Consider the following 47736-nt stretch of genomic DNA (forward strand, 5'->3'; position numbering starts at 1 on the left):
GCGCGCAGACCGGATCGCGGAAGCGTTCGGAGAAGCTGCGTACCACCTCGCGGGTGACCGCGGTGCGATCGGTCATGGCGCTGCTGATCAGCCATTCCAGGAAGCCGGTGCGCCGCTGCACCGGTTTACCCGCGATGGCGATCAGCGGCTGATAGGTCAAAAAGCGCCAAAGATTGCGCGCCACAACCGAGGTGGGCACCCAGGGATGGGCCATATTCATGGCCAGGTAGCCGGAGAAACGGTCCGGCTCGCGCAGGATCATCCGATATCCGATGAAGCCGCCCCAATCGTGCCCGGCGAGCAGCACCCGCTCGAGGCCCATCGCATCGAGCAGCGCGAACAGGTCCGAGGCCACATCATCCTTGGCCCATTTGTGCGGTGCGGGTCCGGACCACCCGTACCCCGGCAGATCCGGCGCGATGATCCGCAGTCCCGCAGGGGGATTCGCGAGCAGGTCGCGGTAGGCGTAGTGATGCTGCGGCCAGCCGTGCAGCAGCAGCACCGGTCGTCCCCGGGCGGGACCGGCTTCGGTCACATGGAATCGCACGCCGCGGGCCGTCACGAACGACCGCCGCACCCCGTCGATCGCGGGCGGTCGGGATGCGGCGGCACTGCCGAATTCAGCCATGGGTTCACGATATCCGGCGCTGCCGGGACCCCGCCCCGAGCCGATCGGGCGGTGATCGTCGGCTACCGTTCGGCATCCCGCCGCCGGGACCGGCGGCGCGCACTCGCCCGAAGGGTGAAAATCGCCCATATGCACGTCCGTGGGGCCGTACTCTCTGGTGTGTGTGGCTCGAGCTGATCACCATTCCGCTGTTTACCGGGGTCATCGGCTATGTCACGAACTGGACCGGCATCCTCATGTTGTTCGAGCCGATCCGTTTCCACGGATTCCGATTGCCCGGATTGCGCTGGGTCTTCCCCTACCTGCCGCGGCGGATCCAGGTGCTGCCGCTGCTGTCCGACGACGGCCGGATCGGCTGGCAGGGGATCGTGCCCTCGCGCGCGGAGAAGATGTCCAGCATCGCCGTCGACAAGGGGTTCTCCAAACTGGGGAGCATGTCGGACTTCTATCGGGAGCTCGATCCGGACGGCATCGCCGAACAGTTGGTCACGCTCACCAGACCGGAGATTCCGGCCATCGTCGCGCGCATTCTCGAGCGCCGGAATCCGCAATTGTGGTTCAACCTGCCCGAATCCGCGCGCGAACTGGTGTATCGCCGGGTCGCCGAGCAGTTGCCCACCAGCGCCCGCGCCATTACCGATGCCATCGGCGAATATATCGAGGAATTGATCGACCCCAAGTGGATGACCATCCGGCATCTCACCGCGAACCCGCGCCTGATCAATCGCATCTTCCGTGAGATCGCCGCCGCCGAACTGCGATTCATGCAGAACTTCGGCTTCTACTTCGGCTTCCCCATGGGTTTCGTGCTGGTCGCGGTCCTGCACTTCTTCCCGTACTGGTGGGTGCTGCCGCTCGGCGGGGTGGTGATCGGCTACATCGTGAACTGGGTCGGCATCACCATGATCTACGAACCGCTGCATCCGAAGTGGTGGGTGCCGTGGCGGCAGGGCCTGATGCTCAGGCGCCGCAACGAGATCGCCGACGGCTACGCGGAAATCATTGCGGGCGAGGTCATGACGCCCCAGAACCTCGCTCGCGAACTACTGGCCGGGCCGCGCGCCGACCGCACCACCGCCATGCTGGACTCGATTCTTAGCGCCTCGATCGATCAGGCGGTCGGCCAGGCCAAACCGGCCCTGCGCTTCTCCCTGGGCCGTTCCGGCTACGACCGGCTCAAATCCGACGCCACGCCGGAGATCCTGTCGCTGGCCCACACCGCCTTCTCCGACCCCTCGTTCCTGTCCTCCCAAACCGCCCGCATCCGCGATTTCGTCGCCATCCAGATGCGCGCCCTGGATCGCCAGGATTTCGTGGACCTGCTCCGCTCGGCCACCCGGCAGGACGAATGGCTGCTCTTCGTGCACGGCGCGGCCCTGGGCGTGGTCGGCGGGCTGATCCACCTGGCGATCTTCGGGGTCTGACCGCTCAGACGGGTGTGATGGTGGCGACGATGGTGTGGATGGCGCCGTCGGTCATGGCGAAGGTTTCGGTGATGTCGACGGTCATGAGGCGGATTCCGGCGACGCCGGAGTCGAGCAGGTAGCGGGCGGTGACCACATCCCCGGATTCGGTGAAGTGGACCTCGCGGATGCGCTGGACGACCCGGTACTGAACGCCGTGTTCGAGGTCGTTGCTGAGCTGGGGTCCGGAGTAGCCGGTCTGCAATCCGGCCTCCACGCGGGTGGCGTCGGGGGTGAAGCGGACCGCACTGGCATCGTGTGAGACCAGGGCGTCGAGATACGCCTCGGCCATGGCCTCGTTGCGGCTGAGCATCGGATCCGCCGCTGCCCCGGCGCTTCCCGAGCCGACGGTGAGCGCCGCCGCCGCGACTGCGGAGGCCACTGCAACCTGTTTCATTCTCATGCGCACATCCTGACCTACTACCCGGCGGTAGGCGCCATGATCGCCGAGTCCGATCGGGCGGAATGCTCGCTAAAGGGACTTCTCAGTTTTCTCGCGGCCGGGTATTCCATAATCGAATCCATGCCCAAGCCCTGCCTGCTACTGCAGTTGCGCCCGGAGACCGCCGCCGCGGATGACGAATACGAGGCCATCCTGCGCATGGGCGGGCTCGGAGCAAGCGATGTGGTGCGGGTGCGGATGGATCTGGGATTTCCCGAGCTGCTGCTGGACGATTACTCCGCGGTCATAGTCGGCGGCGGGCCCAGCAATGTCAGTAATCCGGACGATCGCAAATACGACTACCAGCGCAAATTCGAGCCCAGGCTGCGGGAACTCCTGAATGAGATTGTGGCGCGGGACTTTCCGTATCTCGGGGCCTGCTACGGGCTGAGCATTCTCGCCGATGTGCTCGGCGGGCGGGTCAGTGATGAGCGTTACGGTGAGACCGCCGGGGCCACCACCATCGAACTCACCCCGCAGGCCGGGCAGGATCCGCTGGTCGCGGGCCTACCGCACGCCTTTCGCGCCTTCGTCGGACATAAGGAAGCCTGCCAGGAGGTGCCGCCCGGTGCGGTATTGCTGGCGGACTCGGCGGGCTGCCCGGTGCAGATGGTGCGGGTCGGCGAACACGTGTACGCCACCCAATTCCATCCGGAACTCGATGGCGACGGACTCGCGCTGCGCATCGAAATCTATCGCAATGCGGGCTATTTCGATCCAGAGGAGGCCGACCTGTTGACCGAGCTCGGACATCGCGAATCGGTGCCGGTGCCGGCGGAGATCCTGCGCCGCTTCGTCGACCGCTACTACCTCGGCCGATGAACGTGCCACCCGCACAGCGGCGCTCACCCGGTAGGTTCGACGGGGTGAGTGCGTGGTTCGGGCGAAAGTTCCAGCGGGTAGGCAATCTCGACAAACGGGTCAATGGCGCGGTGGCGCGGATTCCGGTGACGGCGGTCGATCGCGGCATGCTGCGCCTGACCCATACCGCCGATCGCGGTGTGCTGTGGGCGGGGATCGCCCTGCTGCTCGCCGCCCGGCAGGGCTCCACGCGCCGGGCCGCACTGCGCGGGGTCATCTCCGTCGGCGGCGCGAGCCTGACCGTCAATGTCCTGCTCAAGTCCATGTTCGCGCGCCGCCGCCCGGCCGCGGAGGCGCTGCCCTCGCAGCGGCGGGCCGTGCGCTTCCCGACCTCGTCGTCCTTCCCGTCCGGGCACAGCGCCTCGGCCGCGGCCTTCGCCACGGCGGTCGCGCTGGAGAGCCCGCGCACCGCGTTGGTCGTGGCGCCGCTGGCCGCGACGGTCGCGTACTCGAGGGTGCACACCGGCGTGCACTGGCCCTCGGACGTATTCGTCGGCGCGGCGGTCGGTTCCGGTATCGCGCTGGCCACCCAGCGCTGGTGGCCGGTGCGCGTCTCGGATGAGGCCGCGGCGCACCCGGTTCGCGAAGCGCCCACCATGGTGGATGGCAAAGGTCTTGTGGTGCTGGTGAATCCGGTCTCCGGCGCGGCCGGCTACGACCCGTACGACGATGTGGTCGCCGCCCTGCCCGCGGCCATCGTGCATCGCACCGAGCCCGGCCGTGACTGCGCCGAACACCTCGAGACCCTGCTGCGCGAACTCACCGGCAGCACCGAGGTATTGGCGGTCGGCGCGGCGGGCGGCGACGGCACCATTGCCGCGGCGGCCACCGTGGCGCTCACCAATGGTCTTCCGCTGGTGGTTATTCCGACCGGCACGCTCAATCACTTCGCGCGCGATCTGGGGGTGTACGACCTCCAGGAGGTGGTGGACTCCACCGGTGCGGGGGAGGCCGTCGCGGTCGATATCGCGAGTGTGGAGCTGGAGACCGCCACCGGATCGCGCACCCATCACCTGATCAATACCGCCAGCCTGGGCGCGTATCCGGAGCTGGTGCGGCTGCGCGAGAAGTGGCAGGGCCGCTGGGGTAAATGGCCCGCCTTCGCCGTCGCGCTGATCACCATGCTGCGGCGCGCGGAGCCGATCCGCATCCGCTTCGAAGGCCGCTGGCACGATGTGTGGTTCGTATTCGTCGGCAATGGCCCGTATCACCCGCACGGCGCGGTTCCGGCCTTCCGCTCCCGCCTCGATGCCGGACTCCTGGATGTGCGCTGGTTGCGGGCCGATATCCGCTTCTCCCGGAGCCGGGCGGTGCTGGCGCTGCTGCTTGCCGCCATCGGCCGCAGCAAGGTGTACGGCGAGATCCAGGTGCCCGAGCTGACCGTGCATCTGAACGAACCCGAGGCCGTCGCCGCGGACGGTGAGGTGCTGTCCGAGGCCATTCGCGTGCACTTCTCGATCGCGGGTCAGGTCACGGCCTACCGCCGCGACGAATCCAATCCGCGCTGGGTGAATCGGCCCCGGCCGCACCATCGCGGGTAGGTCCGGTAGTCCGCAATCGCTGATTCTCGTGAAAGTTGACCGCGCTGGTCGTACCTTGTATGAGGGCAGAAACCCTGCCGCACAGGAACTTCCGCTGGTCATCAGTCCAGTGCTCTTCGCTCCGCCCGCAATCGGAACAATAGCGTTTTGGTCGAGGATCCAGGGGGTTGTGCCGTGCAGCCGTTCGAACTTCCCGATTTCTACATGCCCTATCCGGCCCGGCTCAATCCGTATTTGGAGCAGGCCCGCGCCCATACCCGCGAATGGGCCGCGGAGATGGGATTCTTCGAACCGCAGCAGGGCTATCACATCTGGGATGAGAGCGATCTCGAGCGCCACGACTACGGCTTGCTCTGCGCCTACACCCATCCCGACTGCGATGGCGCGGAGCTGGATCTCATAACCGACTGGTACGTCTGGGTGTTCTATTTCGACGACCATTTCCTCGAGCTGTACAAGCGTACTCGCGATATGCGGGGTGCGCGCGAATACCTGGAGCGGCTGCGCGAATTCATGCCGCTCGAGGGCATCGATATGCCCGAACCGACCAATCCGGTGGAGCGCGGCCTGGCCGATCTGTGGCCGCGCACGGTGCCGAGCATGTCGCTGGATTGGCGGCGGCGCTTCGCCACCACCACGCAGGCGCTGCTGGAGGAGTCGCGCTGGGAGTTGAACAATATCGCCGAGGGCCGCGTGGCCAATCCCATCGAGTACGTCGAAATGCGGCGCAAGGTCGGCGGTGCGCCGTGGTCGGCCAATCTGGTCGAGCATGCCGTGCACGCCCAGGTGCCCGCGCGGCTCGCGCCCACCCGGCCGCTGCGGGTGCTTTCCGATACCTTCTCCGATGCCGTTCACCTGCGCAATGACATCTTCTCCTATGAGCGCGAGGTGCGGCAGGAGGGCGAGAACGCCAATGGCATTCTGGTCATGGAGCGCTTTCTCGAGGTGGACACCCAGACCGCCGCGGAGATCGTGAACGATCTGCTCACCTCGCGCGTGCAGCAGTTCGAGTACACCGCGCTCACCGAATTGCCGCTGCTGTTCGCCGAATACGGGGTGAGCCCGGCCGAACAGGCCGATGTCTCGCTGTACGCCAAGGGATTACAGGATTGGCAGTCCGGCGGGCATGAATGGCATCTGCGCTCCAGCCGGTATATGAACAGGGGCAGTCGCAAGAGTGCGGCCCATCCACTGCTGGCGGCCTTCGCACCCGCGGGGCTGGGCATGTCCGCGCTGGGGATAACGCCGAGTAGTTTGGGGCTCGAGCGATTCGCGCGGGTCGCGCATCAACCGTATGAACAGGTCGGCGCGACTCCGCTGCCGGAGATCTACATGCCCTTCGAACTCCGGCTCAATCCACTGCTGAAGAGCGCACGGGAGAATGTGGTCGACTGGACGCGTGCGATGGGCATGCTCGAACCGGCCCCAGGATTCCCGGCGAATATCTGGACCGAACAGGATCTGCGTGATTTCGACTTCGCGCTCTGCTCCGCGGGATTGGATCCCGACGCCACCGGTGACGAATTGGATCTGGCCACCTCCTGGCTCGCTGGGGCACGTATGTGGACGACTACTACCCGGCGGTTTTCTTCCCGACCCGGAATCTGATCGCCGCCAAGGTGCAGGGCCGCCGGTTACAGGAGTTCATGCCGATCGACGAGCCCGTCACCGCGACCCCGGCCAACCCGCTCGAACTCGGGCTGCTGGATCTGTGGACTCGCACCACCGCGGCTATGGACACCGATCACCGGCATGAATTCCGCAGGGCCGTCCAGAGTTTCCTCACCGCGTGCGAATGGGAGGTGCTCAATCACACCCTGCACCGCATCCCCGATCCCATCGACTACGTGGAGATGCGGCGCGACACCTTCGGCTCCGATCTCACCAAGGCGCTCTCGCGCCCGCCGCACGGCAATCTCGTTCCGCCGCAGATCTATCGGACGCAGACCCTCGCGAATCTGGAGAACACCGCCGCCGACTACGCCATCCTGCTCAACGACCTGTTCTCCTATCAGAAGGAGACCGAGTTCGAGGGCGACTTCCACAACGGCGTCAGCGTCATCCGCAATTTTCTGGACTGCGACCGCGACCGCGCCGTCACCCTGGTCAATGACCTCATGACCGCCCGCATGCAACAGTTCGAACATGTCGTCGCCGTCGAACTCCCCACCCTCTACGAGGAGTACGACCTCGACGAATCCGTTCGCGACGTGCTGAACCAGCGCGCCGCCGAACTTCAGGGCCGGATGGCCGCAATCCTGAACTGGCACATGAACTGCCGCCGCTACCGGGAGTCGCACCTGCTCCACCGCTTCCGGCCGCAACCGCCCATCCCCGCCTCCCTCCCAACGCTGCCCTTCCTCCGCCCCACCGGCCTGGGCACCCACGGCCTGCGCATCGCTCCGCCCCGCACCGCCTCCCAGATCACTTCCGGCTGAGGAGATACCCGGCCACCGGCCCGGAGTCAGTGCCGCGCGGTCGGTCTCGACTACTGGGCCGTGGGCTGATGCTTCAGGGCCTGCTCGTAGCCGCCCTCGGGGGCCTGGTCGTCGGAGGTGTAGACCAGGTGCAGCACACCGGTGGTGAAGGTCTTGGACGAGAGCAGCTTCAGGGGGATCGGGGTGCTCTCGTCCCAGAGGCGCAGGCCGTGGCGCAGGGCGATGGGGTGCACCAGCAGGTGGAGTTCGTCGAGCAGGCCCGCGGCCAGCAGCTGGCGGACGATGGAGGGGGAGCCGCTCATACCGATATCGGTGGCGCCGGGCTCGGCCTTGAGGGCCTTGACCCCTTCGATCAGATCGCCGCGCAGCAGTTCGGAGTTGCGCCATGGCAGGTCGAGATCCTGATGCGAGACCACGATCTTGCGGGCATCGCCCAGCGTCTTGGCCATTCTGGCATCCTCGCCACCGGCGTTCTCGCGGGCGGGCCAGGCGTCGGCGAAGCCCTCGTAGGTGACGCGGCCCAGCAGCAGGGTGTCGGCGGTCATGAGCTGGGAGCCGACGGCCTCACCCATCTCGTCGTTGAAGTACGGGAAGTGCCAGTCCTGGGGGTCGCCGATGACGCCGTCGAGCGAAATGAACAGGCCCGCAGTGATTTTCCGCATGATGTGCTCCTCTGGTCAGGGGGTGTCACCCATATAGACGGGCCGTCCCGCCGGAATTAATCGCCGCGGCCCGAGCGCGGTCACCAGCCGGGGCGATCACCGTGTTCGAGTCGATAGGTGTTCTCGCACGCCGCATCCTGGGCGTCGATGATGGTGCGCGCGAACCGAACCCCGTTTCGCCCGCCGTGACGAGGCCGGGGACGACCCCGCGGCGGTGCTCAGTACGGCGCAGACCGCGGCGACCAGCGCGCGGTGATTTCGGTGGAAAGCGCGCGCGGGAAGGAGATTCGCGCCGGATCGCCATCGCAGGTGTAGCGCCGCTCGGGATGTTCGGCGAGTTGATCGAGCCAGTAGCCGGAGTCGAACGGCACGGGAGCGCGGCCCGAGCGGATACGGGGGATGGCGGTGGGATCGAGCGCGCCGAAGGGGGAGGGCGCGGGTTCGGCGCCGACCAGCAGCACCGCGTCGAAGGTATACGGTGTGCCGTCCCAGCTGCCCGCACTGACCAGGGCGTGATCCGCGGGTGAAATGCCCAGGGGCAGAGCCATTGTCCGCACCGGTTGATTCGGTGTCGCCGCGGCGATGGCCCGCAGATTCTGCACGAACTCCCGCTGCACGCCGGTGCTGTCCAGCCGCCCCAGATTGGCGTGGGTGGCGGTATGCGCGCCGATCTCGTACCCGTGCGCGGCCAACCAGGGCAGGGCGCGCGGATCATCGGCGAACGGTTCATTGTTCACGAAGAATGTTGCGGTGGCACCGAATTCGGGATGCGCACCGCGGAACTCCTCGAGAATCGCGATGGCGGTGTCCGCGGCGGGCGCGCCCTCGGCGGTGAAGGACAACTGGCTGGTGGTCGAATCGTCGAAGGTCAGCACCACCGGATGGGTGCCCGCGGGCAGCTCGATCGCGCCGGAGATGTAGCGGGACACCGTAATCGGACGGTAGTTCTCCCGCAGCAGCCGGTCCAGCTCCGCGCGGAACTTCTCCGGGGTCTGATCGTAATCACCGGCCGGGGTCCGGGACAGCTGGTGATACATCAGGATCGGCACCACGCCGAGCTCATTCGCGCCGACGGCGGCCGGATCGGGCGGCGGGACCGTCGTGGTCGCGGGAGGTGTGCTGGGCGCGGCGGTCTGCTGCTCGGGTGCGGCGCAGGCGGCGGCGAGTAGAAGCAGCGCCGCGGTGATCACCCGCAGGACCGCGATCTTGGCCATTGTCGAACTCTACTGTCCGCCAATCCGTCTCGGGTGAGAGTCGGGAATCTCACGCGCGGCGCGCGCGGACAGCGGATAGTTTGGGGTACCCAGAGTGAGAGTTGGTGTGCGCGTGCTGAAGCGGGTCCCGGCCGCCGGGCGAGGACGACTGGCGGTCGTCGCCGCGGTGGTGGTGATTGTCGTGGCCGGTGTGATCATCGGTTTCCTGCGAGCCGATCCCGCGGCGCGGACCGCGGCGGCGGTGATTCCGCTGGCCCTGGAGGTGAATCAACCCGAGGCGGTCACCTCACTGCACGCCCCGATCACCGTGCGCGGCACCGCGACCGGGGCCAAGAGCCTGACCGTGGGCGGACAGCCGGTGACGCCCGCCGCCGACGGCGGCTTCCAGGTCACCCTGCCGCGTCTGACCTCCGACGCCGCGGTGGTGGCCACCGATGCAGACGGCAAGACCCTGACCCGGCCCATCACCGTCCGCGCCGAGGTGCCGCGGATTCGGGCCGTGCATGTCACCGCGTATGCCTGGGCCTACGAGCCCATGCGCGAGGATGTGCTGAATATGGCGCGCGAGGGGCGGATCGATACCGTCCAACTCGATATCAAGGATGAGGACGGCGTCGTCGGCTACGACTCGCAGGTGCCGCTGGCCCGGGACGCCGGGGCCTCGGCGGGTATCTACAATGCGACCGAAGCCCTGAAGACCTTGCACGACATGGGAATTCGTGTGGTGGGCCGGATTGTCGCGTTCCGTGATCGCACCATGGCCGAATGGGCATGGCATGCGGGGCATCCCGACTGGGTGATCCAGAATCCGGGCGGCGGACCGTACGCGAGCCACTACGGGGCCATCGCCTTCACCAACTTCGCCAGTGCCGAGATGCGCCGCTACAACATCGATCTCGCGACCGAGGCCGCCGGGCTGGGCTTCGACGAGATCATGTACGACTACATTCGGCGGCCGGACGGGCCGCTGTCCAGCATGGTGTTCCCGGGGCTGACCGATACCCCGGCCAACTCCATCGCCGAATTCCTGCGCGAGAGCCGCGATCCCGTGCGGGCGGCGGGAGCCTTCCAGAGCGCGGCGGTGTTCGGTATCGCCGCCACCCGGCCCGAGGAGATCGCACAGGACATCCCGCTCATGGCCCGGCATCTGGACTACGTCGCGCCCATGCTCTATCCGTCGCATTGGAATGCGGGGGAATACGATGTGGCCAGCCCGAATTCGCAGCCGTACGACATCGTCTTCCGCTCGCTCCAGGACTTCCAGCGCCAGGTGGAGGGCACCGGGGCCAAGGTGATTCCGTGGTTGCAGGATTTCAGCCTCGGAGTGAACTACGGCGATGCGCAGGTGCGCGCGCAGGTGGATGCGGCCGCGGCGGTGGGCATCCCGAGCTTCTTCCTGTGGAATGCGGCGGTGCGCTATCACTCGGGGGCGCTGGATCCGGCCTGAGGGCAACCGTCCAGCCGCCTCGGCGATCCGGACATAGGTGAGCTTCGGGACGAAGGCTGTATATGTCGGTTCCGGGTGCTGTACTTGGAGCCTGATTGTTATGGAATCGTTTTCGGGCTGCGAGGTAGCGCGATGGTTCGGATGGTCAACAGGGCGGTTCGGGCACGGCCGCGGTGGCGGCGGGGGAGACCGCCGCTCGGGTACGTTCCGGCGCGTTCGGCCCCGTACTACACGGTGCCGATCCGGCCCTCGCAAACTCCCCGCGCCGATTATGTGACGCCGGGCGGGGAGATATTGCTACTGCTGCTCGGACTGCTCTGCTTCGGCGCCGGGGTGGTGCTGGCGGTACACGGGGTGCTGGTCATCGCCATGGTGCTGATCGTGGTCGGTGGCTTTCCCGTGTACTTCGCACGAGTGGTCCGAGCGCAGCGGCGACTATGAGCGGGGCGGTCCCGTCAGTCGCGATGCATCAGTTTGATCAATGACGCGGTATCGGTGGTGCGTGAGCCGCCTGCGAAAGCCAAGGTGGCATAGGCGCGTTCGGCGGCCTCCTGATGTCCGGCGCCGCAGGCGTCGGTGACCATGATCGGGAGGTAGCCGAGGTCGGTGGCGTGCCGCACGGTGGGTTCGATGCCGATCTCCAGCGCGATGCCGGCCACGGCGAACGAGTCGATTCCCAAGTCCCGCAGGGCGATATCGAGCGGGGTGCCGGTGAAGGCGGACATGGCGATCTTGTCGAAGACCACCTCGTTCGGGCCGGGTTCCAGTTCGGGCACCAGTTGATATGCCGGTGAGCCCTGGAGGAAGGGCGCGTGCACCTGGGCCGGATCGTCGACGTGCTGCCACTCCATAGCCGTGCGCAATTGCGAAACGCCCGCCGCGGCCACCGGTATCGACATGTGCCGGGTGTAGAACACCCGGAACCCCCTCTCGCGGGCGGCATCCCGCAGCTGTACACAGGCTTCGACAATGCGTTCCCCGTCGGGTATCTGCCGTACGATTCCGACCTGCATGTCATAGATCAGCAGTGCCATCCGTTTCGGATCGCACGCATCCTCGATGGTCTGCGGAATGGTCAGTCCGTACGCGTATCGCATCTCGCCTCACTTGGTCCGGTCGTAGGGTTCGGCGACGTCGACGGTGTCGGCCATCAGCGCCTCCAGCGGCAGCGGTGCGGTCACCGGCACATACGTCCACTCCAGGAAACCCTTCTTGGTCAATGGAAAGTCCTCGATGTACCGCTTGGCCTCATCGACGCTCTCCACCTCGAACACGATCACCACACCCGGCTCATCGGCCCGCGCGTAGTTCTCCCGCACGATCCCGGCCTTCCACAGCCGCCACACATTGGCCACTTCCTCGGGGAGGAAGGGGGTGATGGTCTCCAGTGTGACACCCGGCTTGAATCGATCGAAAGCAATGATCTTCATGAACTTTGAACTTCCTATCAGCGTTTGCGATGCATCCGTACCGAACCCCCCCAGCCCAGGTGACCCCGATTGAGGACCCTGCCATATTCGCGGTAGCCCGATGTTTCCGATGTTGGGAAGGTCAGGAGGTGGCGGAGAGGTGGGTCATCAGGCGTTTGCGGTAGGCGTCGAGGATTACGGCGATGATGATGACGGCGCCGGTGACCATGGTGCGCTGGAAGTCCGAGACGCCCATCAGGAGTAGGCCGTTGGTGAGGACGCCCAACAGGCAGGCGCCCAGCAGGGTGCCGATGACCGAGCCGCGGCCGCCGGAGAGGCTGGCGCCGCCGATGACCACGGCGGCGATGGCATTGAGTTCATAGCCCTGGCCGAGGATGGGGCTGGCCACGCCGAGGCGGGCCATGTAGATGACCGCGGCCACGCCCACGCAGACGCCGCCTATGACAAAGCAGATGATCTTGATGAGATTGGTGCGGTGGCCGGAGAGGCGGACGGCTTCCTCATTGTTGCCGGTGGCGTAGACCAGGCGGCCGAAAACGGTGCGGGACAACACGAACCAGGCCAGAGCGACGATGAGCAGGGCCACCGCGAAGACGGCGGGTATCCCGGCGATGGTGCGGGTGCCGAAGGCGGTGAGGGCGTGCGGAAGGTTGTAGATGGTGCGGGCGTCGGTGTACTGCTCGGCCGCACCGCGCGCGAAGTAGAGCATGCCGAGGGTGACGATGAAGGACGGCACCCGCCAGCGTTCGGTGACGAAACCGCTGATCAGTCCGCAGAGCGCGCCGATGAGCAGGCTGAGTCCGATGGCCATGGGGATACCGGAGGAGCCGCCGTTCTCCATCGCCTTGCCCGCCACCACCGCGCAGAGCGCGATCACCGAACCGACCGACAGATCGATACCGCCCACCAGGATCACGAAGGTCATGCCGACCGCCAGAATGGTGTTCAGCGTGATCTGGGTCATGATGTCGCGAATATTGCCGGTGGTCGCGAAATGCGGTGCGGCGGCGAGGAAGAACGCCGCCAGCGCGATCAGCGCCACGCCGATCCCGGCCTCGCCGAGCACCTGACTCAGCACCCGGCCGGCTCGGGTTTCGGCGCGCGCCGTGCTCAGGGATGTCATGCTGCACCACCGTTCTTGAGATAGCCGGAGTAGGCCAGATTGAGAATGTGTTCGGCGTCGAAGTCGGCGCGGGCGACCTCCCCGGTGATCCGGCCCGCCGAGAAGACGATGAGGCGATCGCAGATGCCGATCAGCTCGGACAGATCGGAGGAGACCATCAGCACGCCCTTGCCCGCCTCGGCCAAATCCAATAGCAACTGGTGGATTTCGTAGCGTGCGCCGACGTCTATGCCCCGGGTGGGCTCGTCGACGATCAGCAGATCGGCGTCGGCGGCGAGCCAGCGCCCCAGCACCACCTTCTGCTGATTGCCGCCCGAGAGCGCGCGAACGGTCTGCTCGGGACCGCTCGCCTTGATTCGCAACTTCTCGGAAAGCGCACGGGCGGCGTCATTTTCGACGCCCCTGCGGAGCAGGCCGGAGCTGCTGACCTTCGACAGCCCGGCCAGGCTCAGGTTCGCGGCAATGGACAGGTCGAGCACCAACCCCTGCGCCTTACGATCCTCGGTCAGAAAGCTGATACCGTGCCGGACCGCCGCCCGGGGGTTGGGCACCCGGGTCCGCTTGCCGCGCACCGCGATAACGCCCCCGGCGGCCCGATCCGCGCCGAAGATGGCACGCATGGCCTCGGTGCGCCCGGAGCCGACCAGCCCCGCCACGCCCACCACCTCACCGGCGCGCACCGCGAACGAGATGGCCGGTGTCCGCGGTGTCACCGTCAGATCGCGGACGCTCAACAGTTCGTCGCCGACGGCCCGTGCGGTCACCGGCGGATACTCCGCGGCCAGATCGCGCCCCACCATCATGCGCACCAGCTCGGGTATGTCGAGCTCGGCGATGTCCCGCGCCGCGACGCCGGTTCCATTGCGCAGCACCGTGACCCGGTCGCCGATCTCGAATATCTCATCGAGATGATGCGAGATGAAGATGATCGCCACGCCTTCTTCGCGCAGTCGCCGCATCACCTTGAACAGCGTCGCCGTCTCGCGCGGGGTGAGCGTCGCGGTCGGCTCATCCATGATCAGCAGCCGGCATTCGGTGGAGAGCGCCTTGGCGATCTCGACCAACTGCATCTGTGCGATGCCGAGCCGTGCGACCGGGGTGTCGGGGGATACCTCCAGGCCCACCTGCGCCAGCAGACCCTCTGCCCGCCCGCGCATTTCCCGCCGGTCGAGAATCCCGAACCGGCGCGGCATATGTTGCAGGAAGAGATTCTCGGCGACCGTCAGTGCGGGCAGCAGCGCCAACTCCTGGTGGACGACCTGAATCCCGGCGCGCAACGCCGCCGCGGCATTTCCGGGCCGATGTTCGGCCCCGCCGAGCGTCATCCGCCCGGAGTCCGGATGCTCCAGGCCCGCAAGGCATTTCACCAGCGTGGACTTGCCCGCCCCGTTCTCGCCGATCAATACGTGAATCTCGCCGGCGCGCACGCTCAGGTCCACACCGTCGAGCGCGGTGACGCCCGGATAACGTTTGGTCAGGCCGGTGACCTCGAGTATCGCCCCGGCTGCTGCTTCGGGATTCATTGTGCTCCAACTACTCTCGGGATGTGCCGGATGGCGTCGCCGAGATCGACGCCATCCGGCACGTGTCCGCGCCGGGCCCCTCACGCCCCGGCGGTGACCACATTCATCCGGGTCTTCTGCCAACCGGTGACGGCCTGGCCTGAGATCAGCTTCATGGCGACGTCGATGCCGTCACCCGCCTGCTCGGACCCGTACTGGTCGAGCGTGGCCAGCATCGGCCCGTTCTGCAGGAACGGCTTCACCGCCGGAATATTGTCGATGGATACAACTTTCACGTTCGCGGAGCGTTCCTGGATCACCTTGATCACGCCCAGCGCCATGGAGTCGTTGGAGGCCAGGACGCCCTGGATATCCGGATGCGCGGTGAGCATATTGCCGAATACCGTGTACGCCTCATCGGTTTCCCAGTGCGCGGTCTTGGAGTCGAGCAGGGTCAGCTTCGCCTCGGCGACGGTGTCGTTGAAACCGTTCTTGCGCTGTAATGCGTTGTCCGCGCCCGGATTGCCCTCCAGGATGACGACCTTCCCGCCCGGCACGGCCTTGGCCAGCACATCGCCGACCTGTTTGGCGCCCGCGCGATTGTCCGGCCCCACCAGCGGAATATCCACTCCGGCGGCCGACAGCGCCCCCGGGTCCAGTGCCACATCGATATTGACGACCTTGATCCCGGCCTTGCTCGCCTTGACCACCGACTGCACCAGCGCCTTGGAGTCGGCCGGTGCGATCACGATGGCCTGCACGCGCTGGGTGATGCACTTGTCGACCAGTGCGATCTGCCCGTCCACATCGGTCTCGTTCTGAATGCCCGCGGTCCGCAGATCCAGCGTGCCGAGTTGGTCGACGTGATCCTTCGCGCCCTTCTGCATCTGCTGGAAGTACTCGTTGGCGAGCGACTTCATGATCAGGCAGACGGTCGGCTTGCCGTTCGCGCCGGTCGCCGGTCCCGATGCGGTGTCCTCGGTACCGCAGGCGCCCAGTGCCGCGGTGGCGGCGGCGATGGCGACGGCGAGCACTGTCCTTGTGCCTCTGTGCATGTCGGATTTACCTCTCTTGGTGGAGCCGGTCTTCGGCAGAGATCGCCGAATCACCGCCGAGCGGGTCCGGGCAGCCGCAGGAGCCGCGCGGGACCAGGGTGGTGCCATGGCTGATCCGGGTCGGCGGTAACCCCGGATCGGCCATCTTCGCCAGCAGCCATTCGACCGCCGAACGTCCCAGCCGTTCGAAGGGCTGTCGCATGGTGGTGAGCGCGGGCACGGTGTACGCGCTGCCCTCGATACCGTCGAAGGCGCAGATCGCCAGGTCCTGCGGCACCCGAAGTCCCAATTCGGCTGCGGCGCGCAGGACTCCGAGGGCTTGTTCGTCACTGGCGACGAACAGCGCCTCGGGCCGGTCGGGTCCGGCGAGCAGGGCGCGGCCCGCGCGATAACCGTCCGCGCGGCCGAAGGCGGCATGCACCAGCAGGCCGTCGCCGGGGCGCTGTCCGGCATCGGTGAGTGCGCGCCGCCACCCGGCCACCCGGTCGACCGTCGGATGGATGCCTTCCAGGCCCGCGATACAGCCGATCCGCGAGAGCCCGTGCGCCAGCAGATGTTCGGTGGCCTGATAGGCCCCGCCCTCATTGTCGACCAGCACATGCGCGGCCCCGGGTAGGTCGAGCTCGCGATCGAGCACCAACTGCGGCACGGTCGTGCCCGAGAGTTCCGCGACCCAGCTCCCGGCCCCGTGCGCCGGGGCGACGAGGAGCCCGTCCACCTGCCGGTCGATGAGTATCCGAATGTAGGTGGCCTCGCGCTCGTCATTGTCCATCGCGTTGCCGAGCAACAGGGTGTATCCCGCCTCGAAGGCGACATCCTCGATGGCCCTGGCCAATTCGGCGAAGAACGGATTCGAGTTGTCCGGGACCACCAGCCCCAATGTCATGGTTCGCGAGGTCTTGAGCGATCGCGCCACCGCATTGGGCCGGTATCCGAGTTCCTTGATGGCGGCCACGATTCGCGCCCGCGTCGCCGGCGCCACCCCGCGCGGCCCGTCATTGAGCACATAGCTGACCATGGCCTCCGACGTGCCCGCCAGTCGCGCCACATCTCGCCGTGTGACCATGATCAACCCCGATCAACTCGTGTTGATTGAGGAGTATGCAGCGAAAACCGTCCGGCCGGAGCGGTTTCGAAAAAACGTTTAAGCAAGCGCGGCCGAAGCGCTACGAATTGGCCTGAGCGCCCAGGAAGTTCAGCAGGATCTGCGCGTCGTCGCCGTAGTCGAGGTGGGCGTTCGAGGCGTAGAAGTTGGCCATGGCCACACCCTGGCGGCTCAGTTGGACGAGATCGTCGACCGCATCGGGACCGCTGATGCTCAGCAGGGTCTGCGCGGCTACCCGCAGATCACCCCGGACCGCGGTGGCGAAGGGGCCGATCACCGAACTCGCCAGACTCACGGCAGTGGGGGCCAGTGCCGCCACCTCGGCGGCGGCGGCCAGCGGATCATTGCGGGTCAGGGATTCGACCGCGCGCCAGAGGGTTTCCTGTACCTGGCCGACAGTCGCGGCGATGCCCAGGATATCGATGCCGGTGAGGGCGTCGGCGATGACGCTCAGGGCGGAGGTGAATCCCGAGGGGTCCACGGCGCCCGCGGCGCGCACGACCGAGGCGATGAGCGAGAGATCGACACCGGCGGCGGCCTGCACCATGGGCGCCAGCGCGAGATTCAGATTGGTCGCGATCGCGTGGGCGGTACGGATATCGCCGGTCTGGATGGTGTTCGGCAGATCGGTGAGATCGCCCAGAATGGTGGGCAGATTCGCGGCGGTCGCGGCCCAGCCCGCGCCCATCTTCACGATCTGCTCGATGAGCGTGCTCGGATCGGTGCTGGCCGGGACCAGTGCGGCGATCGGTGCGGGATCACCGCTGAGCACCCGGCCCAATGCGGCCAGGAACGGGGAGGAACCGGCATTGATCGAGCAATACAGGTCCCCGTCGGCGCAGAGGGTGCGCACGCGATCGGTGAGTGCGCCGAAATCCTGGCTCCGCGGGCCGGCGATACCGTGACCGGGTTGCGGATTGCCCAGGGAGAGGGTGGTGTTCGGATCGCGATGCGGATCGGCGAGCAGGCCGACGGCGAGGACGCGCTCGGGGCCGATCGGCCCTTGGCCATTGCCGATCTCGGTGGCGAAATCGCCGATGCCGTCCGCGCCCTGGCTGTATCCGGCCAGCAGCACGCGCGTCGAGGCGCAGAGGCCCCCGACCATGGTGCGCAATCGGGATTCGAGGGTGCTCAGCGATTCCGCGTAGGTGAGTCCCTGATCGAAAGCGCTTGCGGCATAGGGGGTGTAGCGCACGGTGATATCGGCGCCGAATTGTCGTCGCAGACCGTCGCCGATGGGTCTGAGCATGCCCACCGGGACCGTCGGATCCGCATCGGAGTGCGTCTCCCAGGTGCCCGGCGCGAGAATCGCGGTGTAGGGCGTGCAGGGCGCGCTGCCGCGGCCCTGCGCCTGCGCGCCGCCGACCGCCACGGTGCCGACCAGGACGGCCACCGCGACCGAGATCGCCCCACCCGAGGCCGCCAGCCTGCTCATTGTCCAATCCCTCTGTCGCCGATGGAGTTTCGAACGGGTGCTACCGCCCGTCGGATAGTCCTGGCCAATTGTCGATCATCGGCCGCCGGCTCCGCAGGGTTTTCAGACACATAGCCGTTTCAGATGCTTGGACACGGGGAACGGCATCGCGCCCGAACCCGGCCGCGCGCTCAGTGCGGGCGCAGCACCACCAGACCGGGAGTGCTCGCGACGTACTCGGTGAGCGGAGTGTCGACCACCTGATAGGCGGCCAGCGAGGTCGCATTGCGGAACACCGGACCGTGCGGCGTGGCGACGAAGATACCCACGTGGGTCACATCGAGCCCGGGCTGATCGGCATAGGCGGCAAGGTAATCGCCGGTGTGCAGCTGGGAGATCACCGCATTGTCGACCGCGTTGGCGGGGATGTAGGTGATGTCGCGGTCCACCGCGGGCAGGCCGGCAAGATAGGAGGACCCGTCGGCCTTGGTATTGAGCCGCTTGGGCACCGTGACGGCCGCGGGGGTGAGCGAGCCGGTGATGTCCCGGGCCGCGGTGCGCGGGGTGGCCGCCCAATCGGTGAAGAAATGCTTGCGATGCAGGAAGTCCACGGTGCCGTTGGTGTACCGCGTCTCGGCCAGAGCGGCGATGAAGCTCGCGCGGTCGGTCGACCGGGAGGCCGCTTCGACGTAGTCCAGGAAGGTGAAGCAATCCACCCGTCGCAGATCGACGATCAACTCCTCCGGCACGGTCGCCGACCCGACCAGCATGTTCGCCCCGTAGGGCGTGCCGAGCAGCCGCGCCGAGATCTGATCGATCAACTCGCCCTTGCCCGCGCTCCCGGCGGCCATTCGGGCCCCGAGCAGCTCATCGATCTTGGTCGCGGTGGTGTCGTCGATCGCGAGGGTCGCGGGCGCGGCGAACGCGGTGCCCCCGGAGAGTCCGACCCCGGCCAGGGTGAGCAGGACGAGCAGTATGCGAGCGATGATGCGCAATGTCGCCTCCACGAAATGGCCGATCGGTGCATGGGTTCGGCTACCACCGTAGCGGGCGGCGGACCGGTCAGGAATCGAGAAGCGCCCGATACCCGCTCCGACCTAGCGTTATCGCCATGTGCAGCATTCATTTACAGGGTCCGCGATTCCGGGCCGATTCCGGGCCGAAGACGAGTGTCGCGGTCATCGGCACCGGGCGGGTCGGGCGGGCGGTGGGGTTCGCGCTCGCGCGGTCGGGGCACCGCGTGGTCTATGGCTCGCGGACGCCGGGACGGGACAGTTTCGGCATCGGCGATGCCGTCATCGGCGGAGATGTCGTACTGGTGGCGATTCCGCCCCGGGCCGTCGCGGATTTCGCCCGGGACCATGCGGCGGCGATGGCGGGCAAGCTGGTCCTGGACGCCACCAATGATGTGCTCGGCACACCCGCGAATGCCGCCGCCACCTTCGCCGAATTCGCGCCCGAGGCCCGGTACGTGCGGGCGTTCAACAGTCTCGGCGCGGAGATATTCGAGAATCCGGTGGTGGACGGCGCACCGGCGGATCTGTTCTTCTCCGCTGCCGAGGCCGATCGGGCGCAGGTCGAGGAGCTGATCACCGCTGCCGGGCTCCGGCCGATCTATGTCGGCCCCGACAACCATGACCTCGTCGACGGGGTGATGCGCCTGTGGCTCAACCTGGCCATGGCCCGAAACTTCGGCCGGGACCTGGCATTTCGAGTGGTAACCCGCTGACCAGCGGCAATCCTCGCCAGGCATGCACGCGGCGGCCCGCCGAACATAATGCATCATGGGTATTTTCAGGCCGACCTGTCCGGTGGGTGCACTGGAACGGCTCTGGGTCGAGGAGATGATGGGCTGGTGCGCAGCGCAATTCGGTCCGCGCACGCTGCGCGCGCCCGTCGTGTTGCCGACCGGCGATTTCTTCCCGGACCCGTATTCCGGGACGAAACCGCAGGTCCGCGCCCTGGTCGACACCGTCGGCGGCCATATGGGCGTCAATCCGGATCGCCTTGTGGTGGAGGTGAATTCGGGCGACGACGCGCTACCCGAGGGCGTGGCCTTCCTGGAGGGCGCCACCCACGGCGAGGCCGGGCACTACCGGGTGGAGCACGGCCGCGCGGTGATCTCGCTCGATATGGGGCGACTGCGCTCCCAGGTCACCCTGATCGCCGCGATCGCCCATGAACTCGCGCACGAACGACTACTGGGTGAGCGGCGCATCGACCCCGACCGGCACGACGGTGAGCAGCTGACCGACCTCGCCACCGTCTACCTCGGCCTCGGTATCTTCAATGCCAATGCCGCACTCCAGTTCTCGCAGAATCAGCGCGGCTGGCGGTCATCCCGACTGGGCTATCTGTCCCAGCCCATGTACGGATACGCGCTCGCCTGCTGGGCCGTCATGCGCGGTGACCCCGCACCGGCGTGGGCCGGGCACCTGGACACCAACCCGCGCGTCTACATGAAACAGAGCCTGCGCTACCTGCGCGCCAATCCCGATTCCCTGCCCGAATGGCGGGCCACCACCCGGGACTCCTGAGCACCACTCATCGAGACCCATTGGGCCACTTGGGTGATGATGGTCGAGTGCTGAATATCTTCGACGCGGAATTCGCGCGCGCCCCGTGGCCGGTGCTGCGTTCACTGCGCGAGGCCGGGGGCGCGCATCGGGTGGCGACCCCCGACGGTCCACCCGCCTGGCTGATCACCCGATACGCGGATGTGCGGGCCGGACTCCTGGATGAGCGGCTGTCGGTCAATCTGCGCTACAGCGGGGGCGGCGATTACGCGGGCTTCGCCGTCCCGGCCCCGCTGGACGTCTTCCAGTCCGCCGCACCGGAGCGCTTGGCGCGGCTGCGCGGTCTGGTCGTCGGTGAGCTGCGGCTGGCGGGGGACTGGGCCGATCGGGCCGCGATGTTGATCGGCAAGAGCCTGGCCGAGTTGGACGGGGTGACGGAGTTCGATTTCGTCGAGCGGGTGGCCCTGCCGCTCCCGGCGGTCATTCTCGGTGAACTACTGGGATTGCCGGAGTCCGAACGCGATGCACTCGCCGCCTGGGCGCACGCCACCCTGGCACCCGATGCCAGCCCCCGAGCGCGCGACACGCTCGGCGGCATGCAGCGCATCATCGCCGCCGTTGTCGAACGCGGCCGGGACGGCGCCGACGACACCATGCTCGGCCGCCTGGTACGCGCCGGAATCAGCGGTAGCGCAGTGGATTCCGGTGAACTGCCGGGGCTGCTGTTCTACCTGCTGTTCGTCTGGTATGAGGTGCTGATGGATCTGCTCGCCGGTGCGGTCCTGACCTTCTCGGGCCGACCCGACCAGCTCGCGGCCATGCTCGCCGCAGCGGATCGCACCGTCGCGGTGGACGAACTGCTGCGCTATCTGTCCCCGCAGGTCCTGGCCGCTCCCCGGTTCGCGGTCACCGATCTGGAGATCGCCGGACAGCGGATCGAGGCCGGGCAGACCGTGCTGTTCTGCCTGGCCGCCGCCGATCACGATCCCGAACGCTTCACCGGCCCGGCCGAACCCGACGGTGCGCTGGAATTGGATGTGCGGCGCAGCCCCAATCCGCATGTGGCACTGGGGTATGGCGCACACGCCTGCGTCGGTGTCGGACTGTTGCGCCCGGTGCTGGCCGCGATGCTGGGCGAGCTCTACGGCCGCTGGCCGAATCTGCGTGCGGCCGTTGCCGATTCCGAGGTGCCGTGGCGTTCGGGTTTCCGGCATCGCGGTCCGCTCACCCTGCCGGTGCGCCCGCGGGGAATCCGGTGAATGGGGCGAACATCTTCGGTCGCCCCATCCTGACTTCGCGGTCCGAGACCTGAACGGCCGATGTCCTCCCCTTCGGGGACAGCGGTTTCCGGGTACCGTCGCGAAGTAGGGACGAGTATATGATCAGGATCACCGCGACTGTCAACTGCAGGAGACAAGATCAGAATGGTTGCCGCACAACAGCATCCGTTCACCAGCGCGCTCAATGCGCTGATCGCCGGTATGCATCCGCCCGTGACCAGGGACGGCCGCGAAGTGGAGATCACCCACCGGGCGCTGGCCGAGCGCATTCACAGCACCACCGGAGCCTGTCTTTCGGCGAACTATCTGTGGAAACTGCGCACCGGCCAGACCGTGAACCCCTCCTTCGAAACCCTGGAGGCCCTGCGCGGCTACTTCGGTCTGGACAGTCTTGATCCGCTCACCAATCCCGAACTCGCGGTGGCGCGCGCCCGGGAACTCGCATTGGTCAACGCGCTCAAGGGAACCGCCGACAATCCCGCACTGGAACTCGTCCTGCGTGACGGCCTGGCGCACGGTACCGTGCGGGCCGAGACCGTGGCCGCCATGCTCGATGTGCTGCGGCGGCTCGAGGCCGAGCACAACGGGGAAGACTTGTGAGCGATGCGGATCGCGGTCTGGGAGGGTTCGGGGAATGAGCGTCCGATGATGGAGCATCGACGGCTGCGACGGGAGCTGCGCGCACTGGGCCTGCCGGGGCGCTTCACGGTGGCCGAATTGGCCGAGGCGCTGGCCCGGCGTCGCGGCCGGCCGCTGCGATTGCGTCCGGAGCCGTTCGCCGTGGCCGGACTCTCCGGCGGTCTGCTGGTGACCCGCGATATCGATTTCCTGGCGTACCAGAGCAATACCAGCGAACTGCATCAGGATCACATCGTCTGCCACGAGTTCGGACATCTGCTCGCCGGGCACGAACCCGTTACGGTGACCGGTCAGGACGCGCTGCGCCTGCTTGCGCCGAATATCGACCCCGCCGTGGTGCGGCGCATGCTGGGCCGCAGCTGTTCGGCCGAGCAGCAGGAGCAGGAGGCCGAGTACATCGCGGATCTGCTGATGGCACACCACATCACGCGCTGGACCCCGCGCGCCGAATGGGTGCTGCCCGCGAACGCCCCCGCCGATATCCGCAGTCTGCTGGATACGCTCGGACCCGGAATCGACTGATCGCGTGCACTTCGCCCTGATCTACGGCAGCGTCGGCATGCTCGCCGTCCTGGTATTCGGCTGGCGGCTGCTGCTCGCCCTGCGCGGCACCCGGTTCGCCGCACGCTGGGCGGTCGCGGTCGCCATCGCCTGCGCGGCACTGGGTTTCGAGGCGGCGGTACCGCAGGTCTACGAGTGGATCGGCCGGGTCAGCGGCAGTCCGAACCTGGCCACCCTGATCGTCTATTCGGCCATCACCACCGCGACCCTGGCGCAGCTGGTCTGGACGACCTACCTGGTCGCGCCGCATGCCGACGACGACCCCGGGGCCGCCGCGCCGAAATCGCCCGCGACCCTCGCGAACTCGACCGTGACTGGGCCGAATATCGACGGCCGCATAGTGATACTGATCAATCTGGTCATCGTGCTGGTGCTGATCGCGCTCTTCTTCGCCGCACCGGTGCACGACCGAGCGCATGCGACCGACTTCGACTACCACTACGCGACCGTCCCGCTGGTGGACCTGTTTCTCGGCATCTATCTGTGCGCCTACACGCTGGCCCTGCTGCGCATTGTGCTGCTGTGCCGCACCTGGATCCCTCATGTGCGCGAACAGCCTTGGCTGCGAAGGGGTTTGGTACTACTGGTTACGGGCTCGGTGATCGCGATCGGTTACAGCATCGGCAAGACCGCCGCCCTGGCCGGGTCCTGGGCGGGCTATTCGCCGCGCACCCTGAATATGGAGATCGCGCCCGCCTTCGCCAGTGCGGGCGCGGCCATCATGCTGCTCGGCTACCTGTGCCCCTCCCTGCTGCCGCAGGCGATCGCCGCCGTCCAGCGGGCCCGCGCACTGCCCCGGCTGCGCCCGCTCTGGCTGGCGTTGCGCGCGGCGGTGCCCGAGAGAGGCGCCGCCGCGCCAGTGGCCCGGCGCATGACCCGCGACCGGCTGTACCGCCGCGTCATCGAGATCCGGGACGCGCTGCTGCTGTTGCAACCCCATCTCGGCCCCGAAATCACCGCGGAGGCAGTGCAAGTCGTCGATCGGCTGCGGGTTCCCGTCGCCGACCGCGAGGCGGCCGTCGAAGCGGCGCGGATCGCTCTCGCGCTGCGCGCACACCGCGCCGGGGCCATCCCGATCGATCGCGGAGAAATTTTTCGCAGGCCCGCCCGGCCCACCTTTATCGGCGAACTCACCTGGCTGGGAGCGGTTTCCAGCGCATACCGCAGGTATTTTGCGGCCGATGACGAGGTATCGGACACCACCCGAGCCTGACGAAATCGCTTGTTACCGCTATCCTTTCCGGTGCGGGCGTGGTGTTCGATATCCCCTTCATCGAACACCACGACCGTCCAAATCCAGTGGCCCGCAATATCTTACGAAATCGGCAGGTCGTACAGGAGCACTCCCGGCCGCTCCGCCCGCCGGAAACCGCCTGTGCAATGGACCGATCGCACCCCGATTCTTTGGAATTCGGGGCCGGGCACGCTCGAGGGCGTCGCGCGCGATTGTCTCGCCGCCCCCGATCCACGCGTCGATCTGAGCGCCATCGCGGGAACCTGCCGTCCCTGATCCGGCGTCTCGGGCCGCCGCCGTATCGAGTGGCCGAGTTCCCGCCCCCTGCCCGACAGTCCGGCGAAACCTGCCGTTAGCCCGGGACTGCCATGCTTCGCCGCGCCACCGCCCGCGCCGCCCCCCATCGCGTCGCGGGCGGTGGCGGCAAACGGTGGTTCCCCGCGGTGCGACGGGCATGGCGGCACAGTAGGAATAGGGCTCGAACGTGCGTTTTCGCTGGACTTCGCGCGGCGCGGCGGCGGTCGCCGCGGGTGCCGCGGCAGTAACTTCGCAAGGCATGGCAATCACTGTGCGCGGCGCGGCGGTATTGCTGGCCGTCGGCGTCCTAGCCCTGCTCCCGGTCTCGAAGCCCTTCTCGTCCACGGCCGCCGCCGAACCCGAAACGGCTGAATCGGACGGTTCGCACATTGTGAACATCCACACCGACGATGTCCGGCACTGGGTCATCACCGTCTACTCCGCCGCCATGGACAGCGAATTCACCGTCGAGGTGCAGCGCCCATCGGATACCTCGGTGCCCCGACCCGTGCTGTATCTGCTGAGCGGCGGCAGCGGCGGCAAGGGCCCCGGCTCCTGGGACCGGCAGACCCATGCCACCGATTTTCTCGCCGACAAACAGGTCAATGTGGTGCAGCCCATCGGCGGCGCGGCCTCCTACTACGCCGACTGGCGTTCCCCCGATCCGCGCCTGGGCGTGGTGAAGTGGAAGACGTACCTCACCGAGGAGCTACCCCTGCTGATCGATCGGGCGCTGGGGTCGAACGGCCGCAATGCTATTGCGGGAGTATCGATGTCGGGTACTTCGGTGCTGCAACTCCCCATTGCCCGACCCGGTCTGTACCGGGCGGTCGCGGCCTACAGCGGTTGTGCGCAGATCGCCGATCCGCTCGGCCAGGCGTATGTGCGCCTCACTGTCGCCTACAGCGCGGGTGATGCCGGCAATATGTACGGCCCGCCCGGCGATCCCATGTGGGCCGCCAATGATCCCTACCTGCACGCGGAAGCCCTGCGCGGCCTGGACCTCTACCTCTCCAGCGGTAACGGCCTCCCCGGCCCCTACGACAAATCGGGCGGCCGCGGTCTGGTCGGCGCAGGTATCGGCGCACTCGCCAACCAGGTGCTGGTCGGCGGCGTCATCGAAGCCGCCACCGACCAGTGCACCCGCACCATGGCCGCCCGCCTGGCGGAGCTGAACATCCCCGCCACCGTCAACCTGCGCCCCTACGGCACCCACTCCTGGGGCTACTGGGATGACGAACTGGCCGCCTCCTGGCCCACCCTCGCCCACGGTCTCGGCTTGTGATCGGCCCCGCCGGTATCAGTCGGCGGATTCGAAGTTCTCCGGGTCGGCCGCGAACGTCTTCTGCATCTTGCGTGAGATCCATTGTCCGGCAGTCGATATGCCCGACGGGTCCGGTGCTGCCGACGCGGTGGAATCGGCGATCGGATGGAGTGGGGCATCGTGATTCGGGAGATAGAAGAACGGGATCGACAGCCGGGAAGCGTCGGATCCGGCGGCCGGGTTGACGACCCGGTGCAGGGTGGAGCGCCAGCGGCCCGCGGTCCAGAGCGCGGTCAGGTCACCGATATTGACGATGAAGCCGCCGGGAATCATTGGTACGTCCCGCCATTCGCCGGACGGCAGTCGAATCTGCAGACCGCCGATATCGGTGTCCTGATGGAGAATCGTCAGGGTGCCCCAGTCGGTGTGCGCGCCGCGGCGGAGCTGTCCCGGAAGCGGGGGCACCCGCTGGGGGTAGTAGTAATTGACGGTGACCGAGGACACGTGGCGGTCGAATTTGTCGTCGAAGAAGTCTTCGTCGAGTCCCAGAGCCAGCGCGAACAGGCGCATGAGGTCCGCCGACAGATCGGTGAGGGCGCGCATGTACGCCCGCCAGGTCGACTCGAAGCCGGTGGGGCGGCTCGGCCAGATATTGGCCAATTTCCATGAGGCCCAATAGTTCCCGAGCCGATCGCGCTCATCCTGGCTCAGGTCTCCGGTGACATGGGCCGAGAAGACCTCGCACAGGTCGGGCGGGGTCTTCCGGTCCAGGCTGTGCGCGGTGGAGCCGCCCGCGCGCCGAAATCCGGAGACGCCGGGACGGTGGGCCACCAGGTCCTTCTCGGTATCGGGCAGGAGGAAGAATTCACGGGTGGTGGCGCACATCCGGGTGACGAGTTCGGCCGGGATCCCATGCCCGGTGATACCGAAGAAGCCGGAGGTTTCGCAGGCGCGATGGATGGCGTCGGCGATGATTCGCCTGCCGGATTCGGTGTTCCGGTCGGTCAGATCGATGATCGGGACGAAACTCGCTGTCCGCGTGGTGGCGTGCTCTGTCATGATCCGCTCCTACTGTGCATCGGCGAGGTCGGTTGTGGTGCTGGTGATTTCGGTGTTGGACGGGGGCGTGCGACGCATCAGGAGTGGTACCCCGATCGCGCCGATCAGGGCGACCGTGCCGCTGACCGCCAGGGTGAGGCGGACGCCCGCGACGGGGGTGTCCGGGTGGGTGAAAAGGCCACCGAGAGTGGCGATTCCGAGTGCGAAGGTAAGTTGCTGTGCGGTGTTCAGCGCACCGGTCGCCATTCCGGCGCGCTCCCACGGGACCGCGGCGACCGCGGCCGAGCTCAGGGTTGCCGTCGCGAGTCCGACGCCCGCGCCGACCAATACGAAGCCGGGGATCAGTGCGGGCCAGCTCGCATCGCCGTGCACCAGCAGCGCGCCGACCACCCCGCCCACTCCGACGGCGGCCAACCCCGTGCCGATGATCCGGGCGGGCCGATCACCGTGCAGGTATTTGCCGAGCACACCCGAGACCAGAAATGCCATGAGAGACAGCGGAAGTCCGACCGCGCCCGCGGCGATCGGGCTCAGGCCGAGCACCGACTGCATCCAGATCTGGGTGTACATCAGCGCGGCGAACGCGGCGAAATACAGCACCGCACCGGCGGTCAGCACACCCGCGAATGCCCGGTCGCGCAGCAGTGCGAGATCGAGAATCGGTTGCCGCGAACGCTTTTCGACTGTTACAAAGGCGATCAGCGCGGCGGCCGAAGCGGGCAGCAGACACCAGGTGACGGCATCGGACCAGCCGTGCTCATTGGCGCGAATGAGCGCGTAGGTGGCCAGGGCGGCGCTCGCGGTGAACAGCGCCATCCCCGCCACATCGATCCGATTGCGCTGTGCGCGTTCGTCTTCGGCGATCACCCACAGGCACAGTGCGATGGCGAGCACGCTGAACGGCAGATTGACGAAGAAGATCCAGCGCCAGGACGCGATCTCGGTGAGCAGCCCGCCGACAATCGGGCCGATGGCCGAGGACGCCCCCGCCACCGCACCCCACATGCCGTACGCGGTACCCCGATCACGCCCGGCGTAGGCCGCGTTCAACAGCGCGAAGGTGGTGCAGGACATGGTCGCCGCACCCACCCCCTGCACAATCCGAGCGGCAATGAGCACCTGGGGATTCGGGGCCAGCCCGCAGACCAGCGAGGCCGTCGCGAACAGCGCCAGCCCGGCCAGGTAGGTGCGCCGATGCCCGGCCAGATCGGCGAGGGAGCCCGCGCCCAGCATGAGCGCGGCCATGGCCAGGGCATACCCGTCGACGACCCATTGCAATGCGCCGAAGGACGCGCCCAGATCGGTGCGCATATCGGGTAGTGCGACGTTCACGATGGTGACGTCGATCAGCAGCATGAAGGTGCCCAGGCACACCGTCAGCAACGGTAACCATTTACGCAATGCCGTTGTCCTCTCGAAGCGAAGATGAGGCGTCGAGTATCGAAAGCGAGACCGCGATCGGTCGCCTGCAAACGGCTCCGGCGTAGATTTCTTCCCGTGGCCGCCGCTCCGACGCAAGGAACCTCCATGCTGGATCTCCTGGATACGCAGATCATCCACAGGCTGCAATTGGAGCCGCGCCGCCCGTTCGCCCATATCGCCGCCGAACTGGAGGTCGCGGAGCAGACCGTCGCACGTCGCTACCGGCGTTTACGGCGTGAGGGCATAGTCCGGGTGATCGGTGCGGTCGATCCTCGCGCGCTCGGGGAGAACGACTGGATCATTCGCCTGCACTGTCGTCCCGACGGTGCGCTCGCGGTCGCCGAGGCGCTGGCCGAACGGGATGACGCGGCCTGGATCAGCATTGCCGCCGCGGGCGCGGAGATCATCTTCTCGTTGCACCCGCGCAGCGAACAGGACCGAGATGACCTGCTGGTACAGCGATTACAGCGCAGCGCACCCGTCCACGACATCACCGCCGCCATGATCCTGCATCGTTTCGTACGCCGCGACGTCATCGACTGGCGCGGCAGGCAATTCATCGCGGGCAGCGAATCAGTTTCCGGTGCAGGCGATTACGTCGATTCCGAACTGCGAATACGCGATGCGGACCGCACCCTGCTGGATCTGCTGGCCCGCGACGGCCGCACCAGCTACACGGTCCTGTCCAGGGCGACGGGCATGAGTATCGGCCGCGTGACCCGCCGGATAGCCGCCCTGCAGGCGGGCGGCATCCTCTACTTCGACCTCGATATCGCCCCCGCCGCACTGGGTTCCGGCACCGCCGCCTTCCTCTGGCTGCGCGTGGCCCCGGCCCAGCTGGAGTCCGTCGGCCGCGCCCTGTCCGAACACGACGAAACCACCTATGCCGCAGCGATATCCGGCACCTTCAATCTTTTCACCGTACTCATCGCACCTGATACGAATGCCCTCTACCGCTATGTGACCACCAAGATGTCCACCCTGGACGGCATCCACAGCTTCGAACTCTCCCCGGTGCTGCGCCGCCTGAAACAGGCCGGTTCCCGCACCACGGGCGGGAAACTGGCCCATCCCAATCCCCTTGCGCCGCGACCGGCGAAGGGCGTCAGCCGAGGGCGCTGATCCATTCGGCCGCCCGGCGTCCCGAGAGCAGTGCCCCGTGCACGGTGGTGGCGTCGGTGTCGTGCGTGGCCTCACCGGCGAAGAAGACCCGATCGGCGATGGGCGCGGCGAGGATATCGCGATCACCCGGTACGGCGTCGACACCCGGGTACGAGTACGAGCCGCGCGCGAACGGATCGGTGGACCAGCGGGTTATCCTGTAGCCCAGCGGTTCCGGGATATTCGCGCCGTACATGCGGCGCAGTGACGCCATACCCTCGGCAACCGTGGCCGTGTCATCGAGGGCTTCGATCCGGCGCGCCACCGAACCGCCGCGCAGGGCGACGATGACCGGAACGCCGCTGACCTTCTGCAATGGGAACCAGCCGGTGGCCGAGGTGCGGTCCGGGCCGAATTCCATGATCCAGTCCGCGTCGTCCCAGAACTGGCGATCGAAGCGCAGATACAGCTTGTTGTAGACGCCCATACCCAGGGCGCGGATGGCATGGCGTTTGGCATCGGGCAGTGGCGGATCGAAGGTGATGGCATCGGCCTTCAGGACGCCCAGCGGTACGGTGACCAGCACTCGATTCGCCTGGAACACACCGCGATCGGTCTCGACGCGCACGCCGGTGGGGGAGTGGGCGATACGGCTCACGATATGGCGCAGTCGTACGTCCAGACCGTCCGCCAGGCGGGTGGTGAGCTGGTCGTAGCCGCCGGGGAACACCTCTTCGTCACCGCTGTGGATCTCATCGGTGCCCATCACCCACAGGGCGACCTGTTCGGCGTCCGCGCCGGAGTCGTCCTGGGCGAACATGCGCATGAGGCGGCGCATGCGCTCGGCCGAATCACCGGTCAGCGGCACCTGGTCCAATGCCAGCTCGGTACCGGCCGCCATCGAACGCTGGGCGAATTCCGGTTGTGCCGCAAGGTTTTCCATGACGGTTTCGACGGCGTCGAGATCGGCCTCGAACTGCCGCAGCGCTGCCGGATCCAGCCGCCGCCCGCCGCTGTACGCGGTGATGACGTCCTGATTGAGCACCACCGTGGGCAGCGCGAACTCATCGCGCAGTTCGGTGAGGGGATTGTCGTCGATGCCGTGAATCCAGGACGCGCCCAGATCCACCGGTGCGTCAGGCCAGCCGCGATCGGTCCAGAGCCGTCCGCCCACGCGATCGCGGGCCTCCAGCACGGTGACCTGATGACCCGCTCGGGTCAGATCGCGGGCCGCGGTGAGTCCGGCCATTCCGGCCCCGATCACCAGCACTGTCGACACGACATATTCCTTCCGGTACATACTCAACTCATCTGGGACAACTTTGTACCAAAAGTATCGGACATGTATCCAGAATGGCAATGACTCGAGTCACTCGACGGGGCTGGTCAGCGGGGTGCGCCCGATCCGCTCAACATCATGGAGATCAGGAATTCCGGTGCCTGACGTGCGCCCATCTGTTCGTCCAGGACCAGATACCAGGTGGTCTCGGCCAAACCGAAGAGGGTGAAGGAGAGCCAGCGCGCGGGCAGATCGGCCCGCAGCACGCCCTCGCGCTGACCGCGCGCGAAGAAGTCGTCCAGTCGATGAATCAAATCGTCTGCGCGCGTGGTGTATTCGGGCTGGCGCAGCAGATGCGGCTCCACCGACAGCACCCCCCAGAACTGGGCCAGCGGCAGAAATCCCGCGGTCAGGGTGCTCAGCGCGGTTTCGAAGGGCGTATCGCCCAGTTCGGCGGCGTCGAGCGCGGCCGCGGCGGCCGCGTGCACCTGCTCCGACAGTGCGGTCACCAAAGCGTCGCGGGTCGGGAACAGCCGGGTCAGCGTGGTCCGGCTGACCCCGGCGGCCTGCGCGATCACCTGCATGGACGCGCCGCGATCCCGGGCCAGCACGGGCGTCGCGGCGGCCAGAATCTGCTCTCTCATTGCCGACACCCGCTCATCCTAGGGTGACAGCGGTGTCCCACCCGGTACGCATGTGCCCCGTATCGGACATTTCGGGTTCAGTTCGCCTGGTTCGCGTAATCCAGCGGGAGCTTGCTCGGCGGCCGGTCGATCACGGTGTCGTCTTCGGGGGACCGCGATTCCAGGAACGTGATCAAACCGGTCGAGGCGACCAGGGTGAGCGGATAGGTCGGCCCGGCATCACGCGCGGCCGCGATCGCGTCGAGGTCGTCCTCGTAGCGTTCGAGGGTGATCTCGGGAAAGTCCAGCATCCACTGCGGATAGCAGATGGTGGTGTGCACCCGCCGCTCGCTCAACCAGGCGATGACCACCGTGGTGGTGCCGGTCGGCTCCACCCAGGCCAGTTTGTACAGATCGCCGTCCAACTGCACGATCTTCGCGCTCTGATGGGTCGACCAGCGCCCGAACATCGGCCCGATCAGGCAGCGGAAGGCCACCGTCGTCGAATCACGCACGTAGAGTTCGTATTTCCAGCCGTTCTCATAGGCATAGATCAGATGTTTGCCGATCAGTCCGGTCAGATCACCGGCCGGTGACGGCGGCGAAGCGGCGGCGGAACGCTCTGCGGTCATCGACATCCTCTCCAATGAGCCTGCGATACATGTGCAAATGCTATTACCGACACTCTGTCATGAATCCGCGCGGGGCACGGGCACCGCGCGCCCTGTGACCTCGATCGGAGTGCTGCACACAAGCGATGAACCCCGGGCATGGCGACCCACCGGCGGGCGGCACTCTCAGTATCGTGCGGTCGCTGCTGCCCTCGCTGATCCCGAGTGAGCAGCGGGTGGCGGCGCAGTTCGTCGAACGCCCCGACCAGGTGGCGCTGCTGTCGGCCGCGGATGTGGCGACCCGGGCCGGGACCTCGCCCGACTGGGCAGCGGCGAATTGGCCGCGCTCGCCGCACTTCTCGTCGCGGACGAGGCGGCATGACAGCGTCGGCGCACCACCCGACAGCCTTATTCCCTTGCACGCGCGACGAATTCGCGCATCAACCCGTGATCCTTGATCCCGCGACTGGACTCCACGCCGCTGGAGACGTCCACGCCCCAGGGCCGCGCCGCGGCGATGGCCTCTCGGACATTCGCCGGTGACAGCCCGCCCGCCAGCAGCCACTGCCCGGTCGGGCGGGTGCGCTCGAGTCCGGTGAGATCCCAGCGGTCGCCCGACCCGGCGACGGGGGAGTCCAGCAGCAGCCACTCCTCGCCGTAGGCGCCGGTGCGCACATCGGTCTCGGCGGTGAGCGAGGTCGCGCGCAGCAGGCGCACGCCGGCCAGTTCCTCGAAGGCCGCCCGCGGGTAATCGCCGTGCAGTTGCAGTGCGTCCACCCCGGCGGCGCGAGCCAGCGCACCGGCCTCGGCCGCCGAAATACCGTGCACCACACCGACGGACAGGATCCGCGGCGGCACGCCCGCGAGCAGTGCGCGCACCGCCCCGACCGAGATCTGCCGCGGGCTCGCGGTGAAGACGAAGCCGACCGCATCGGCCCCCGCCGCCACGGCGGTCGCCACATCCTCCTCGGTCCGCAGACCGCACAGCTTCACGAACATGAATCGACCCTAGGCGACACCGCTCCGGGTCAATGCACCTGGCGGTCGGTGTCACCCCAGTACCGCTCGCGTAGTTCGCGTTTGAGGATCTTGCCGGTGCCCGAGACCGGCATGGCCTCGACCAGTTCGATACTGCGCGGGGCCTTGTACCCGGCGATCAGGGTCTTGGCGTGGGTGCGGATCTCCTCGGCGGTCACCGTCATACCGGGGTGGCAGAGGATGAGCGCGTGCACGCGCTCACCCCACTCCTGATCGGGGACGCCGATCACCGCGCAGGTCGCGACGGCGGGATGGGCGGCCACGGCATTCTCGACCTCGGCGGAGTACACGTTCTCACCACCGCTGACGATCATGTCCTTGAGGCGGTCCACCACGAAGAGGTAGCCGTTCTCATCCATATAGCCGCCGTCGCCGGTGTGCATCCAGCCGCCGCGCAGCGCCTCGGCGGTCTCCTCGGGTTTGTTCCAATACCCCCGCATCACATGGTCGCCGCGCGCGACGATCTCGCCGACGGTGCCGCGCGGCACCTCATTGCCCTCGGGATCCACCACCCGCACCTCCGAATGCGGTGCCGGCCGCCCGGCCGAGCGCAGGAGCCCTGCCGCATGATCGGCGGGGCCGAGAAGTGTTGCCACGGGCGATAATTCGGTCATTCCATAGGCCTGGGTGAAGCCCGCGTTCGGAAAGAGTTTCATGGCGCGCTCGAGCACCGCCTGGGCGATCGGCGAGGCGCCGTAGACGATGCACGCCAGACTGCTCAGGTCGTAGCCTGCGGCGTCGGGGTGATCGACGAGCAGCTGGATCATGATCGGCACCAGCAGCGAATCGGTGACCCGATGTTCCTGGATCGCGCGCAGGGTGGCCACCGGATCGAACGACGGGATGAACACGTGCGAGCCGCCGAGTGTGACCTCGGTGAGCCATCCGCACATATCGGCGAGGTGGAACATGGGTGCGACGTGCAGGTAGGAGCCGCCCGGGGTGAACAGATCGCCGGTCGCCAGCGACCCCATGGCGGAGGCGAAAAGGTTTGCGTGGGTGAGCATCACGCCCTTGGGAAAGCCGGTGGTGCCACCGGTGTAGAAGATCCCGGCCAGCTCGTCGCCGCCGCGCCGCGCATCCTCGATCGGCGCGCCGGTGGCGATCAACTCCTCGTACGAGAGCGTGCCCTGCGGCGCCGGACCGTCGCCGCAGTGGATGACGGTGGTCAGGTCCGGATACTGTTCCCGGATCGCGGGCAGCATGGCCGCGAAGACCTGATCGACCAGCAGCACCTTCGTGCCGGAATCGGCAAGGCTGTAAGCGATTTCGGCCGGACTCCAGCGAATGTTGACCGGATTGAGCACCGCGTCCGCCCACGGCACCGCGAGCAGATATTCGCTGAATCGATCCGAGTTCAGCGCCAGCATCGCCACTCGGTCGCCTTTGGCCACCCCGAGCGCGCGCAGCGCTCCGGCGAATCGAGCGACCCGGTCCGCGGCCTCGGCGAAGGTTCTGGTGCGAGTGCCGTCGACGGTCATGACGCGGTCGGGATTCAGCTGGACGGCGCGGTGCAGGCCCCGGGTGAGGTGCATCGTCGTATACCTCCGAAACTTCACTCGATGTGAATCGCCAATACCGTAACACCGGTCACAGAAAGCTAGGTATTGCAATGGAAATACCAGTGCGCTTCACTAAGTGAACAGTCACTAGTCGTCAGTGAGGACGCCATGAGTAGACGCGTTGTCGTCGCGGGGGTCGGGATGATCCCGTTCACCACCCCCAGCAAAACCCAGCCGTACGACGTCATGGGCGAGACCGCCGCCCGCAAGGCCATCGCCGATGCCGGTATCGACTACGAACGTGTCCAGCAGGCTTACGCCGGATACGTCTACGGCGACTCGACCGCCGGTCAAGCGGCGCTCTACGGCCTCGGCCGGACCGGCATCCCGGTGGTCAATGTGAACAACAACTGCTCGACCGGATCGACCGCGCTCTGGCTCGCCCGCCAGGCCGTCGAGACCGGCGCGGCCGAATGCGTCATCGCCGTCGGGTTCGAGCAGATGATGCGCGGTGCGCTCGGTTCCCTGTGGAATGACCGGCCCACCCCGTTCGGCCGATTCGACCAGGCCACCAAAGCATTACAGGGTTGGGATGACCAAGCGCCCATGGCCGCACAGTATTTCGGCGGCGCGGGTCAGGCCTACGCCGACAAGTACGGTATGGATCCGAAGGTGTTCGCGCGGATCGCGGTCAAGGCGCGTCGGCACGCGGCCAATAATCCGTACGCGGTATTCCGCGATCCGGTGACCGTCGAGCAGGTGCTGGAATCGCCGCGAATCTTCGGCCCGCTGACCCGATTGCAGTGCTGTCCGCCCACCTGCGGCGCGGCCGCGGCGGTGCTGGTCAGCGAGGAGTTCGCGCGCGCCAACGGCATCGACGTCACCGTCGCCATCAAGGCGCAGGCCATGACCACCGACTATCCCTCCACCTTCAGCGGCGATATGACCCGGGTGGTCGGCTACGACATGGCTCAGGCCGCCGCCGATCAGGTGTACGAGGCGGCCGGGGTGAGCCCGGGCGATATTCGCGTGGTGGAGCTGCACGACTGCTTCACCACCAATGAACTGCTCACCTATGAGGGACTGCGGCTCACGCCCGAGGGCACCGCGGAGAAGTTCATCGCCGACGGTGACAACACCTACGGCGGCAAGGTGGTCACCAACCCGTCCGGCGGTCTGCTCTCCAAGGGACATCCTTTGGGCGCAACGGGTTTGGCGCAATGCGCCGAGCTGGTGTGGCAGCTGCGCGGACAGGCCGACGCCCGTCAGGTGGAGGGCGTCACGCTGGCGCTGCAACACAATATCGGTCTCGGCGGCGCGGCCGTGGTGACCCTGTACGAGAAGGTGAGCTGAATGGCAATCGACCCCGCCATTGTCGGAAAGGAGCTGCCCGCGACGACATCGACCGTCGAAGCCGGGCGGCTGCGCATATTCGCCAAGGCCATCGGTGAGACCGATCCGATCTACACCGATGCCGAGGCCGCGAAAGCCGCGGGGCACCCGGATATTCCGGCCCCGCCGACCTTCCTGTTCAGTATCGAACTCGAACAGCCCGACGCCTTCGCCGATCTCGCCGAAGCGGGGGTGGATCTGCGCTTCGTGCTGCACGGCGAACAGTCCTTCACCTATCACTCGCTCGCCTATCCGGGCGATGTGCTCACCGCGACCCCGCGCATCACCGATGTGTACAGCAAGAAGGGCGGGGCGCTGGAGTTCATCGTCAAGGAGACCGCGGTGACCCGGCCCGACGGCTCGCCCGTCGCCGACCTGAAGGCGGTCATCGTGGTACGCAATCCGGGAGTGGGCCGATGAGCACACCGACCGCCGTCGCAGTGGGAACCGAATTGCCGCCCTTGCGGATTCGGCCCATCTCGCGCACCACCCTGGCCCTGTTCGCCGGAGCGTCGGGAGACCACAATCCGATTCACATCGACAGCGATTTCGCCAAGTCGGCCGGGGTCGGCGACGTCTTCGCGCACGGCATGCTCTCCATGGCCTATCTGGGCCGATTGCTCACCAATTGGGTTCCGCAGCAGTCGATCCGGTCGTATCGGGTGCGCTTCGCCGCCATCACCCCCGTACACGGGGAACCCACCGCCACCGGCAAGGTCGTCGCCATCGACGAGGTGGACGGTGAGCGGCGCGCCACCCTCGAACTCCTGGTCACCCTCGCCGACGGCACTGTCACACTGACCGGTGACGCTGTCATCGCGCTCTGATTACACCGTCGCCGCACACTGAAAGGAAATATTCCCATGGGAACTCTGGATGGCAAGGTCGCCATTGTCTCGGGCTCCGGCCGCGGCATCGGCCGGGAGATCGCGCTGAAACTCGCCTCCGAAGGCGCGAAGGTGGTGGTCAACGATCTCGACGCCGAACCGGCCAAGGAGACCCTTGCTGCCATCGAAGCCGCGGGCGGACAGGCGGTTTCGTGTGTCGGCAGCGTCACCGAGGAGGGCTTCGCCGAGCGCTTCGTGCAGACCGCCGTCGATGAGTTCGGCGGGTTGGACATCATTATCAACAATGCCGGATACACCTGGGATTCGGTCATCCAGAAGATGACCGATGAGCAGTGGGACGCCATTCTCGATGTGCACCTCAAGGCCCCGTTCCGGATTCTGCGCGCCGCCCAGCCGGTCATCTCGGCCGCGGTGAAGAAGGCGCGCGAGGCGGGCGAGCCGGTGCCGTGCCGCAAGGTCGTCAATATCTCCTCGCTGGCGGGCACGGGAGGCAATGCGGGACAGGCCAACTACTCCTCGGGCAAGGCCGGCATTCTCGGCCTGACCCGGACCATTGCCAAGGAGTGGGGCCGCTACAACGTCACCGTCAACGCGGTCGCGTTCGGCGTCATCAAGACCCGGCTCACCGAGGCTCCGGCGGGCAGCGGCGGCACCATCGATATGCAGGGCAAGGAGATCAAGGTCGGGGTGAACCCGAATCTGCTCTCGGCCATGGAGCAGATGATCCCGCTCGGCCGCTCCGGCACGCCCGCCGAGGCCGCCGGTGCGGTCTACCTGCTGTGCCTGCCCGAATCCGATTACGTCAGCGCGCAGACCCTCATCTGCGGCGGCGGCTTCAATATGTAGGACGAGTCGTCGTTCGCGCCGGTGGGCGGATGCGGTAGACATTGGGCAGCCGACCGCCCCACCGGCGGCGCGCCGTATGAGGAGAACAGATGGTGAGCGGGCCGGAGAGGCAGACGCTGCCCGGCCCGGTCCGCGGGACCAGGCCGGCGAATCGGCGCGAGCTGATCGTGCTGGCCGCGAGCGATCTGTTCTATCGCAAGGGGTACGCCACGGTCGGCATGGGGGAGGTGGCCGAGGCGGTCGCCATCGGGCCCTCCGCGCTGTATCGGCACTTTCGTGGCAAACAGGACATGCTGGCGACGGTGGTGGCCGAGGCGCTGGCCACGGTGGAGGCCACGCTCGAGGCGGCCGACTCCGCCGATGTCGGGGCGCGGCTGGCGGCGGCCGCACTGGCGCATCGCCGGATCGGGGTGCTGTGGCGGCGCGAGGCCCGGCATCTGTCCGTCGGCAATCGCGCCGAATTGCGCGCGGCTACTCGGCGGATCATCGCGCGGCTCACCGCATTGGTGCGCGAACGCCGCCCCGCCCTGACCGCCGACGAGGCGGATCTGCTCGCCCGGTGCGCGCTGGCCGTCGTCAATAGTGTTTCCTTCCATGGTCTTTCGCTGCCGGAACCCGGATTCACCACTTTGCTGGGCGAACTCGTCCGCACCACCATCGACGCACCGATCACGCTGCCCGCGCCGAGCGCGCCGGTCACACGCGGGGGTGCGCTCTCGACTCGATCGCGGCGCGAGGCGATTCTGACCGAGGCCACAAAGCTGTTCGCCCGCAACGGATTCGCTGCGGTGGGGATCGAGGATATCGGCGCGGCAGTCGGTATCGCGGGACCCAGCGTGTACAACCACTTCACCACCAAGGCCGAGATTCTCACCGCCGCGGTGCTCCGCGGGGACGAATGGCTGCGAATAGATATGAACCGCGCCTTCGCCCGGGCCGCCGATCCCCGCGACGGCCTGCATCGCCTGCTGCGCAGCTATCGCGTCTTCACCTTCGAGAATCCCGATCTGGTGCAGATCCTGCTCTCCGAGGCGATGCATCTGCCCGAACCCGATCGTCAGCGCGGTCGCGCCGCCCAGCACGCGTACATCGCCGAATGGGTGCACCTGGCGGTGGAGGTGCATCCGGAGTGGGATCCGATCACCGCGCGGCTGCGCGTTCAGGCCGCCCAAACCCTGTGCAATGAAATTGCTTTGACCGCGCAGCTCGCCACCCGACCCGGTATCGAGGAGCCCCTGCTGGTCATCGGCGACGAACTGCTCGGCATCACCGCGCACGACTGATATTTGGGCACTGTGCCGGGTGCCCGGGCCTGATTGTCACGGGATTCCCCGTGGTGGGCGCGGGGATTCGTTGGCCGCGTGCAGGACATGAACACAGTTGTTCGGCGTGCTCGGCTCCCGGCGGGGTGCTGCCGGCGGTCGCAGTCACCACGGCGGGCGTCACCACCGGGGTGGCCGTCGCGGAGTCCGAGCCGGTGAGCGCGGCCTCGGATCGGCAGGTCCAGCGCCTACTGGGAAACCTACTTTCCGCTCCGCGTGGTCACCGATATCGCCGCGGGCTACGGCGGCGTCCGCAGCGGTGACCGCGCCGCCCTCCGCTACGACGGCATGAGCCGCCTGAAACCGAATTTCGTAGCCTGGGCGGGCGACAGCCCCGTCCCACCGGCCACCGGCACCCCCGCCCTCGCCACCGTCGTCACCCTCCCCGGCTACAACCACGTCGACACCATCCGCGCCGCCCTCACCCAGAACGACGGCCAACCCGACCACAGCGCCTGGCAATTGGCCCTGTTCCTCCGCAGCCTGCGCTGACCTGCGCCGCACTTCTTTCGAGCGGTGAATTTCCCGGTGTGCGATGATCGGCTGCTCTAATTTCCGTACGGCAGTCGAGGAGTCCGAAGATCGAGCGGCATGAGATCGAAGCCTTTCTGGTCTTGGCGGAGGAACTGCATTTTCGGCGGACCTCCGCGCGGTTGGAGCTCTCGCCGGGGCGGGTCAGTCAGATGATCCAGAAGTTGGAGCGGCGCGTCGGGGCGCCGCTGTTCGAGCGGACCAGTCGGCGGGTCGTGCTCACCGCCACCGGGCGACAGCTGCGGGACGAGTTGCGCCCGGCCTATGCGCAGTTGCAGTCGGCGATCGAACGGGCGATCGAATCCGGACAGGGCGTCAGCTCCACGCTGCGCATCGGGTACTCCACGCCGTGGGTGGCCGATCTGCTCGGGCTCGCGGCGCGGGCGTTCGGTCTGCGCCATCCCGACTGCCGGATCGAATTCCACGAGATCCAACTCTGCGATCCGCTCGGCAGATTGCGGTCCGGGCAGTTCGATCTCCAGGTCAGCGAATTCCCCCTCGACGAACCGGATCTCACGGCAGGCCCGGTCATCTTCTCCGAACCCCGCGCGCTCATGGTGCCCGCGGGGCACCGGTTCGCGCGCCGGGAGAGTGTCTCGCTGGAGGATCTCGCGGAGGCTCCGCTGGTATCGCTGCGCGGCGATATCCCGCTGTACTGGTTGAACTTCCACCTCCCCACCCGAACTCCTTCGGGCCGGGAGATTCCACCGGGGCCGTTCGCCACCTACTGGACGGAGATACCGTCGCATGTGGTGGCCGGACGCGGGGTCTCCCCGGTGGCGCTGCGCGGCAGTCGGTATCACGACCGGCCCGGCATCGTGTTCATCCCGTTCCATGATGCGCCGCCCATCGAGTACGGGCTGATCTGGCCCACCGAACGGAACTCCGCCGGGGTGCGAGACTTCGTCGACACCCTACTCGAAACCGCTGCGGCGCAACATGATACGGAATCGATCGGCGGGCAGCCGGTCAATCGACGGTGAGGACGATCTTCGCCGCGACACGTCCGCTCTGCCCCAGTCGATCCGCTTCGGCGGCCTTTTCGAACGGCATCACCGTATCGATCTGTGGGCGCGGGCGGCCCGATTCGACCAGCGCCGCGATCTCCCGCATACCCGCACCGGCCGCTTCGACGATCAGGAAGGTGCGCTCCGACAGCCGCTGACCTGCGACGTGACATACGCCACGGGTGCCGGGTAAGGTTATGCACTGCTGATTCTTGGAGCACGTCGGCTTGCACTCGACCGGTTCGCCTGGAGGATGCACGTGACTTCTGCACTCGATTGTTCGGGAATCGATCACGGCAAGCTGCTCGATGTGGATCCATTGGACCGGGCGCTGTGGCCCGACGGCGCGGAGCGGGCCTATCGGATTCTGTACTCCGCGCCCAATTTCTCCGGTGACATGCGAGCGGTCAGCGGCTCGGTCTTCGTGCCGAGGCCGTCCGCCACGCCCGCTCCGCTACTGACCTGGGCGCATTGCACCGTGGGGATCAATGAGCACAACGCCCCCTCCCGGGTGGGCTTGATCCCCGAGGAGCGTGCGCACCTCTCGCATTGGCTGCGGGCCGGATTCGTCGTCGCGGCAACCGATTACGAGGGATTGGGCACCGATGAACCGCACCCCTACCTCGATGGTGAGGCCATCGCCGACGACATCATCGATATCGCCCTGGCCGTGCACGAGATGGATCTCGATATCGACAATCGCACCGTCATCGGCGGATTCTCACAGGGCGGGCACGGCTCGTTGTTCGCCGCGGCGCTGTGCACCGCCTACGCCCCGGAATTGGAGCTGCTGGGGACGGTCTCACTGGCTCCGCCGGTTCGATTCCTGGAATTCGTGCGATCCAATACCGAGGACGGCGCGCAACCCGTGCACGCGCTGGTGCCGACGATTCTCGCCGGACTCCACACCCGCAGACCGGAATTCGAGCCGGGGGACCGGCTGAGCCCGATCGGGCGCGAACTGCTCGACGCCGCGCGGACCCGATCCATGGGCGAACTCGACGCGCTCTGCTCGGCCACGACCAATGACGGCGCGGGCATCACCGGAATCGCCGAGTGGCAACCGCTGATCGATGCCCTGGAATCGACCAGCCCGCCCGCGACGAAGTACGACCGGCCGATCTACCTGTGCGCGGGCGGCGCGGACCCGGTCTTCACCGCGGCGCAGGGCCGGGAATTCGCCGAGGCCCTCGTCGACTGCGGCACCGACATCACCTTCCGCGATTTCGAATCCCTGGACCACATCGGACTGCTGGAACCGGCCGCCCGCGAGGCCACCCGGTGGGCCGCGGACCTGAACACCGTCCGCCGCGCCGATACCGCCCAGCAGGTCCCCGCGGGTGACGGCGACGTCCGCTTCCGAGTACTCGACGCGACCGGCAACGGCCGGATCGGACCGGACGATTTCCGCGCCCACGCCCTGCGATTGATTCAGAGTTTCGGACGGCCGCTCGGCGATCCGGTCGCCGTCCGCGTCCGCGAGGGCTACGAGCAGTTGGCACGACAACTGATTGAGTTCTACGACCTCGACGGGGACGGCACCATCGATCTGCGCGAATTCCTCGCCGGTGGTGTCGGCCGCGGCTCGGCGCAGGTCGCCGCGGGCGCGGGCGAACTCGTGAGCGCGGTGATGACACTGATCGACGAGAGCGGCACTCGGATAACTCGCACCCAATTCCACGCCGTGACAAGCGGACTCGGAATCGGCGAGGACGAATCCGACACGATTTTCGACCTCACCGATACCGATGGCAACGGTTCGATCGACGAGGCCGAACTCGCGCGCAGCGTCGTCGATTTCCTGGTCGGCCAGGACCATGGATCCCCGGGCTACTGGTTGTTCGGTCGATTGAACTAGCGATGCCCCGCCGTCTGACGAGTGCGGACATCCTCGATCCGGGGTTGTGCCCGAAGGAAACCCGGCGTGGGTACCGAATTCGATTCCGCAGCTCCGGCCGGACGACCTCGGGTTCGGTCTACCTGCCCCATCGCACCGAGCGGGCGGCCGGACTGACCCTGTTGACCTGGGCGCATTGTTTCGTCGGGCTCGATCGGCAGCACGCACCGTCGATCCGCGGACTACCCGGGGTGGAGCGCGCCCACCTGTCCGCGTGGCTGGCGAACGGCTGCGCGGTGGCGGCCGCCGACTATCGGGGCTTGGACGGTTCCGGTATCAACCCGTTCCCCTTCGCCGAGGAGGCCGCCCAGGACGTCATTGAAATCTGTGCTGCCGCACGAGAACTCGATGCCGGGATCGGCGATTCCGTTGTCGCGGCGGGATTCTGCCAGGGTGCGGATACCGTCATCCGGGCGGCGGCGGTCGCGCCGTTCGCCGACTTCGACCTGGATTACCGGGGAACCATCGCCCTGTCCCCGCCGGACTATCTCTCGTATTTCACCGCGGTAACCCAGGATTCGGACTTCCCGGCCGACGCCCTGATCTTCGCGCTGCTGGCGGGCATGCGCTCCCAGGATCCCTCCTTCCGACCGCAAGAGTTCCTGCCCGCGACGGGTTCGGAGTTCCTGACAGCAGCCGAATCCCTCTCGGTCCCCGGCATGCGCCAACTGCTGGCCCCCTACACCGTCGGCGATCTCGGCCTCCACAACCTGACCCGCCACCCCCGGGTGGCCGCGGCGCTTCGGCACTGCGGCGAAATCCCCGAGCCGACCAAGGGACCACTGCTGGTCGGCACCATCGTCGACGATCCCCTGACCCCCGAATCGACCATTCGGGGCACAATCGCCCAGCTGTCCGCGCAAGGTGCCGAAGTCCTGCACAGGTCTTATGCGGGAAGACATCTCGACATCCTGTCGCTCGCCGCCGACGACGCCATCGGCTGGGCACGCCAGTCGGCGAACCGGTCGGACCCCATCGGCCGCCCCTTGTAGACCTCTGTCGCTGACCCGCGTACGCATTGGGCACGATCCCCGAGCGCATTCACCGACGGCAGAACCTTATATTTGTTGTGCTGCAACGTAATCCGATGATTACGGACTGGGTTGCGGTAGGTCGACGTGGCAGTCTCCCACCTTCGGATTCATCCCGACATAGTTGAGCGGCCAGGCGGCGATGGTTGCCGTGCTCGCGCAGTTGGTGGGCGCGCTGGCGTAGTAATGTCGCTGCCCGCCGGCCACCGCGCCGACGATCAACCATACGGACACCAGCAGGGTGATGAGACCGGCTAAGTTCGAACGGCGTCCGCCGCGCATCCGCCTGCCCTCATAGGCTCTCATTACTGGTCCCCATTCTCCGGGGTCGGCTGCTCGAGCCAATCGCGCCGGCTCGGGTGGGTGCGGATATGTCGTGAGCCACGAACCAGCCGCTGTTCTCACATACGGCCGTGCGCGGTTTCGCCAAGACGGCGAACTATCGCGGTCCGCAACTACTCGCAACCGCGCGGAGCCGCAGTGCCTTACTGCGGGGAATGTCCCGAATCCCGTTGTTGCGCAATCAATTACCTGTCATCGCGCAGGTTGCGATCGCCTCGGACCGGGTTTCCGGCTCCGGCCGGGGGGAGCCGACCCGAACAGAAACCCGCGCGGACCGCGCGGGCCTCTTGCGTACCGCGGAGCCGGTCAGTGCTCCGGGTCTTGTGGATCGTGCTGATCCAGGGCGTGCCGCAGGGTGGTGTTGAGGGCGTGGGCCTCGGCGAGCTGGTCCTCCAGGATCACGATCCGGCATGCGCCCTCGAGGGAGTTACCGGCGTCGATCAGCTCGCGCACGCGCGCGGCGATCCGCAGTTGATACCGCGAGTAGCGGCGATGCCCGCCCGCCGAGCGCTGCGGGGTCAACAGGCGTGCGGCATCGAGGGACCGCAGGAATGCCTGGGTCACCCCGAGAATTTCCGCGGCCCGGCCCATGCTGTAGGCGGGGAAGTCCTCGTCATCTAGTTTGTCGGGCCCACCGGAGTCGCCGACGGGTGTGGTATCTGGTTGCTGCACAGCACCTCTCAGGGTTGGGCACGACGGCAAGCCCCGGCGCGAGTGCGCCGGGGCCTGGGATCCACGTATACGGAAGGGAACGACTCATCGGCCCCTGCGGGCCGATGCGGTATCTCGCACCGAAGGCTTGTCCGGGTGCAAGACGGGAATCGGACTACTCAGTGGCCACCTCCATGCGTGTCGGGTACTGCCTGTCAACGAAGGTCCTCATCGTGCGGTACGCCATCCCCTCCGGCGGCGGTCCGGCTACGGGGGGGTCTGCCGGATTCTCGTCAGCGCCGGAGGGGACGGGGGTATTTCCTACCAGGCAGCTCACCTGCCCAGTTACTCGATCTCTCGCTGATGCGAGAGCTAAGTTACACAGTGCATCCGTCATTGTCTACATTTTCCGCTACACATTTTTCCGAACCGTCGAACGGCTGACCGGACGACATCGCTCCAGAAAATCTGCACTCCAAGATGTAGACAATCAGAATCGATCGTCGTACTATCTCTCTCGTTCGGAGAGTAAGAAGTGGCAAGGCCGTGGCAGATCCCGAACGGGCCGCGGCAGCAGAACCGGAAAATCGCACGACACGCCGGAAGTCGCCACAGCGACCCGCCGGCGAAACCGCACCGAGATGTGGGTGCGGGCAGCGACCTACGAGCCGGGAGGTGTTCAACGAGTACCCACCTACGCACTGTGCGGCCGTGTCGGCAAGTTCGGACACGGTGTCAGCCACCGGCCTCACCGGCCGGAAATCGAAAACGACATTGAATCCGTCCCTTGACGATCAATTTCAGGCCCCGGCGCCCACAGCGCCGGGGCCTGAAATCGTTTCGCCTCACCGGCTGTGTTCTCGCCCGGGGGCAGCCGGAGACTGGAAAGCCGCCAGGGACGCGGTGCGTTGAATGCGTTAGCCGCCAAGCCGACCGGCCTGCTGATGTCGAGGCCCTCGGCGAGGAACTGACACCATCCGCCGGAACGTGGAGCAGTCGCTGGGTGAGCGGAGCGCGGCATACATTCACCGGGCCATCCGCGGCCGGCGTGTGCTCGAAGCCGCCGGCCGGGCCACGCTCTTCGCAAACAGGAAGCGGTGGGCGTGGCTAGCCGGCACAGCTCTGCTGTCGGTCGCGAAGATCGTCGAGAACATGGAGCTCGGGCACAACATCAGCCATGGACAGCGGGATTGGATGAACGACCCGGAGATCCACTCCACCACCTGGGGGTGGGACATGGTCGGGTCGTGTGCGCGGTGGAAGCGCGCCCACAACTATGCCCACCACACCTATACCAAATGTGCTGGGCCGTGACGAGGATCTGTGATTCGGTATTCTGCGGATGACCCGCGACGAGCCGTGGCGCCCAATCCATCTGATTCAACCGGTGGCCAACCTCGTCCACGCGGTCACCTTCGAGTGGGGCATCGCCCGGCACGACCTCGACGCGGCGCAGGCACCCACCGGCGAGTCGGGGCCGCCGCTGCGGTCGGAGCCGAACAGGGCGTTCGCACACAAGATCGGGCGGCAGGTGGCGAAGGATTCGTGATTTACCCGATGCTCACCGGGCGCGGATGGAAGCAGAAGCAGACCCTGAAGGCGAACCTCACCGCGAACCTGATTCGCAATCGGTGGGCATATGCGGTGATCTTCTGCGGCCACTTCCCCGACGGTGCCCAGAAGTTCACCGACGAGCACTTCGCCGGCGAAACCCGCGTGGGGTGGTATCTACGAAAGATGCCGAGCAGCGCCAACTTTCACGCGGGCTCGGCGATGGCGTTCCTGGCGCTGCGCGCGGCTAAGCGGACCCTGCGGAACCAGCAGCGGGTCGAGCCGTGAGCACCCCCCGTTCCGATCGCGAACGGGAGCAAGCCGGCACAGCAGGTGGCAGCGATGCGCGGGTGAGCGGATCCGCCCGAAAAAGCAAGGAACCCACGCAGTAGCGCGGGTTCCTGTTTTCTCGTCTGCTTACTAGATGGCGCGGACGCTCTGGGCCTGCGGGCCCTTCTGCCCCTGGCCAACCTCGAACTCGACGCGCTGGCCCTCATCAAGGGACTTGTAGCCGGAGCCGGAAATCTCGGAGTAATGGACGAACACATCGGGGCCGCCCGCGTCCTGGGCGATGAATCCGAAGCCCTTTTCGCCGTTGAACCACTTCACACTGCCTTGCGACATACTTTTTTGTGACTTCCTGTAGGAGCCGGGTGATCATTGCAAAAACCCGTACTCGATCACCAGTATGCCACACACCCTCCTCCGTGCAATGCGGGCGGGCGGGGGACAGTTCTTCGACGAGGGCCCCGGTGCCGCGCAAAGGGCGGCACCGGGGCCCGGTGGAAACGACCGTAACCCACTTGAAGGGGGTGAATCGGTGGGTTTGCCCGCCGGGAAGACGGAGACGGGCGATCGAACGGTCGCGTACTTACTACCTTGTGTTACCTCGTACTCGACAGCTTACGGACCCTGCTTCGGTCCAATCGTCGTCCCTTACTCACGGGCAGTTCGTTATCTCCCGTGCCCTCGCGGATGTTTCCCTCACTTGCTACGACCAAGAAACTACCGAAGCGATCGATATATGTCTAGATCCGCCACTACAGATTTTTGGTCGGCGATTCGGCGGGTCCGGAGCCATCCGTGGGTGGGGATGCATCGAACTACAGCCGGTCTCGCAAACCATTTCCGGAGCGATCCGGATTCGTCCCAGTCCGGCGGGCCGTGAATCCGCTCCCGCTGGGCCGGATCAACCGGCCGATCACGATGCGGGGAAGACAGTCTTGTCGGGCATCGGCCGGGGTATCGGGGCGGTGCCGGCGCCCTGGGCCGCGCTCGATGGCGACCGGCCGCTCACCTGACATGTCAGGGCCTCCTCGGCGTGCAGAGCGATCACGGTATCGAGTGCGCTGCCAGCCATCGCTTCGGGGAGCAGGACATCCATGCGGGCGGTGCGCGTGTCCGTCGCGGTCATCGTGTCCCCGCGTTGGTAGTTGAAAGCCGGCAATGTGCGCACCGGCAGAAGGCCGTTCGATGCCCCCAAAAATCTCTACTGTCGGGTGTAGACAATCCCGGCGCGCGGTTGTACTGTCTCTCTCGTTCGGAAGTTAAGAAGTTGTGATTCCGT

48 protein-coding genes and 1 pseudogene (1 of these 49 only partly in view) are annotated in these 47736 nt (G+C 66.9%); 25 read left to right on the plus strand and 24 right to left on the minus strand.

From position 1 onward, the window contains the following. On the minus strand, positions 1–628 hold the 5' portion of the coding sequence (locus tag NA10_RS19130) for an alpha/beta fold hydrolase (protein WP_067569875.1). Its footprint begins 269 nt before the window's first position; 628 of the gene's 897 nt are visible here — the first part of the coding sequence; its start codon is at positions 626–628; the stop codon falls past the left edge of the window. Positions 629–789: 161 nt separating this feature from the next. On the opposite strand from NA10_RS19130, the gene NA10_RS39180 reads away from it, so the two are divergent. Further along, positions 790–2052 carry a DUF445 domain-containing protein gene (locus NA10_RS39180; protein ID WP_067569877.1) on the plus strand — a complete coding sequence of 421 codons (1263 nt, stop codon included), beginning with the start codon at positions 790–792 and terminating at the stop codon, positions 2050–2052. Positions 2053–2056: 4 nt separating this feature from the next. Here NA10_RS39180 and NA10_RS19140 read toward each other — a convergent pair whose 3' ends face one another. Next, positions 2057–2494, minus strand: coding sequence for a DUF8021 domain-containing protein (locus NA10_RS19140; RefSeq protein WP_067569879.1), 438 nt, complete (start codon positions 2492–2494; stop codon positions 2057–2059). A gap of 120 nt (positions 2495–2614) precedes the next feature. Between NA10_RS19140 and NA10_RS19145 the strand changes: the two genes are divergently transcribed. The 4 genes from NA10_RS19145 (at position 2615) to NA10_RS38190 (ending at position 7373) form a co-directional block, all read left to right on the plus strand. Further along, positions 2615–3355 carry a glutamine amidotransferase gene (locus NA10_RS19145; protein WP_067569883.1) on the plus strand — a complete coding sequence of 247 codons (741 nt, stop codon included), beginning with the start codon at positions 2615–2617 and terminating at the stop codon, positions 3353–3355. Positions 3356–3399: 44 nt separating this feature from the next. Continuing rightward, positions 3400–4935, plus strand: coding sequence for a bifunctional phosphatase PAP2/diacylglycerol kinase family protein (locus NA10_RS19150; protein ID WP_067569884.1), 1536 nt, complete (start codon positions 3400–3402; stop codon positions 4933–4935). A gap of 174 nt (positions 4936–5109) precedes the next feature. Then, positions 5110–6543: a terpene synthase family protein gene (locus NA10_RS38185; RefSeq protein WP_218021549.1), complete on the plus strand. Its 1434-nt coding sequence runs from the start codon at positions 5110–5112 to the stop codon at positions 6541–6543. Further along, positions 6498–7373 carry a terpene synthase family protein gene (locus NA10_RS38190; protein WP_218021550.1) on the plus strand — a complete coding sequence of 292 codons (876 nt, stop codon included), beginning with the start codon at positions 6498–6500 and terminating at the stop codon, positions 7371–7373. Before NA10_RS38185 ends, NA10_RS38190 begins: the two co-directional genes overlap by 46 nt. Positions 7374–7423: 50 nt before the next feature. Here the strand turns inward: NA10_RS38190 and NA10_RS19160 are convergent, their stop codons facing one another. After that, the gene (locus NA10_RS19160; protein WP_174562529.1) at positions 7424–8035 is read right to left on the minus strand and encodes a dihydrofolate reductase family protein; all 612 of its coding nucleotides are present in this window, start codon (positions 8033–8035) and stop codon (positions 7424–7426) included. Positions 8036–8253: 218 nt separating this feature from the next. Then, a complete protein-coding gene (locus NA10_RS19165) occupies positions 8254–9249 on the minus strand; it encodes a polysaccharide deacetylase family protein (protein WP_067569888.1) in 996 nt (331 codons plus the stop codon). A 112-nt stretch (positions 9250–9361) separates the two neighbouring features. Here NA10_RS19165 and NA10_RS19170 point away from each other — a divergent pair, with 112 nt between their 5' ends. Then, positions 9362–10696 (plus strand): putative glycoside hydrolase, encoded by a 1335-nt coding sequence (locus tag NA10_RS19170; RefSeq protein ID WP_245677599.1) that lies wholly within the window; start codon positions 9362–9364, stop codon positions 10694–10696. A gap of 132 nt (positions 10697–10828) precedes the next feature. Further along, positions 10829–11137, plus strand: coding sequence for a hypothetical protein (locus NA10_RS19175; protein WP_157556612.1), 309 nt, complete (start codon positions 10829–10831; stop codon positions 11135–11137). A 14-nt stretch (positions 11138–11151) separates the two neighbouring features. Here the strand turns inward: NA10_RS19175 and NA10_RS19180 are convergent, their stop codons facing one another. From NA10_RS19180 to NA10_RS19215, 8 genes are all read right to left on the minus strand, one after another. Further along, on the minus strand, positions 11152–11793 hold the full coding sequence (locus tag NA10_RS19180) for a cysteine hydrolase family protein (RefSeq protein ID WP_067569892.1): 642 nt from the start codon (positions 11791–11793) through the stop codon (positions 11152–11154). A gap of 6 nt (positions 11794–11799) precedes the next feature. Continuing rightward, on the minus strand, positions 11800–12126 hold the full coding sequence (locus NA10_RS19185; RefSeq protein ID WP_067569894.1) for a hypothetical protein: 327 nt from the start codon (positions 12124–12126) through the stop codon (positions 11800–11802). Positions 12127–12247: 121 nt separating this feature from the next. Beyond that, complete coding sequence (locus NA10_RS19190; protein ID WP_067569896.1) at positions 12248–13249, minus strand: ABC transporter permease; 1002 nt, start codon at positions 13247–13249, stop codon at positions 12248–12250. Further along, positions 13246–14772 (minus strand): sugar ABC transporter ATP-binding protein, encoded by a 1527-nt coding sequence (locus NA10_RS19195; protein ID WP_067569898.1) that lies wholly within the window; start codon positions 14770–14772, stop codon positions 13246–13248. Before NA10_RS19195 ends, NA10_RS19190 begins: the two co-directional genes overlap by 4 nt. Before the next feature lie 80 nt (positions 14773–14852). Beyond that, positions 14853–15806, minus strand: coding sequence for a sugar ABC transporter substrate-binding protein (locus NA10_RS19200; RefSeq protein ID WP_084514944.1), 954 nt, complete (start codon positions 15804–15806; stop codon positions 14853–14855). Positions 15807–15813: 7 nt separating this feature from the next. Continuing rightward, positions 15814–16872, minus strand: coding sequence for a LacI family DNA-binding transcriptional regulator (locus tag NA10_RS19205; RefSeq protein WP_067569961.1), 1059 nt, complete (start codon positions 16870–16872; stop codon positions 15814–15816). 100 nt (positions 16873–16972) lie between these two features. Continuing rightward, a complete protein-coding gene (locus NA10_RS19210) occupies positions 16973–18346 on the minus strand; it encodes a cutinase family protein (protein WP_067569900.1) in 1374 nt (457 codons plus the stop codon). Between the two features lie 170 nt (positions 18347–18516). After that, on the minus strand, positions 18517–19320 hold the full coding sequence (locus NA10_RS19215) for a DUF1460 domain-containing protein (protein ID WP_067569963.1): 804 nt from the start codon (positions 19318–19320) through the stop codon (positions 18517–18519). 116 nt (positions 19321–19436) lie between these two features. Here NA10_RS19215 and NA10_RS19220 point away from each other — a divergent pair, with 116 nt between their 5' ends. The 7 genes from NA10_RS19220 (at position 19437) to NA10_RS19250 (ending at position 26137) form a co-directional block, all read left to right on the plus strand. Then, positions 19437–20054 (plus strand): NADPH-dependent F420 reductase, encoded by a 618-nt coding sequence (locus NA10_RS19220; protein ID WP_067569901.1) that lies wholly within the window; start codon positions 19437–19439, stop codon positions 20052–20054. A gap of 55 nt (positions 20055–20109) precedes the next feature. Further along, complete coding sequence (locus NA10_RS19225; RefSeq protein ID WP_067569903.1) at positions 20110–20862, plus strand: hypothetical protein; 753 nt, start codon at positions 20110–20112, stop codon at positions 20860–20862. A gap of 47 nt (positions 20863–20909) precedes the next feature. Continuing rightward, positions 20910–22100, plus strand: a complete 1191-nt coding sequence (locus NA10_RS19230) for a cytochrome P450 (RefSeq protein ID WP_067569905.1) — start codon at positions 20910–20912, stop codon at positions 22098–22100. A gap of 165 nt (positions 22101–22265) precedes the next feature. Next, positions 22266–22721: a hypothetical protein gene (locus NA10_RS19235; protein WP_067569907.1), complete on the plus strand. Its 456-nt coding sequence runs from the start codon at positions 22266–22268 to the stop codon at positions 22719–22721. Positions 22722–22766: 45 nt separating this feature from the next. Further along, positions 22767–23282 (plus strand): ImmA/IrrE family metallo-endopeptidase, encoded by a 516-nt coding sequence (locus tag NA10_RS19240; RefSeq protein ID WP_169812607.1) that lies wholly within the window; start codon positions 22767–22769, stop codon positions 23280–23282. A 4-nt stretch (positions 23283–23286) separates the two neighbouring features. Next, entirely contained in the window at positions 23287–24534 is a 1248-nt protein-coding gene (locus NA10_RS19245; protein WP_067569911.1) for an MAB_1171c family putative transporter, read from the plus strand. Between the two features lie 577 nt (positions 24535–25111). Beyond that, a complete protein-coding gene (locus NA10_RS19250; protein ID WP_067569913.1) occupies positions 25112–26137 on the plus strand; it encodes an alpha/beta hydrolase in 1026 nt (341 codons plus the stop codon). Between the two features lie 15 nt (positions 26138–26152). Here the strand turns inward: NA10_RS19250 and NA10_RS19255 are convergent, their stop codons facing one another. Both NA10_RS19255 and NA10_RS19260 read right to left on the minus strand, forming a co-directional pair. Next, positions 26153–27175 carry an isopenicillin N synthase family dioxygenase gene (locus NA10_RS19255; RefSeq protein ID WP_067569915.1) on the minus strand — a complete coding sequence of 341 codons (1023 nt, stop codon included), beginning with the start codon at positions 27173–27175 and terminating at the stop codon, positions 26153–26155. A 9-nt stretch (positions 27176–27184) separates the two neighbouring features. Continuing rightward, complete coding sequence (locus tag NA10_RS19260; protein ID WP_084514948.1) at positions 27185–28576, minus strand: MFS transporter; 1392 nt, start codon at positions 28574–28576, stop codon at positions 27185–27187. A 126-nt stretch (positions 28577–28702) separates the two neighbouring features. Between NA10_RS19260 and NA10_RS19265 the strand changes: the two genes are divergently transcribed. Next, positions 28703–29719 carry an Lrp/AsnC family transcriptional regulator gene (locus tag NA10_RS19265; RefSeq protein ID WP_067569919.1) on the plus strand — a complete coding sequence of 339 codons (1017 nt, stop codon included), beginning with the start codon at positions 28703–28705 and terminating at the stop codon, positions 29717–29719. Here the strand turns inward: NA10_RS19265 and NA10_RS19270 are convergent. The 5 genes from NA10_RS19270 to NA10_RS19290 form a co-directional block, all read right to left on the minus strand. After that, on the minus strand, positions 29703–30977 hold the full coding sequence (locus tag NA10_RS19270) for a flavin monoamine oxidase family protein (protein WP_169812608.1): 1275 nt from the start codon (positions 30975–30977) through the stop codon (positions 29703–29705). The genes NA10_RS19265 and NA10_RS19270 overlap by 17 nt on opposite strands. Positions 30978–31084: 107 nt before the next feature. Further along, on the minus strand, positions 31085–31621 hold the full coding sequence (locus NA10_RS19275; RefSeq protein ID WP_084514954.1) for a TetR/AcrR family transcriptional regulator: 537 nt from the start codon (positions 31619–31621) through the stop codon (positions 31085–31087). A gap of 77 nt (positions 31622–31698) precedes the next feature. Then, positions 31699–32232 (minus strand): phenolic acid decarboxylase, encoded by a 534-nt coding sequence (locus tag NA10_RS19280; protein ID WP_067569967.1) that lies wholly within the window; start codon positions 32230–32232, stop codon positions 31699–31701. 387 nt (positions 32233–32619) lie between these two features. Further along, complete coding sequence (locus NA10_RS19285; protein ID WP_067569923.1) at positions 32620–33210, minus strand: phosphoribosylanthranilate isomerase; 591 nt, start codon at positions 33208–33210, stop codon at positions 32620–32622. A gap of 29 nt (positions 33211–33239) precedes the next feature. Then, complete coding sequence (locus NA10_RS19290) at positions 33240–34784, minus strand: acyl-CoA synthetase (RefSeq protein WP_067569925.1); 1545 nt, start codon at positions 34782–34784, stop codon at positions 33240–33242. 135 nt (positions 34785–34919) lie between these two features. Here NA10_RS19290 and NA10_RS19295 point away from each other — a divergent pair, with 135 nt between their 5' ends. The 7 genes from NA10_RS19295 (at position 34920) to NA10_RS19325 (ending at position 40673) form a co-directional block, all read left to right on the plus strand. Then, positions 34920–36104, plus strand: coding sequence for a lipid-transfer protein (locus NA10_RS19295; protein WP_067569927.1), 1185 nt, complete (start codon positions 34920–34922; stop codon positions 36102–36104). Next, positions 36105–36563: a MaoC family dehydratase N-terminal domain-containing protein gene (locus NA10_RS19300; protein WP_067569929.1), complete on the plus strand. Its 459-nt coding sequence runs from the start codon at positions 36105–36107 to the stop codon at positions 36561–36563. After that, positions 36560–36970 carry a MaoC/PaaZ C-terminal domain-containing protein gene (locus NA10_RS19305; RefSeq protein WP_067569931.1) on the plus strand — a complete coding sequence of 137 codons (411 nt, stop codon included), beginning with the start codon at positions 36560–36562 and terminating at the stop codon, positions 36968–36970. The genes NA10_RS19300 and NA10_RS19305 overlap by 4 nt, the downstream gene beginning before the upstream one ends. Before the next feature lie 36 nt (positions 36971–37006). Further along, entirely contained in the window at positions 37007–37837 is an 831-nt protein-coding gene (locus NA10_RS19310) for an SDR family NAD(P)-dependent oxidoreductase (protein ID WP_067569933.1), read from the plus strand. A gap of 89 nt (positions 37838–37926) precedes the next feature. Next, positions 37927–39120: a TetR/AcrR family transcriptional regulator gene (locus NA10_RS19315; RefSeq protein ID WP_067569935.1), complete on the plus strand. Its 1194-nt coding sequence runs from the start codon at positions 37927–37929 to the stop codon at positions 39118–39120. A 255-nt stretch (positions 39121–39375) separates the two neighbouring features. Next, positions 39376–39651 (plus strand): hypothetical protein, encoded by a 276-nt coding sequence (locus tag NA10_RS19320; RefSeq protein ID WP_067569937.1) that lies wholly within the window; start codon positions 39376–39378, stop codon positions 39649–39651. A 104-nt stretch (positions 39652–39755) separates the two neighbouring features. Then, on the plus strand, positions 39756–40673 hold the full coding sequence (locus tag NA10_RS19325; protein ID WP_281180203.1) for a LysR family transcriptional regulator: 918 nt from the start codon (positions 39756–39758) through the stop codon (positions 40671–40673). Here the strand turns inward: NA10_RS19325 and NA10_RS38195 are convergent. Further along, positions 40660–40992, minus strand: coding sequence for a zinc-binding dehydrogenase (locus tag NA10_RS38195; RefSeq protein WP_307188401.1), 333 nt, complete (start codon positions 40990–40992; stop codon positions 40660–40662). The genes NA10_RS19325 and NA10_RS38195 overlap by 14 nt on opposite strands. On the opposite strand from NA10_RS38195, the gene NA10_RS19330 reads away from it, so the two are divergent. Next, positions 40957–42555, plus strand: a complete 1599-nt coding sequence (locus NA10_RS19330; RefSeq protein WP_169812610.1) for a lipase family protein — start codon at positions 40957–40959, stop codon at positions 42553–42555. The genes NA10_RS38195 and NA10_RS19330 overlap by 36 nt on opposite strands. A 2-nt stretch (positions 42556–42557) precedes the next feature. Beyond that, the gene (locus NA10_RS19335) at positions 42558–43586 is read left to right on the plus strand and encodes an alpha/beta hydrolase (RefSeq protein WP_067569942.1); all 1029 of its coding nucleotides are present in this window, start codon (positions 42558–42560) and stop codon (positions 43584–43586) included. Between the two features lie 99 nt (positions 43587–43685). On the opposite strand, the gene NA10_RS19340 is transcribed toward NA10_RS19335, so the two are convergent. Both NA10_RS19340 and NA10_RS19345 read right to left on the minus strand, forming a co-directional pair. Continuing rightward, positions 43686–43931, minus strand: coding sequence for a hypothetical protein (locus tag NA10_RS19340; protein WP_307188402.1), 246 nt, complete (start codon positions 43929–43931; stop codon positions 43686–43688). A gap of 342 nt (positions 43932–44273) precedes the next feature. Then, a complete protein-coding gene (locus NA10_RS19345) occupies positions 44274–44639 on the minus strand; it encodes a MerR family transcriptional regulator (protein WP_245677601.1) in 366 nt (121 codons plus the stop codon). A gap of 919 nt (positions 44640–45558) precedes the next feature. On the opposite strand from NA10_RS19345, the pseudogene NA10_RS38740 reads away from it, so the two are divergent. Further along, positions 45559–46406, plus strand: a pseudogene (locus NA10_RS38740) (fatty acid desaturase family protein); the annotation flags it as partial. 183 nt (positions 46407–46589) lie between these two features. Here NA10_RS38740 and NA10_RS19355 read toward each other — a convergent pair. Both NA10_RS19355 and NA10_RS19360 read right to left on the minus strand, forming a co-directional pair. Then, positions 46590–46793 (minus strand): cold-shock protein, encoded by a 204-nt coding sequence (locus tag NA10_RS19355; RefSeq protein WP_067569949.1) that lies wholly within the window; start codon positions 46791–46793, stop codon positions 46590–46592. Between the two features lie 577 nt (positions 46794–47370). Continuing rightward, positions 47371–47583 carry a hypothetical protein gene (locus tag NA10_RS19360; protein WP_157556613.1) on the minus strand — a complete coding sequence of 71 codons (213 nt, stop codon included), beginning with the start codon at positions 47581–47583 and terminating at the stop codon, positions 47371–47373. Positions 47584–47736: the final 153 nt, after the last annotated feature.

This window comes from Nocardia acidivorans NBRC 108247, assembly GCF_001625085.1.
GTDB lineage: Bacteria > Actinomycetota > Actinomycetes > Mycobacteriales > Mycobacteriaceae > Nocardia > Nocardia acidivorans.

Coding starts and splice junctions, on each gene's coding strand:
- NA10_RS19140 (WP_067569879.1), bottom strand. CDS start 2,494: ATGAGAATGAAACAGGTTGCAGTGGCCTCCGCAGTCGCGGCGGCGGCG.
- NA10_RS19145 (WP_067569883.1), top strand. CDS start 2,615: ATGCCCAAGCCCTGCCTGCTACTGCAGTTGCGCCCGGAGACCGCCGCC.
- NA10_RS19160 (WP_174562529.1), bottom strand. CDS start 8,035: ATGCGGAAAATCACTGCGGGCCTGTTCATTTCGCTCGACGGCGTCATC.
- NA10_RS19165 (WP_067569888.1), bottom strand. CDS start 9,249: ATGGCCAAGATCGCGGTCCTGCGGGTGATCACCGCGGCGCTGCTTCTA.
- NA10_RS19175 (WP_157556612.1), top strand. CDS start 10,829: ATGGTTCGGATGGTCAACAGGGCGGTTCGGGCACGGCCGCGGTGGCGG.
- NA10_RS19180 (WP_067569892.1), bottom strand. CDS start 11,793: ATGCGATACGCGTACGGACTGACCATTCCGCAGACCATCGAGGATGCG.
- NA10_RS19185 (WP_067569894.1), bottom strand. CDS start 12,126: ATGAAGATCATTGCTTTCGATCGATTCAAGCCGGGTGTCACACTGGAG.
- NA10_RS19190 (WP_067569896.1), bottom strand. CDS start 13,249: ATGACATCCCTGAGCACGGCGCGCGCCGAAACCCGAGCCGGCCGGGTG.
- NA10_RS19195 (WP_067569898.1), bottom strand. CDS start 14,772: ATGAATCCCGAAGCAGCAGCCGGGGCGATACTCGAGGTCACCGGCCTG.
- NA10_RS19200 (WP_084514944.1), bottom strand. CDS start 15,806: ATGCACAGAGGCACAAGGACAGTGCTCGCCGTCGCCATCGCCGCCGCC.
- NA10_RS19205 (WP_067569961.1), bottom strand. CDS start 16,872: ATGGTCACACGGCGAGATGTGGCGCGACTGGCGGGCACGTCGGAGGCC.
- NA10_RS19210 (WP_067569900.1), bottom strand. CDS start 18,346: ATGAGCAGGCTGGCGGCCTCGGGTGGGGCGATCTCGGTCGCGGTGGCC.
- NA10_RS19220 (WP_067569901.1), top strand. CDS start 19,437: ATGTGCAGCATTCATTTACAGGGTCCGCGATTCCGGGCCGATTCCGGG.
- NA10_RS19225 (WP_067569903.1), top strand. CDS start 20,110: ATGGGTATTTTCAGGCCGACCTGTCCGGTGGGTGCACTGGAACGGCTC.
- NA10_RS19235 (WP_067569907.1), top strand. CDS start 22,266: ATGGTTGCCGCACAACAGCATCCGTTCACCAGCGCGCTCAATGCGCTG.
- NA10_RS19240 (WP_169812607.1), top strand. CDS start 22,767: ATGATGGAGCATCGACGGCTGCGACGGGAGCTGCGCGCACTGGGCCTG.
- NA10_RS19250 (WP_067569913.1), top strand. CDS start 25,112: ATGGCAATCACTGTGCGCGGCGCGGCGGTATTGCTGGCCGTCGGCGTC.
- NA10_RS19255 (WP_067569915.1), bottom strand. CDS start 27,175: ATGACAGAGCACGCCACCACGCGGACAGCGAGTTTCGTCCCGATCATC.
- NA10_RS19265 (WP_067569919.1), top strand. CDS start 28,703: ATGCTGGATCTCCTGGATACGCAGATCATCCACAGGCTGCAATTGGAG.
- NA10_RS19275 (WP_084514954.1), bottom strand. CDS start 31,621: ATGAGAGAGCAGATTCTGGCCGCCGCGACGCCCGTGCTGGCCCGGGAT.
- NA10_RS19280 (WP_067569967.1), bottom strand. CDS start 32,232: ATGACCGCAGAGCGTTCCGCCGCCGCTTCGCCGCCGTCACCGGCCGGT.
- NA10_RS19285 (WP_067569923.1), bottom strand. CDS start 33,210: ATGTTCGTGAAGCTGTGCGGTCTGCGGACCGAGGAGGATGTGGCGACC.
- NA10_RS19290 (WP_067569925.1), bottom strand. CDS start 34,784: ATGCACCTCACCCGGGGCCTGCACCGCGCCGTCCAGCTGAATCCCGAC.
- NA10_RS19295 (WP_067569927.1), top strand. CDS start 34,920: ATGAGTAGACGCGTTGTCGTCGCGGGGGTCGGGATGATCCCGTTCACC.
- NA10_RS19300 (WP_067569929.1), top strand. CDS start 36,105: ATGGCAATCGACCCCGCCATTGTCGGAAAGGAGCTGCCCGCGACGACA.
- NA10_RS19305 (WP_067569931.1), top strand. CDS start 36,560: ATGAGCACACCGACCGCCGTCGCAGTGGGAACCGAATTGCCGCCCTTG.
- NA10_RS19310 (WP_067569933.1), top strand. CDS start 37,007: ATGGGAACTCTGGATGGCAAGGTCGCCATTGTCTCGGGCTCCGGCCGC.
- NA10_RS19315 (WP_067569935.1), top strand. CDS start 37,927: ATGGTGAGCGGGCCGGAGAGGCAGACGCTGCCCGGCCCGGTCCGCGGG.
- NA10_RS19335 (WP_067569942.1), top strand. CDS start 42,558: ATGCCCCGCCGTCTGACGAGTGCGGACATCCTCGATCCGGGGTTGTGC.
- NA10_RS19340 (WP_307188402.1), bottom strand. CDS start 43,931: ATGAGAGCCTATGAGGGCAGGCGGATGCGCGGCGGACGCCGTTCGAAC.
- NA10_RS19355 (WP_067569949.1), bottom strand. CDS start 46,793: ATGTCGCAAGGCAGTGTGAAGTGGTTCAACGGCGAAAAGGGCTTCGGA.
- NA10_RS19360 (WP_157556613.1), bottom strand. CDS start 47,583: ATGACCGCGACGGACACGCGCACCGCCCGCATGGATGTCCTGCTCCCC.